Here is a 56,139-nt window from a genome sequence, read left to right as displayed (position 1 = left end):
CGACCTGTGCTATTTCGCCTTCGCGGGTGCCGAGTTGGGCACCAAGGCGTACGGCTACGACCGCGAGGTCCGCGCGGGCACCACCCTCGTCGACCTCGCCCTCTTCTACGAGCGCAACAACCTGCTGCTCAACGGCGACGTCGGCTGGGTCCCCGGCACCGTCTGGGGCCAGGTCGTCGAGGGCCTGGCCGAGATGGCCGAGGCCTGCAACGACCTGTGGCGCGCGGGAGCGGAGGGAGAGACGCTCAGCTTCCGCCGGGCATAGGGCGGCGCACCCCGACTGCCCGCCGCCGCGCCGCCGCCGCCGCTGCGGGCAGTCGTATGCCGCCTCAGCTGCGGGCAGTCGTGCCTCCCCCAGTGCCTGAACGGCCTGGGAGGTACCCCCAGGGGCGGCACGGGTGGGCGCAGCGGCACCCCGCTGGCGCCGGGCAGCGCGACCCACCCGGCGCCCCCACGCACGCTGGCCACTACTCGACCGACGTGCCCGTCCCCGTCCCCGTCCCGTACAGCGCGTGCGCCGCCCGCAGCACCAGATCGTCCCGGTGGCGGGCCGCGACGAGCTGGAGCCCGATGGGCAGCCCGTCCCCGTCGGTGCCGACCGGCACGCTCGCCGCCGGCTGCTGGGTCAGGTTGAACGGGTAGGTGAACGGCGTCCACCCCGTCCACCGCCGGTGCCCCGAGCCCTTCGGCACCTCGGCGCCCGCCTCGAACGCAGTGATCGGCAGCGTCGGCGTGACGAGCAGGTCGTACGCCTCGTGGAACCGGCCCATCCGCCGGCCCAGCTCCATCCGCACGTCCACCGCGGCCAGGTACTCCAGCGCCGAGTACCGCGCCCCGGCCCCCACGATCTCCCGCAGTCCGGGGTCGAGCAGTTCCCGCTGCTCTGCCCGGAGGTGCTGCACCACGCGCGCGGCCCCGCTGAACCACAGCGTGTGGAAGGCGTCCACCGGTTCGGCGAAGTCCGGGTCGGCCTCCGTGACGTACGCGCCCAGCTCCGCCAGCCGCTCCACCGCCCGCCGGACCGCCCTCGCCACGGCCGGGCGTACCGCCACCTGCCCGCCCAGCGAGGGCGAGTACGCCACCCGCAGCCCCCGCACCCCGCCGGACAGCGCCTCGGTGTACGACCCGGGCGCCGGGCCCAGCGCCGACCAGTCCCGGGCGTCCGGTGTGCCGATGACGTCCAGCATCAGCGCCGCGTCCGCCGCGTCCCGGGTCATCGGGCCGACGTGCGCGAGGGTGCCGAACGCGCTCGCCGGGTAGAGCGGGACCCTGCCGTACGTCGGTTTCAGGCCGAAGATGCCGCAGAAGGACGCCGGGATGCGCACGCTGCCGCCGCCGTCCGTGCCCAGCGCCAGCGGCCCCGCCCCGCGCGCGACGGCCGCCGCCGCGCCCCCGCTGGAGCCGCCCGCGGTGCGGGCCGGATCGTGCGGGTTGCGGGTGACGCCGGACAGCGGCGAGTCGGTCACGCCCTTCCAGCCGTACTCGGGCGTCGTCGTCTTGCCGAGGAACACGGCGCCGTGCTCGCGCAGCCGGGCCACGGACGGCGCGTCCTCGTCCCAGGGCCCGTCCGGCGAGACGGCGCGGGAGCCGCGCAGCGTCGGGTGACCGCGCGTCAGCAGGATGTCCTTCACCGTGACCGGCACCCCGTCCAGCCGACCGCCCGGCTCCCCGCGCCGCCACCGGTCCTCGGACCGCCGTGCCCGGTCGAGCGCCTCCTCGCCGGTCAGCCGGACGAACGCGTTCAGCTCCGGCTGGATCCGCTCGGCCCGATCCAGGGCGGCCCGGGTCACCTCCACAGGGCTGAAGTCGCCCTTGCGGTAACCGTCGACGAGCTGTACAGCGGTCAGCTCGGTGAGGTCGGTCATGCAGCACCCTCCCGCGTATGTGGGACGTCAGTGTCCGGGCACGTATCCGCGCTTCTTGTCGACCACGTTGGCCAGCGGCTCGCCGGCCGCCCAGCTCTCGAACAACTCCACGAACTGAGCCCCCAGTTCGTCCCGCCAGCCGATCGTGTCCCCGCTCATGTGCGGCGAGACGATCAGATCCGGGACCCGCCACAGCGCACTGTCCGGCGCCAGCGGCTCGTGGCTGAACACATCCAGGGCGGCCCCGGCGATCCAACGCCTGGTCAGCGCCTCGGCGAGATCGTCCTCGACGACCAGCTGACCCCGCCCCACGTTCACGAACCGCGCGGAGGGCTGCATCACCCCGAACCGCCGGGCGTCGAACATGCCGCGCGTGTCGTCGGTGAGCGGCGCCGCCGCCACCACCCAGTCGGCGCGGGCCAGCAGCCGGTCCAGCTCGCCGGGCCCGTGGACACCGGTGCGGGCGGTCCGGCCGACCAGCGCGGTCGTGATGCCCAGCGCCTTGAGCGTCTGCGCGATCGCCCGCCCGATCGGCCCGGAGCCGACCACGCAGGCGCGTGTTCCGGCCACCCGGAGCGTCTCGCGGTGCCGCCAGGTCCGCTCACCCTGCAACCGCAGCGTGGTGGGCAGATCCTTGGCCATCGACAGGACGAGCGCGGCGACGTACTCGGCGATCGGCTGGTCGAAGACACCGCGCGCGTTGGTCACCAGCGTGTCCGAGGCGGCCAGCTCCGGGCACATCAGATGGTCCACGCCGGCGCTCGCCGTGTGCACCCAGCGCGGCCGGGGGCCGTCACCGGGCCACGCCTTCCGTACGGCGTGCGAGGCGAAGTCCCACACGAGCAGGACGTCGGCGTGCGGCAGCCGCTCGGCGAGACTCTTCTCGTCGGCGTGCTCGATCCGGGCCCGGCCGGTCAGCCGGCCCAGGCGGGGGAGCGGCTCGGCGTCCAGGACGAGGAGCGTGGGCGTGGACGTGGACGAGGTCATCGGCAGGTCTGTCTCCGGTCGGTGAAAACGGGGCGGTTCAGGAGTTGACGGGGAAGTTAACCGGCTGTTGACCTGGGAGTGACGCGGGCGGATTGACCACGCTCGCACCGGAACCTACCTTCGTCAACACGGCCGTGCGTAACGGTGCGTTGCCCTCCCCTTTCTCAGTGTGAGGCCGGTGCGTGCCATGGACATCTCCTTTCTCGGCGGACCAGCTCCGCAACGCGGGGTCGGCGTGGTCGCCCCCTTCGACTTCGCGCTCGATCGCGAGCTGTGGCGTTGGGTGCCCGACGACGTGTCGCTGCACATGACGCGAACCCCTTTCGTACCCGTCGAGGTCAGTCTGGACCTCGCCCGGATGGTCAGCGAACACGAGACGCTCGGTGAGGCCGTGCGCACCCTCAACGCCATCGCGCCCGAGGTCATCGCCTACGCCTGCACCTCGGGCAGCTTCGTCGGCGGCATCGCCGGGGAACGCGCGATGTGCGAGGCGATGACCTGGGCGGGCGCCGTCCCGTCCGTGACCACCTCCGGCGCGCTGCTGGACGCGCTGGCCGAACTGGGAGTACGCCGGGTCGCGCTGGTGACGCCGTACACCGTGTCCGTGACCCGGGCGCTGGAGGCGTACGTCGCCGAAGCCGGCGTGACCGTCACCGGCTGCGCCTTCATGGGCCTGACCCGGCACATCTGGAAGGTCCCGTATCGCGACGTGGCCGACATGGCACGCCAGGCGGTACCGAGTCCGGGGTCGGCGGACGCCCTGTTCATCTCCTGCACCAACCTCCCCACCTACGACGTTATCCCGCAGCTGGAGGCCGAGCTGCGGATCCCGGTGATCTCGGCCAACCAAGTGACGATGTGGGCGGCACTGCGCCGATTGGGTACCCCTGCGGTGGGGCCGTATCAGGCGCTGACCGATCCGTCCGCGCGCGTCGGTCCCGTGGTGCCGGGGCCGGTGGGTCCCGCGGTGGCGGGTCCGGTCGGCCCCGCGGTCGCGGACATGCCGGGCGTCGGTGACGCTCCGGACACGGAACAGCAGCAGGAAGGGTGGACATGACAGCACTGGGATTCCTGTACCCGGGCCACTCCGGCGAGGACGACTATCCACGCATCGAGCAGCTCCTGGGCAGCGACATCCGGGTGGACCTGGTGCACACGGACATCGGCGAGGACGCCCACCGGGTCGACGCGCTGCTCGAGATGGGCTCGCCGCAGCGGCTCGCGGCGGGTGTGGAGGAGCTGCGGCTCGCCGGCGCCGACGCCGTGGTGTGGGCCTGCACCAGCGGAAGCTTCGTGCACGGCTGGGAGGGCGCCCAGGAGCAGGTGCGCGCCCTGGCCCAGGCGGCGGGCCTCCCGGCCTCCTCCACATCCTTCGCCTTCGTGCACGCGGCGAAGGAGGTCGGGGCGCGGCGGGTCGCGATCGGGGCGACCTACCCGGACGACGTGGCGCAGCTCTTCGCGGAGTTCCTGCGCGCCGCCGGCATCGAGGCGGTCGGCGTCGTCAGCTCCGGCGTCATCACGGCCGCGGAGGTCGGCACCTGGACCGAGTCGGAGGTGCTGGCCCTGGCCCGCGCCGCCGACCACCCGGACGCGGAGGCGGTCCTCCTCCCGGACACCGCCCTGCACACGGCCGCCCACATCCCGGCCCTGGAGAAGGAGCTGGGCAAGCCGGTCCTCACCGCGAACCAGGTCACCATCTGGGAGGGCCTGCGCCTGGCGGACCGCCGGGTCAACGCACCGGAACTGGGCGCGCTGTTCACCCGGGAGCCGGTGGTGCAGGCCTGACACCGGGACGGGGCGGAGGCCCGGGCCGGCCGGGTCGCCGGCCGACGTCCCGACGGCCTGACAAGGGGGACTGAGCGGAGCAACCGGACGAACGCCCGGTGGTGCCGGTACAACCCTGGACCGGTCACGTTGGTCTTGATCTTGTCGACCCCGCGCTGTACCTGGGCGCGGGGCGCTTGAGTACAGGGAGAGCACCATGCGCACCACCGTCCGCCGCACCGTCCTGACCGCTTCCGCGGTCACCCTCGCCCTGGCGGTCACCGCCTGCGGCGGCGGTGACCAGGATGGTGGAGACGGCGGGGACACCGAGGCGAAGGGCGGCGGCGGGTCCGACAAGCCGGCGGCGAAGGCACTGACCGCCGGTGAACTGGAGAAGCTGGTCATAGCCACGGGCGACCTCAAGGACCACAAGGTCCAGAAGCCGGGGAAGGACGACGTCTTCGAGGCCGAGGCCCTCTCCGTCGAGAAGGCCGAGTGCGAGCCCGTCGCCCGGGTGCTGTCGGCCCTGCCCGCGGGCGACCCGGCGGCGAGCGCCCAGCGGCTCGTCGTCCAGGAGTCCGCGGCGGCCAAGAAGGGCATGCCCTCGATGGAGGAGCTAGCGGAGATGACGGAGGAGGAGGCCAAGGAGGCGACCATCGACTCCCTCGACATCACCAAGACGATGACCTCCCTCTGGTCCTACGACGCCGACGGCGCGGAGCGGACCCTCGGCACGCTGCGGGCGGCCGGCGAGAAGTGCGCCGGGGGCTTCGCCATGACGATCGACGGGGAGAAGCAGCAGGTCACCAAGATCGGTGAGGAGAAGCTCGCCGTCGGCGACGGCGCCGTGGCCTGGACGGTGGGGACGAAGACGGACGGCGAAGCCGTCGAGACGAAGGTCGTCGTCTTCCGGCAGGGCACCACGCTCGCCGGGTTCTCGTCCTTCAACATCGCGGCGATCAGCCGGGGCGAGGCGTTCGAGCAGCCGACCGCCGTGATCGACGCGCAGGCGGCCAAACTGGGCTGACTCTGACTCGGCCGACACACGGAAGAACCCCGGTCCCGCTGGAGCGGGGCCGGGGTTCTCGTCGAGCGCTGGGCAGGCCTTGCACCTGCATTTCCCCGCAGGAAGCGGGGCGTCTTTCCTTGGACCACCAACGCACTGCCGACCGTTGGGGGTTGAGCCCCGCGAGCTGGCAGGATGATCGTACCGCAGCTCTGCCCGGGGTGCACATCGGCTCCGTGGCGCAGGGCGGGCGCGGTTCATTCATCTGGATGATGGTCTGTGTTCTGAACGTGTGCAATCTCTTGTCAGCCCCCGAGGGCCCCCCTATTCTCACGCCGAGAAAGCGCTTTCCCGTCCGTCGTGTTGACATGATCACGACAGGGTGTCCGTTCCGGCATGTGAAGGCGAATGGGGAGATCGAGGATGAGACGACCAGTCACGTTGCGACTGAACGCGGCGCTGGCCACATTGGCTGTCGCCGCCGCGACCGGTGTGGTGCTGTCGATGCCCGAGGCGGCGGCAGCGGCCAGTGGCGCCACCGGCTACGCGACCCAGAACGGCGGCACGACCGGCGGTGCGGGCGGACAGACGGTCCGGGCCACCACCGGAACCGCGATCCACCAGGCCCTGTGCGGCCGGGCCGACAGCAGTACCCCGATCACCATCGAGGTCGAGGGCACGATCAACCACGGCAACACCAGCAAGGTGTCGGGCGACAGCTGCAGCACCGCCGACGACAAGATCGAGCTGAAGCAGATCAGCAACGTCACGATCGTCGGGGTCGGCGGCGGTGCCGTCTTCGACCAACTGGGCATCCACATCCGGGAGTCCAGCAACATCATCATCCAGAACGTGACGGTCCGGAACGTCAAGAAGTCGGGCTCGCCCACGTCCAACGGCGGCGACGCCATCGGGATGGAGAGCGACGTCCGCAACGTCTGGGTCGACCACACCACCCTGGAGGCGTCGGGCGGGGAGTCGGAGGGCTACGACGGTCTCTTCGACATGAAGGACAACACCCGGTACGTGACCCTGTCCTACAGCGTCCTGCGCAACTCCGGCCGCGGTGGGCTGATCGGCTCCAGCGAGAGCGACGTGTCCAACGGCTACGTCACCTTCCACCACAACAAGTACGAGAACATCGACTCCCGCACGCCCCTGCTGCGCGGCGGCACGGCCCACATCTACAACAACCACTACGTGGGCCTCAACGAGTCGGGCATCAACTCCCGGGCCGGCGCCAAGGCCAAGGTCGACAACAACTACTTCGAGGACTCCAAGGACGTCCTCGGCACCTTCTACACCGACGCGGCCGGCTACTGGCAGGTCAGCGGCAACATCTTCGACAACGTGACCTGGTCGGAGCGCGAGGGCGACAACAACCCGGCCGGGCCCGACCCCCGGTCCAACACCACGGTCTCCATCCCGTACTCCTACAGCCTCGACGCGGCCGACTGCGTGCCGGGCGTCGTGAGCCAGACGGCGGGCGCCGGCAAGGGGCTGAAGGTCTCGGACGGCAGCTGTACGCCGCAGAACCCGGACCCGACCGACCCGGGTCCGACCGACCCCGACCCCACCGACCCGGACCCGGACCCGACCGACCCCGACCCCACTGACCCGCCCACCGGAACCAACCTCAGCATCGGGGCGGGCTCCGACGGCTCCTCCAAGGCCGACGGAACGAGCTACGGCAACGTCCGTGACGGCGACATGGGCACCTACTGGTCCCCGTCCGGATCGACCGGATCCATCTCGGTCAAGTGGGGTTCCGCCACCACCGTCTCCAAGATCAACATTCGGGAGACGTCCGACTCGGCGGGCCGCATCGGGTCCTACCGGGTCGTCGACGCCGACACCGGCGCCGTCCTGACCTCCGGCACCGGCGCGGGCGTGATCACCTTCCCGCCGGTCTCGCTGCGCAAGATCACCTTCGTGATCACCGGCTCGACCGGCACACCGAAGGTCGCCGAGTACGAGACCTACGCCGGTTGACGAGCGGCGTGGCCCGTCCCGCGTCCGGCCCGGCGTTTCTGCGGGCCGGACGCCCACTTGCGTGGGCGCGGGACAATGGACGGTGGCCCACTCCACCGGGAGTGCCCCCCGCCCGCGGGGGAGGGCCGTCGTGACGTACGAGGAGGAGAAGACATGGCGGAGCCCACGCCGCGTCGGAACGAACCGCGGCTACGCCCCGCGCCCCTGCTCTTCGAGCCGGCGGAGGCGTCCGCCGACCCCGAGCACTTCTTCGACCTCGAGTCGATCGACGACCCCCGGGCGCTGCTGGACCGGGCGACCGAGCTGACACAGGCCTTCCGCGCGGCGGCGGACCGCGCGATGGAGTTCCAGGCGATGGCGGCGGCGCAGCTTGCCGATCCGCGGCGCTTCGACCGGCTGACGCCCGCGGACATCGCCGAGCGGGCCGAGTGGACCGAGGACTACGCCAAGAAGATGGTGGAGTTCGGGCGCGACCTGATGCGCGGCGGCGAGGGCGGCGTGCACGCCGACTAGTCCGACGCGTCCGACTGGCCGACGCGTCCGACTGGCCGAAGCGTCCGACTGGCCGACCAGTCCGACTAGCCCGTCCGCATATGCCAGGCGAGTGGGCAAGATACTCCCTTCCCCTCCCTCCTGTCCCGGTTTCCCGCAACCCAGCGGAGTGATCCCCTCACGCCCGGTAGATGTATGCGTCATGAGCAGCACACGCGATGTCATCCTCGACGCCACGCCCCACGTCTCGGACGTCACCTCCGACGGCGCCGCCTGGCTGGCCTCGGCGGGCCCGTACCCGCGCAGCACCCTCGCCTTCTGGGAGGAGCGGCCCCAGGCCCCGGTCGTCCTGCCCTGCGGTTCCGCCTTCGACGTGGTGAGCGCCCCCGCGATCTTCGGGCGCCGGATGCTGGACCGGATGTGGGACGACGGGCCGGGGTCCGGCCCGGTGGCCGAGTTCCGGGGCCGGATGCTGCTGTTCGCCGCGCCGGGCACGGCCCAGCGGCTGCCGTCGCTGCTGGAGTGGGAGGAGTGGGGCGCGCGTGGCCGGGCGGGCGGCCGTACGGGCGAGGTGCCCCCGCTGCTGTGCCACGGTGCCGGGGACGCGGTGACGGTGCCGGCGCCCGCGGGCGCGCCCGCGCGTTCCGGTTCCCGCTGGCTGGTGGCGCCGGACACCCGCCTGCCGTGGCTGCCGGGCCCCGAGATCCTGCTCTGGGCGGCCGTACGGGCGGCCCGCGCGGCGGTGCGGATTTCGATTTTTCCTCCCGCCGACCAGGATGCTAAGGTCTACGACGTCAGCAAGCGCCGCTAGCTCAGTTGGTTAGAGCAGCTGACTCTTAATCAGCGGGTCCGGGGTTCGAGTCCCTGGCGGCGCACAGACAACGAAAAGGCCCCTCGCTCAGGCGAGGGGCCTTTCGCGTGCCCGGGAGCGCTCCGAAGGCGTCGGTCTCACCCCGGCGTGACCTGTACCGTCCACGCCCCCGACACCGTCCGCCCCTCCACCTCCACCCGTACGCCCTCCTCCGGCACCGTGAAACTCTCGCCGAGGCTCACCGGGGCGTCGGCGAGCGGGGGGTAGACCGAGTCCTCCCAGCAGGCCTCGGTGTCCGGATGGGCGTCGATCACCTCGATCGGCCCGCCCCCGGACTCCGCGCCGCTCCGCACCCGGTACACCAGCACCCCTGCCCGGCAGGCGGCGACGTCGTTGCCGACCGGCCCCCGCGCCTCGAAGGCGAGCACGCTGTCCGTGCCCGTGCGCACCACGGCCAGCTTCGTACCGCGCCCGAGGCCGAAGGCCGGCGCCCCGGCGGTGCCGGCCACTACCACTCCCGGGCCCGCCCCCAGCGGCTCCAGCGTCAGCCGTGCGGGCCCGCTGCCCCGTACGCACGCCACCTGCCGGGGCTCCAGCCAGCCCAGCTTCCACTTGTGCCAGCCGAAGAGATCCGGAGCCAGCCCGAACTGGCTGCCCATCAGGTCCCAGTCGCCGACGTGGGTGTCCCAGTCGCCCTTGCCGTCGACGGGCCGGTGGTACAGGTCGGGCAGGTCGAAGACGTGCCCGGTCTCGTGGGCCAGGACCAGCCGGTCCGGCGGATGGTTCTCGAAGACCGTGACGACCCGCCGGATGTCGGTGCCGTCGGCCCGCATCGGGGTCTCCAGGTTGACGACCTTCGTCGCGTCGGAGTCCACGCCGGGCGCGTCCGGGTCCGCGACGAAGTAGACGATGTCGTAGCGCGAGAAGTCGACGTGCCGGTCGGCGGCGTCCAGCGCGTCGCGCAGGTAGGCGGCCCGGTGCTCGGGGTGCCAGTCACGCTGTATGTCGTACGCCGTCGACGGCCGTGGCATGGGGATCCAGCTCGGCAGCGGGTGCGGGCGGAGCGTGAACGTGCCGTAGGAGGCGCGCTGGAAGAAGCGGGTGGTGGCCGGGAAGTGGTCGGCGGCGAGTTCGGCGGGCGCGGTCAGCGGCTGGGAGTCGGGGAAGGACAGGAACACCATCACCGCGTCCAGGGCGCGGGCGGGCCGCGGGTAGGCCGCGTTCCAGGTGTCCAGGCCCTCGGAGTGGTGCACGTCGGTGCGCTGGAGCGCACAGGGCTCCGGGGAGAAGGGCTCGGCGACCGAGGGGGCGGTGATCAGCGAGGTCGCGGCGAGTGCCGACATCGTGGTGCACACCGCCGCCGTACTGCGCAGTCTGGACCGGGGCGCCCCCGCCGCCCGGCGGCCCGCGCCGAGCCCCTTGAGGGTCTCCCGGGGAAGTCGCCTCAGAGGGAGCTGGCGCGGCACATGGACCTCCGGGTGCGGTTGACGGGACACCGCACCCAGCTTGTGCATGATTGTCGTACTACGCCCTGTTTGCCTGCACCGGATGGGTGAGCCGCCGGGAATTTCACGGGAGGCGCCCTGGTCGACACCCCGAGGACACTCACGGAACGTCACAACTGGTCGGGGGCATGTAGAACCCGTCCAGGTGTGGGCAGAAACGATCTGTCAGGGAGATCACTCGGTCCCGGACGCGGAACGGCGGCTGGAAGGGCTCGGTGGCAGCCTCTATGATCGGCACACTTTCCTGCACGAACAGAGCACGAACAGAGATCGAGGCACTGCGGGAGCGAGCGGTGAACGGAACCTCCGAAGGGCCGGCGCCCGCGGCAGACCTCGATCGGTCGGCCGTCACAGAGAGTGACAAATACCTGGCTCCTCGTACGCCGTGTACGGGGCCTCCGACCTACCACTCGGCGTTCGCGGCCGCCCCCCTCGCCATGGCCGTCGTCGACGCCGAGGGCCTGGTCGTCAGCGCCAACGACACGCTGGGCACCCTGCTCGGCACCGACCCGGCCGCGCTGGCCGGCTGCGCGGCCGCCGATCTGGTCGACCTCGTCTCGGACGCCGGAACCTGGCACGCGTACCGCGAGGTGCTGCGGGGCCGGCAGCCCCGGCTGCGCTGCACCCGGCGGCTGAAGGGAGCCGACGGGCACTCCCTGTGGGTGCAGGTGACGGTCGCGCCCCTGGCCGAGCCGGGGGAGGTGCCGGGCGGCCTGCTGCTGTCGGTCGCCGACATCAGCGCCCGGCGCGAACTCCAGGCCCGGCTGCGCCACCTCCAGATGCACGACCCGGTGACCCGGCTGCCCAACCGCGCGCTGTTCTTCGAGCGTCTGACGGCCGCGCTGGAGGCGGAGTCGTACGAGCACGGCGGCACCGGCCGGATCGGCGTGTGCTACCTGGACCTGGACGGCTTCAAGGCCGTCAACGACACCCTCGGCCACCGCGTCGGCGACCGGCTGCTGGCCGCCGTCGCCGAACGCCTCACGCGCTGCGCGGAGGACGCCGCTCACACCCGGTCCGGCGCCCCGCTGGTGGCCCGGCTCGGCGGCGACGAGTTCGCCCTGCTCGTGGAGGACTCCACGGGCACCGACCAGCTCGCCGACCTGGCCGAATCGGTCCTTGCAGCGCTCCAGGCGCCTTTCGAGCTGTGCGACCGCCGCCTCTCGGTCACCGCGTCGGTCGGCGTCGTCGAACGCCACACCGCCGGCACCACCCCCACCGCCCTGATGCAGGCGGCCGACACCACCCTCTACTGGGCCAAGGCCGACGGCCGGGCCCGCTGGACGCTCTTCGACCCCGAGCGCAACGCGAACCGCATGACCCGCCAGGCCCTGGCCGCCACGCTCCGCCCCGCCATCGAGCGCGGTGAGTTCGCCCTGGAGTACCAGCCGCTGGTCGGCATGGAGGACGGCCGGGTGCGGGGCGTCGAGGCGCTCATCCGCTGGAATCATCCTCAGTTCGGCGTACTGGCGCCGAATCGGTTCATCGCACTGGCGGAGGAGGACGGTTCGATCGTTCCCCTCGGCCGCTGGATCCTGCGCACGGCCTGCCACCAGGCCCGCCGCTGGCAGCTGGCCCACCCGGACGACCCGCCGATCTTCGTCAGCGTGAACGTGGCGGTCCGCCAGGTCTGGGACTCCGACCTGGTGGCGGACGTCGCGGCCACCCTGGAGGAGACCGGCCTGGCTCCGCACCTGCTCCAGCTGGAGCTGACGGAGTCGGCGGTGATGGGCTCCGCGGGCCGCCCGCTCCAGGCCCTCAAGGCGCTCAGCGACATGGGCGTCCACATCGCCATCGACGACTTCGGCACCGGCTACTCGAACCTGGCCTACCTCAGCCGGCTGCCGGTCTCGGTCCTGAAGCTGGACGGCGCCTTCGTACGGGGCTTCCAGTACGACAAGGTCGACACGGGGGCCGGGGCGGACGCCTCCGGGGCGAACCCGGCCGACGAGGTCATCGTCGAGGCGATGGTCCAGCTCGCCCACCGGCTCGGCCTGACCGTCACCGCCGAGTGCGTGGAAACGTCCGACCAGGCGACCCGCCTGCGCCGCATCGGCTGCGACACCGGTCAGGGCTGGCTGTACTCCCGACCGGTGGCGCCGGATCGCATCTCCGCGCTGCTGGGCCCCGCCGGGCCCGGAGCGGCCGGGGTTCAGGCAGGCGTCGGCAGCCCGTAGGCGTCCGCGATCAGCTCGTAGGAGCGCAGTCGTACGTCGCCGCCGTGGGCGTTGGCGGTGAGCATCAGCTCGTCGGCGCCGGTGCGCTTCTGGAGATCGTCGAGGCCGGACCGGACCTCGTCGGCGGTGCCGTGGATCACGTTGGAGTTCCAGGACGCCACGAACTCCTCCTCCATCGGGCTGAAGTCGTACGCCTCGGCCTCTTCCGGCGTCGGCACGAGCCCGGGGCGCCCGGTGCGCAGCCGGACCATGTTCAGCGCGGCGGCCAGCACCTGCCGGCGGGCCTCCTTCTCGTCGTCGGTCGCGAGCGCGGAGACGCCGATGAGGGCGTACGGGGCGTCGAGGACGGCGGACGGCCGGAAGGACTCCCGGTACAGGTCCAGCGCCGGGACGGTGTTCTGCGCCGAGAAGTGGTGCGCGAAGGCGAACGGCAGCCCCAGGGTGCCGGCCAGCCGGGCGCTGAAACCGGAGGAGCCGAGCAGCCAGACCGGCGGCCGGTGCGGGGACTGGACGCCACCCGGGGAGGTCGCCTGCACCGGGCCGGGCACGGCGTGGATACGGCGGTACGGGTGCCCGTCGGGGAAGTCGTCGTCCAGGAACCGGATCAGCTCGGCGAGCTGCTGCGGGAAGTCGTCGGCGCCCTCGTTCAGCCGGTCGGTGCGGCGCAGGGCGGCGGCCGTGGCCCCGTCGGTGCCGGGGGCGCGGCCGAGGCCGAGGTCGACGCGGCCGGGGGCCATGGCTTCCAGCGTCCCGAACTGCTCGGCGATCACCAGCGGGGCGTGGTTCGGGAGCATGACGCCGCCCGAGCCGAGCCGGACGCGGTCGGTGTGGGCGGCCAGGTGGGCGAGGATCACCGCGGGGGAGGAGGAGGCCACGCCGGGCATCGAGTGGTGCTCGGCGACCCAGTACCGGTGGAAGCCGCGATTCTCCGCGAGGCGTGCGATGTCCACGCTGGTCCGCAGGGCGTCGGTGGCCGTCCGGCCGGCGCCGACGGTCACCAGGTCCAGAACGGAGAGGGGGACGGGTGCGGTGCCGTGGGCCGTGCCCCGGATCTCCTCTGCGGCGTCTGCGGCCATGGTGGGGTGCCTCCTGTGTCGTGACAATCGCGCGGGTCGCTGCGCGGCGTAACAGGAGGGGGTCTCCGGTTATTCCCCGGTGGTGGTTCTGAGGGTGCTGAGGAAGGCGGTGAAGGCGGGGGTGGTGAAGGCGAGCGCGGCCCGCGCCGGATCCTTGGAGTCGCGGACGGCTGTGCGGGGGTGGAGGTGGGCGACCTCTACGCAGGCGTTGCCGTCGCCGCTGCCGGAGCAGGAGGACCTGTGCCAGTCAGCGGGCACCGTCATCGCTTGGCCTTGAGGGTGTCGAGGAAGGCGGTGAAGGCGGTGGTGGGGAAGGTGAGGGCGCCGTAGGTGCGGTCCTTGGAGTCGCGTATCGCCACCCGGTCTGGCTCGCTCGCGATTTCCACGCAGGAGTCACCGTCACCGGGGCCCGAGTAGCTGGACTTCCGCCATTTGCCGAGGGTGCTCTCCACGGGGTGCCTCACAGCCCTTTCGCCAGCTTGTGAACGAAGTCGCGCGAATGTTCGGGGTCGATCGATGCGGCCTCCACTTGTACAGCCTGAGTCAGGGACGCCACGCCACCCGGTGCTCCGCCAGGTGTGCCAGTACCGTGTGGTTCGCCTCCCAGCCGTCCGGGCTGTATCCATCGGCCGCCTCCGGCGGCGTGCCGGACTCCGTCCGGCAGGTTCGGGGGCCGGGCTGTTCGTCCGTCCGATGGCGCCGGGAGGGGAACGGTCAGGGGCGCCACGCCATCCGGTGCTCCGCCAGGTGTGCCAGTACCGTGTGGTTCGCCTCCCAGCCGTCCGGGAACTTCACCAGCGTTCCCAGCTGGACCGGCTCCGTGGACGGATAGTCGTCCAGCAACTCGCTCACCCCCTCCCGGCAGACCACGATGCACGCGTGCCGGTGCCGGGAGGCCAGGACGCACAGGCGGCCCGTCTCCAGGTGGAAGGCGGTGGCATCGGGGCGGCCGGAGAGCGGGTGGAGGACGACGGTGACGTCGTACTCGCGGCCCTGGAGCCGGTTCGCCGTGTCCACCGTCACCTCGGTCACCCCGAGGTCGGCCAGCGCGCCCCGAACCGCCGCCGCCTGGTCCCGGTGCGCCGTGCCGACGGCGATACGGCCGGCGGTCAGGGGGACGGGGTCGGGTGACCGTTCGGACGTTGCCCTGCCCTCCCGGTCCAGGAGCCGCCGGACCACCGCCGCCACCGCCCGTACGGCCTCCGGATCGGTGCGTGGCGTGTGACCGGCGGGCAGCTCCAGCAGACCCCAGCCCGAGCGGGCGGCCTCGTCGATCACCTGGTCGGGGCCCGAACCGTCCGACGCCACCGTGAAGGACAGATGCCGGTCGCCGTGGTCCGTGCCGCTGCGGAACGGCGTGTACGGGTAGAACGCGCCGGAGACCAGCCGTGCCGCCGACGCCGGGAGCCGCCACGACACCGGCAGCCGGTGCTGCGGCAGGCCCGGGTTGTGGGCGAGGAGTGTCGTCACCGCGGAGGCCGACGGGTCGTACGACAGGCCGGCCCACTGCTCGCTGCCCACCGTCGCGAACGGGTCCAGCTGACCCGGGTCGCCCACGAACAGCGCCCGCTCGAACAGCCCGGCGACCGCCAGCAGCGAATCCGAGCGCATCTGGTACGCCTCGTCGACGATCGCGTGCCGCCACGGCTCGTCCACCGTGACGTGCGCCCACTTCGCGGCAGTCGACAGGACGACGGCCTGCCCGGCGAGATCGGCGGCCTTCGCCGACTTGCGTACGTTCGCCAGGTCGTCGAGCGCCTTGTCGTACGGGTCGGCGTCACTGCTGTGCAGGCGGCCCACCGGCAGGTCGGGGTTCTTCTCGGCGAGGCGCAGGACCAGGTCGTCGACCTGGGCGTTGGTCTGCGCCACGACCATCAGGGTCCGGCCGGCCTCGGCCAGCTCCAGCGCCGCCCGGACGACCAGCGTGGACTTGCCGGCGCCGGGCGGGGAGTCGACGACGACACCGCGCTCGGTGCCGTGCAGGGTGTCGTGGAGGATCGCGGCGGTGGCGCGGGCGGCTTCGGCGCCCGGGTCGAAGCCGGCCTCGACGGGGGCGTCGAATCCGGCCTCGGCGGCGGCGGTGGCCTCGGCGGTCACAGGATGTCCTCCTCCGTCCGGGCGTCGGCGGGCTCCGGTACGGCGGCCGTCTCGCCGGGCGGCCCGCCGTGCGTCCACGGGGTCTGGTCCGGGTCGGGCAACTTCGCCCCGCCCCGCTGCTCGTGCTCGAAGAGGGTGAAGCAGACCAGGTCGCCCTTCTCGGGCACCGACCCGGCCTCGGGCTCCTTGCCGCGGCCCATCTTGTCGACGATCCGCAGGACCAGTCCGCCCTCGTCCCCGTCCGCACCGGCCGGTCCGACGTACTCCGCCGCCTGCGGCTTGCCGCCCAGCGACCGGTAGACCTTCACGCGCTCGCCCAGGTGCGGGCGGTCGTCCGTGCGGACCGTGACCAGCGGGCGCGGACTGGGCCGCTTGCTCTCGCTGTACGCCATGACCACGTCGGTGACCTCCCCGGCGAACGCCTCGCCGGACAGCCGCCGCCCGGCCATCACCAGCGGATCGTCCAGCGCCTCCTGGGCCTCCAGCCGGGCCTGTTCACGCTCGCGCGTGGCGAGCTTGTTCGCCGCGGTCACCGCGTCGTCCCGGCGCGGCTGCGGGGGCTCGCCGGACAGGACGCGGTCGCGGTGCGACGTGAACGACCAGCGGTCGCGGGTCCAGCGGTCTTCGACATGCGGTCCGGCGGGCAGCTCCCGCAGCAGGTCCAGGCCCCGCCACACCGTGTCCCAGGTGGGCCGCGTACGGCTCTCGACCAGGGTGCGGATCTCCCGCTCGGCGGCGGTGAGCGCGCCGAGCCGTTCGTCGGCCTCCAGGCCGTCCTCGGCGGCGGCGAGCGCGGTGCGGGCACGGTCGTAGCGTTCGATGGCGGGGGCGAGCAACTTGTTGTCGAAGGCCGGGTCGGTGGCCGGGCCCGCGGGCGGGCACAGCAACTGGCCGTCGGCGTCGCGTGCGAGTTCGGCCCGCCGTGCGGCCTGCGCGCCGGTCAGCCCCTCGCCGTCGGCCTCCGGGGCGATCCAGGCCAGCAGCGCCCCCAGGTGCTGGTCCTCCAGCGTGGACTGCCCCGTCGCCCAGTGCCGGCCCAGCAGGTCGGTCATGGCCAGGAGGAGCGAGGAGCCGGGGACCCGGGCCCGCTCGCCGTAGTGGGTCAACCACCGGCCGAGCAGCGGCACCCTCGGCGGCGCGGGGTGCGGCGTCTCCGGGTCCTGCTCCGCCGTACGCCGGAAACGCATCGACCGGCCGAGCAGCCGTACGAAGTCGACGCCGGCACGGCTCGGCACGATCAGCTGCGCCGCGTCCGCGCACAGGTCGACCTCGACCTTGACCCGCTTGCCCGTCTCCGGGTCGGTCTCGGTGCGCTCGGCGGCCTCGACGCTGTCGGCGTACGCCTCGACGTGCGGCAGCACGATGCCGGCCAGCTCGGCCAGGAACGCGAAGCGCAGGTCGCGGTCGCGGGGCTGCGGCACGACCAGCAGGTGCGGCGCGTCCCGGTCGGTGCCGACCAGGGCGCCGAGCGGGGCACCGGCCTCACCCGCGGTGATCAGCGGCACGAAGACCAGCGGACGGTCGGACAGGTGCCGGTGCCGGACGGTGGCCGCGGGCTGGGCGTGTCCGGTGCGCACGGCCTCCAGGCGGGCGAGCGTCGTGATCAGTGACACCCGGCCACCCCGCTCCCGCCGACCCCACCGAGCCCGCTCCCGCCGGCCGCGGTGCCGGACGCCGCGAGTGCCTCCGCACGCAGCCGAGCCGCCCTGCGCAGGGCGGCCACCACCGGGTCGTCCGGGTCGCCGGCCTCCCCGCGGGCCGCCGCCAGCACGTCCTCCACCGTCGACAGACCGCCGAGCTCCGCCCGGACCGGGCGGCCCAGCGAGGTCACCGCGCCGGCCTCACGGGACCGGGCGCGGCAGTGGAAGGCCAGCTCGCAGGCGGACAGGCACTCGGGCGCGTACGTCGCCGGGACCGCCTCGACCGCGGCCGTCAGCTCCTCGGCCGGCAGCTCGGGCGAGAAGCAGACGCCCTCGGGGAGCGCGTCGGCGATGGTCTCGATGCGGGTCAGGCGGGCCAGCTGGCGGTCGGTGACCGCGCGCTGCTTGCGCACGTCGACGGCGGAGGCGGTGGGCAGGTTGGAGAAGTCCTTGGGACAGACCAGGAGCACACGGTGGCGCACGCGCGGGGCGGGGTCCAGGCGGGCGGCGACCCGCTCCAGGGCAAGCACGTACACCGCGGCCTGCCGCGCGGCGGCGCCGACCTTCGCCGGGTCGGCGGAGCCGTCCAGCATGGGGAAGGACTTGATCTCGACGACCGTCCAGCTGCCGTCCGGGTGCACCACCACGGCGTCCGGCTCCAGGAAGGCGGGGGAACCGGCGACGTCGAGGGCGAGCATCGGGTGGTCGAGGAGCGTCCAGGTCCCGGGCGTGCCGGCGGCCTCCCGCAGGGCCAGCGACGTCCGGGCCGCGCGGCCCTCGGGGCCGGTCGCGGACAGGTCGGGCGCATGCGCGCCGGCGGGCGGTTCGGCGCCCCGGTCCAGCTTCTCGTGCACGAGCCGCAGCAGCTCGGCGCCACCGTCCGCCTTGACCCGCGCCTCGAAGGCGTTGCCCCGCATGAACGCGAACTGCGACTGTCCGAAGACCGACGGCGAGCCCAGCGCGCTCGCGAGCGAGGCCTTGTCCACTCCGGCACCGTCGAGGATCGCGCGCCGGCGGCACCCGGGGTTGGCGGCGAGGGCGGCCAGGGCCCGCGCGTCCAGCGCCTTGGCCGGTACGTCGGGACCGCGCAGCTCAGCGAGCCGGTGCCGGAGTCTCGTCCCCCGCGTCCGCGGGGGAGGGGTCCGGCTCGGCTCCTGGTCCGAACCGCTGCTCGCGCTGCCGTGGGAATCGCTCACCCGCGGAAGTCTGGCATCCACCACTGACAATCGTGGAACTCGCGTCGGCCGGGGCCTGTGCGGCCGGTGTGAAACGGGCCGCGATCCGGGTCCGCACCCGGTCCGCCGTCCGCAGCACGTACGGCGTCAGCAGCAGTCCCGCGCCCATCACGGCCGCGCCCGCGACCGCGTCGAGGAAGTAGTGGTTGGCGGTGCCCATCACCACGATCGTGGTCACCAGCGGGTAGACGACGCCGGCCACCTTCGTCGTGCGCGTGCCGCCGTAGCGCCACAGCATCACCCCGCACCACAGCGCCCAGCCCACGTGCAGGCTCGGCATGGCCGCGTACTGGTTGGTCATCCCGCCCAGGCCGCGCGGCGCGCTCGCCTCGCCGCCCCACCAGCCGTACGAGCTGTACTGGGCCATCGTGTCGACGAAGCCGTGGCTCGCGTCCAGCAGCCGGGGCGGGCAGGTCGGCAGCAGGGTGAAGCCGATGAGGCCGATGAACGTGGACGTCATCAGCCAGGTACGGGCTGCCCGGTACCGCACGGCGCGCGAGCGGAAGATCCAGATCAGGAGCGCGGGGGTGACCAGGTAGTGCAGCGACGCGTACCAGAAGTCGGCCGGTATGCCGATCCACGGCTCGCGGGTGAAGAGGCGGTTGAGCGGGTGCTCCGCGTTGAGCAGCAGCACCTTCTCTATGCGCAGGATGGCCAGGCCGTGGTCGACCGCGTCGGTGACGTCACCCCGGACCATGAGCCGGCCCGCGGAGTAGAAGGCGTAGACGAGGAGGATGAGCGGCAGTTCGGTCCACCAGCGCAGTCGAGTTTTCGGGGCCGCCTCGGTGCCCGGTGTCTCGGTGTGCGGCAATCCGATCGCCCTCCCCCTTCGTTCTCGCGCGCGCCTGGTCCGACACGGACGTGACACTCTACGGCCTTGGTGCACCCCGCTTCACTGGGCGCCCTCGGCCCTGATAGACGCCGGGATCGCCCGCCGGGTTGCCCGCGCGCGGCGTGCGCGATGATGGGGTGAACCCCTCAGACATTTCTCCCGGAAAGGCCCCTCCATGGCACCGCGCATCCTGCTGGCCCGGCACGGACAGACGGAGTGGTCGCTGTCCGGCAGACACACCGGCAGGACCGACGTGCCGCTCCTGGAGGAGGGCAGGCGCGGCGCCAAGCTGCTCGGCGAGCGGCTGCACCGGGCGCCGCTGGACGGGCTGCCCGGCGTCGAGGTGCGCACCAGCCCGCTGTCCCGCGCGCGTGAGACCTGCGAGCTCGCCGGATTCGGTGAGCGGGCCCGGGCCTGGGACACGCTGATGGAGTGGGACTACGGGGCGTACGAGGGCATGACGCCGGACGAGATCCACGCCGTCCGGCCCGGCTGGCTGATCTGGCGGGACGGGGTGCCCGAGGGGGAGAGCCTGGCGGACGTCACCGCGCGCGCGGACGAGGTCGTCGCGTGGGCGCGTGAGGCGGACCGCGACGTGCTCGTCTTCGCCCACGGGCACATTCTCCGGTCGATCGGGGCGCGGTGGCTGGGGCTGCCGCTGGACTTCGCGGCACGGATACGGCTGAATCCGACGTCGCTGTCGGTGCTGGGGTGGGCGTACGGGGAGCCGGCGCTGGAGAGCTGGAACGACCTGGGGCACCTGGCGGGCTGACGCGTGGGTGCCGGCGCCGGCGCGGTGGGTGCGCTGCCCGGCGGTGCGGGGTGCCTCCCCCACTCCCGGCTTCGCTCGAGCGGAGGGACCCCCACCGCCCACCCGTGCCGCCCCTGGGGGTACCTCCCAGGCCGTTCAGGCACTGGGGGAGGCACGACTGCCCGCGGCTGGGGGAGTGGTGACCGGGTCACGCCGTTCGTGGCAGGGCCGCGTGACGGTCCAGGAAGGCCGAGACCTCCGAGGCCCGCCGGTGCGGGAGGAGCACCCGTGCCGTCGCGGACAGCATCGTGTGGACGCGTGACGACTGGACCTCGCCCAGCAGGTCCAGAACCCGCATGCCCGCCCCCGCCGCCTCGTCGGGCCGGCCGCCGCGCGCCAGGTCGTCCGCCAGTTCCGCCGAGTACAGCGCGAGGTTCCGGGTGAAGTGCGGGTCCTGCAGCTCGGCCGCCCGGCGCGCGTGCCGGGCCGCCCGGGGCCAGTCGCCCAGCGTGGACCAGCACTGGGCCTCCAGTCCTTCCAGCTCGGCCGCGCCGTAGAAGCTCATCCACTCGGGGTCGGCGTCCGAGGGGCCCCGCCCGAAGAAGGCCTGCGCGCGGGCCAGCGCCTGCTCGCAGCCGACGCGGTCGGCCAGCCCCGCCCACCCGCCCGCCTCGCGCAGCGCCAGCAGGGACATCAGCCGGGCCGAGCCCAGCGGGCGGGCGGCACGCTGCGCGGCCTGGGCCGCCCGTACCGCCTCACGCGGACGCCCGGCGTCGCGGGCCAGGAACGCCATGTTGCAGAAGGCGTGCGCCTCCAGCCCCGCGTCGCCGGTCATCCGGGACGTGGCGAGTGCCTCGGCGTAGTGGGAGCGCGCGTCGTCGAAGCGCCCGGAGTCGTGCGCCAGCCAGCCCACGGAGATCGCCAGTTCACCGGCGCCCGAGTAGAGCCGGTCCGCCGTCGCCTGCCGGGTCGCGCCGGCGTCCAGCAGCGCGTACGCGGTACGCAGCGGGGCCGCCGCGCGCCGGTAGAGACCGTCGGCGCCGTGCCGGTCGTCGAGCAGCCGGATCCGGCGGACGGCTTCTTCGAGGGCGCTCGCGTCGCCCGCCCCTGCCCGGCGCACGGGGCGTTGAGCCGCCGCGGCGTCGAGAGCGGGCCCCAGGGGGCCCAGCGAGGCGGCGGCCACCGTGGCACCGCTCGTCATGAATGCGCGACGCAGCACGTCGCTCTCCTCGTTGTTGTCGTGCGTGTCGTACGGGTACTGCGTGTTGTGCGGGTCGTGCGTGTCCTGCGTCTCATACGGCTCGCCCGCGCCCCGCTTCTCACTTGTGGCGCGCGGAGACCCTTCGGTGTACGCCGGGGGCGCGTCCTGCGCGGTGTGCGCCCGGCGCCCGCGTACCGACGAGCGGGGCGCGAACCCCAGGTCGGTGAGCGTGCGACCGGGGAACATGTGCAGGAACACCCGCTCGTACGCGTAGTTGGGGCAGCGGATCTCGCCCGCCTCGACCCGGCCGATGTAGCGCGCGTCACAGCTGACCCGCTCGCCGATCTCGCGCGCGGCCCGGCGCACCGCCGCCGCGAACTCGGCCGGCGAGCGCCTGCCGCGCAACCGCCGGAAGGCGAGGTTCGGCCGCGCTGGCCGATCGGGCTGGGCGGAGGTCACCGTTGACGACGCCATGGCCGGGTCCTCTCGTGCGAACCGTCGAACCATGCCGGGACAGGAGCGAGTTATAGGGGTTTCTCCGTTTGTCGGCCCTGTTTCCGGCGAGCAAGAACGTACCTGCTGTGACGGAGTGACCACGCGGTGTTTGGCTACAAACCGGATATCTCATCCACGATCTGCCATGAAGTGCCATCCTTTGCGGCTGACTTGTGCCGTAGCCGTTGACGGTCCGACGCGTTGAACCCTGTGGACCGGGAGGCCCCCGACTCTCGACCCGCTCGTCCAAGGAGGAGTTCCGTGGTGGAGGCCGGGATGGATACCAGACGGATCAGCGATCCCCCCTGCGAAGCCTGCGACGTCGTCACCGTGCCGACCCGGCAGGGTCTGGAGGCGGTCGACATCCTCAGAAGGGGCGCCGGTGAGGGAGTGGGCCCCGTGATCCACGACGACGGCTGCGACACCCTGGGGTTCCTGGTGCCCCCGGGCACGGCCGCCGCCTGGGACGTGCCCGGAAGCACCTGCACGGAGACGGACGGCCGCGGACTGAGCCTCGACCTGGCCCCCGAGCCGCCCGTGGAGGGCTCTGACTGGCTGCTGCCGCCCGGCGAGGCGGACCTGGCGACCGACCCCGCGGTACTGCGGGCCGCGCTGGGCGAGGCGGCCCGGCTGATCGAGGCCGCGGACAGCTGCAGCTAGGTGTGCTGTCCGGCGGAGCAGGTCGCAGGAGAGCGACGGCGCCCCGATCCAGCCGTACGGCGTTGTCCCGGTGCGCCGATAATGGGCCGATGGGAAAGTCCAGGAACGCCCGCCGCGGGCGCGCTGCCGCCGAAGCCGTCGCCGAGAACGTCGACGGCGGGCTCGCCGAGCTGATCCCGGACCGGGAGCGGAGCCGGGCCTGGACGCTGCTGATCGACGGTGCCCCGCAGTCGCACGTCGACCTCGACGACCCGGCGTACCTGTCCTTCGAGTACCAGCGCCGCCTCGGGCACGTCATCGACCTGGCCGTCCCGCCGGGCAAGCCCGTGCAGGCCGTGCACCTCGGCGGCGGCGCCTTCACCCTCGCCCGCTACGTCGCCGCCACCCGCCCCCGCTCCACCCAGCAGGTCGTCGAGAAGGACGCCGGCCTCGTCCAGCTGGTCCGCCGGGATCTTCCCCTGGACCCCGGCGCGCGGATCCGGGTGCGCTCCGCCGACGCCCGCGCCGGGCTGGCCAAGGTGCCCGACGGCTGGGCACAGCTGGTCGTCGCGGACGTCTTCAGCGGGGCCCGCACCCCGGCCCATCTGACGTCCACCGAGTTCCTCGACGAGGTCCGGCGCGCGCTCGCGCCCGGCGGGGTCTTCGCCGCCAACCTCGCCGACGGTCCGCCGCTCGCCCATCTGCGCGGCCAGATCGCCACCGCCGCCGACCGCTTCCCGGAACTCGCCCTCGTCGCCGACCCGGCCGTGCTGCGCGGCAAACGCTTCGGCAACGCGGTCCTCGTCGCCTCCGACCACCCGCTGCCGGTCGCCGAACTCACCCGCCGCGCCGCCTCCGACCCGCACCCCGCGCGCGTGGAACACGGCCGCGCGCTGACCGACTTCACCGGCGGCGCGGTACCCGTGACGGACGCGGCGGCGGTGGCCTCCCCGGCGCCGCCCCCGTCCGTCTTCCAGTGACTCAGTAGCTGCCGATCTCCACCCGCGGCGGCCCGTCGTGCCAGGTGCAGAACACCGACACCCGGTCCGCGCCCGAGGTGAACTCCACCCGGATCCACGACTCCGTCTTCCACACCTGCATCGACCAGCCCGCACCCGGCGTCGCCGACACCAGGGACGCGGACGACGTACCGAGGTCGAAGACCGCACGGCCGCCGGCGGTGTCGTAACTCCTGACCCGGCCGGACGTGGTGGGCGAGGGACTCGCCGGAGCCTCGGCGGAGGCGGACGGCGCGGTCCGCGACGGGGTGGGGGACGGCTCGTCGGGGGTCCCGCTCGGCTCCGGCGAGGGACTGCCCGACGGCGACGGCCGCCTGGTGGACGAGGCCGACGACCCCGAACCTCCGGCGTCCTCCGACTCCCGAGCCTCCCGCACGGACGCGTCGGCCGCCGTGATGGGCAGGGCGCGGGGGCGGTCGTAGGCCGTGCCCGCCATCACCGTGTGGACGCCCCACCAGGACAGCGTGACCGCCGCGCCGGTGGCGAGCAGCCAGGCGAGTACGTGTACGAGTCCTCTGCGCATCGCGGCCATACTGCCTCACGGGTCCCACGCGTGTCGCCCGAACCGGGGCGGCACGGGGGCGGACCGGAGTTGTCCACAGGCTCGCACCGGGCTCACTCGCATGGCGTACGGTGCCGCCCATGGCAAGTGTGCTCGTGGTCGAGGACGACCAGTTCGTACGCTCGGCGCTCATCCGGCATCTGACCGACGCCTCGCACACCGTGCGCAGCGTCGGCACGGCACTGGAGGCGCTGCGCGAGGTCGCCCATTTCCGTTTCGACGTGGTGATCCTCGACCTCGGACTGCCCGACCTGGACGGCTCCGAGGCGCTGAAGATGCTGCGCGGCATCACCGACGTACCGGTGATCGTCGCCACCGCCCGGGACGACGAGGCGGAGGTCGTACGGCTGTTGAACGCGGGCGCGGACGACTACCTCACCAAGCCGTTCTCCGTCGAGCACCTGTCGGCCCGGATGGCGGCCGTACTGCGCCGTGCCCGGACCGGCCCCGCCGAGGCGGCCCCGTCGACCGTCATCCAAGTCGGCGGCCTCACCGTCGACCCGCTGCGCCGCCAGGCCGAACTGGACGGCGCCCGGCTCGACCTGACCCGCCGCGAGTTCGACCTGCTCGCCTTCCTGGCCGGCCGGCCGGGAGTCGTCGTCCCCCGCAAGGAACTGCTCGCCGAGGTCTGGCAGCAGTCCTACGGCGACGACCAGACCATCGACGTCCATCTGTCCTGGCTGCGGCGCAAGCTCGGCGAGACCGCGGCCCGGCCGCGCTACCTGCACACCCTGCGCGGCGTCGGCGTGAAGCTGGAGCCGCCCACGGGGCTTCCCGGAACGGAGCCGCCGCGATGAGATGGGCCCTGGTCAAGGTGTCGCTGGCGGTCACCGCGATGGTGGTGGTCGCCTTCGCGGTCCCGCTCGGACTGGTCATCCGGGAGATGGCCCGGGACCGCGCCTTCTCCAACGCGGAGCGGGAGGCGGCCGCCGTCGCCCCCGCACTGTCCATCACCACCGACCGCGAGCAGTTGGAGCGCGTCGTCGCCTCCGCGGGCTCGGACGCCGGGATGGCCGTGCACATACCGGCCTCCGGTGCCGAAACCGGGGGCGGCACCGACATCGGCCGGCAACGCGCCACCGACGAGGACATCGCCGCCGTACGCGAGATGGGCCGCGCCTCCACCACGGAGGTGGCCGGCGGCTCCACGCTGCTCCAGCCGGTCGCGCTCAGCTCCGGCGAGATCGCCGTCGTCGAGGTCTACGTCCCCGAGTCCGAGGTCACCAACGGCGTCGGCACGGCCTGGGCGGTGCTCGCCGCGGTCGGTGCCGCCCTGATCGTCGGCTCGGTCGCGGTCGCCGACCGGCTGGGCGTACGGATGGTGCGGCCCGCGCAACGCCTGGTCGAGGGCGCGCACGAGCTGGGGGAGGGCAAACTGGGCGCGCGGGTGCCGGAGGAGGGACCGAACGAACTGCGCCTCGCGGCGGTCGCGTTCAACTCCATGGCGGACCAGGTCGTCCAGCTGCTGGCCAACGAACGGGAGCTGGCCGCCGACCTGTCCCACCGTCTGCGTACCCCGCTGACCGTGCTGCGGCTCAACGCGGCCTCGCTCGGCGACGGGCCGGCCGCCGACCAGACCCGGGCCGCCGTCGAGCAGTTGGAGCGCGAGGTCGACACGATCATCCGCACCGCCCGGGACGCCAAACCGCAGACGGCCGCGGCCGGCCCCGGCGCCGGGTGCGACGCGGCCGAGGTGGTGCGTGAGCGGATGGGGTTCTGGTCCGCGCTCGCCGAGGACGAGGGCCGCAAGTGGCGGGTGGCCGGCGCCGACCGGCCGGTGCGCGTACCCGTGGCACGCGCGGATCTGGCCGCCTCCCTCGACGCCCTGCTCGGCAACGTCTTCCGGCACACCGCCGAGGGCACGGCCTTCGCCGTCGACCTGCACAACGGCGAGGACGCGGTGATCGTCCTGGTCTCGGACGCGGGTCCCGGCATACCCGACCCCGCCGCGGCGATGGCCCGGGGCCGGGGCTCGGGCAATGACGGGTCGACCGGGCTCGGCCTGGACATCGTGCGCCGGCTGGCGGAGTCGACGGGCGGGGACGTACGGATCGGCTCCTCCGTGCTCGGCGGCACCGAGGTGCGGATCTGGATCCAGTTGGACGGGCGGGCGGCGCCGGCACGTCAGCGCGGGCACCGGGGGTCGGTGCGCCGCCGCAGGCAGTCCCGGCCGGCCGCGACCATTGACCGGTCCCGATCCCTTCCTTGAGCCCACCCTCCTTCGCCGCCTACAACTGCCCCCCCGCGCACCCCACAGGCCGGGGCGCGGAACCCCCCGTGGAATGCCGCGCCCCGCCCCTCCACCGCCCCAGCCCACGGGGGCGGCGGTCTACTCGGCCGACTCCACCGGCGGCAGCGTCGCCGTGCGGGCCGCGCGCCCGTACCAGAGGGCGCTCGACTTCGGGGTGCGCTGCTGGGAGACGTAGTCGACGTACACCGCGCCGAACCGCTTCTCGTAGCCGTAGGCCCACTCGAAGTTGTCCAGCAGGGACCACAGGTAGTAGCCGCGGACGTCGGCCCCGTCGGCGATGGCCCGGCGGACCGCCCGGAGGTGGCCGTCCAGGTAGGCGACCCGCTCGGGGTCGTGGACCGTGCCGTCCGCGCCGGGCTTGTCGTCGTAGGCGGCGCCGTTCTCGCTGATGTACAGCGGCAGGCCGGGAGCCTCGCGGCTGTAGCGCATGATCAGCTCGTGCAGGCCGGTCGGGTCGACGCTCCAGCCCATCTCCGTACGGTCGCCCGGCGGCTGGTGGAACGCCACGTCGTCCGCGGCCGGCCACGGCGAGTGGTCGCTCGAGCCGTGTCCGTCGGCGCGCGGCACGCGCGAGTCCGCGTCCGCCGCCGACACCACGGTGGGCGTGTAGTAGTTGAGGCAGATCGCGTCCAGCGGTTGGCGGATCAGGCCGAGGTCGCCGTCCTCGACGTGCGACCAGTCGGTCACCGACGCCGTCGCCTCCAGCAGGGTCCCCGGATAGGCGCCGTGCAGGATCGGGCCGTGGAAGATCCCGCCGGACAGGTCGTCGATCTTCCGCGCCGCCGCCAGGTCCGCGGGCCGCTGCGACAGCGGCCGGACCACGGAGGTGTTGAGGCTGATCGCCACCGAGTTGCGGGCCGGCATCACCGAACGCAGGGCCACCGTGCCCAGGCCGTGCGCCAGGTTCAGGTGGTGCGCGGCGCGCAGCGACGCCGCCGGGTCGGTACGGCCGGGGGCGTGCACCCCGGAGGCGTAGCCCAGGAAGGCGGCGCACCACGGCTCGTTGAGCGTGATCCACTGCTCGACCCGGTCGCCGAGCGCCTCGCCGACGATCTGCGCGTACTCGGCGAACCGGTACGCCGTGTCCCGCTCGGGCCAGCCGCCCGCGTCCTCCAGCTCCTGCGGCAGGTCCCAGTGGTAGAGGGTGACGGCCGGCTTGATCCCGGCGGCCAGCAGCTCGTCCACCAGACGTCGGTAGAAGTCCAGGCCGCGCTGGACCGCGGGGCCGCGGCCGGTCGGCTGCACCCGGGGCCAGGAGACGGAGAAGCGGTAGGCGCCCAGACCCAGCTCGGACATGAGCGCCACGTCGTCGCGGTAGCGGTGGTAGTGGTCGACAGCGATGTCACCGGTCTCGCCACCGGCCGTCTTCCCCGGCGTATGGCTGAAGGTGTCCCAGATCGAGGGGGTACGGCCGTCCTCCCGCACCGCGCCCTCGATCTGGTACGCCGAGGTCGCGGCGCCCCACAGGAAGGCGGGGGGGAAGGTCACCGGGGTCACCGGCGTTGCGGACTCAAGCATGGAAGCGCTCCCATAGCAGGTCGTGACGGGTCATGAGAGACCGGCGTGTAGTAATGGCGAGGGGGGAGGGCGGGGTCGGGGCGACTGTGACCCGGCCCCCGAGGTGGGGTGTCAGCCCTTGACGGCGCCCTGCATGATGCCGCCCACGATCTGCTTGCCGAAGATCGCGAAGACCAGCAGCAGGGGCAGCGTGCCGAGCAGCGCGCCGGCCATGATCAGTGCCTGGTCGGGGGTGAAGCCGCGGCCGAGGCCCGCCACCGCGACCTGCACGGTCGGGTTGCCGTTCTGCGTCAGCACCAGGAACGGCCACAGGAAGTCGTTCCACACCTGCACGAACGTCAGCATGCCGAGCACGGCCATCGCGGGCCGGGCCGTCGGGAACACCACGTGCCAGATCACCCGCCAGCTGCTGGCGCCGTCCACGCGGGCGGCCTCGATGATCTCGTCCGGCAGCGCCTGGAGCAGGTACTGCCGCATGAAGAACACGCCGAACGCGCTGACCAGGGACGGGAAGATCACCGCCTGGAGCTGGTCGGACCAGTCCAGCTCGGCGACCATCATGTACAGCGGGATGACGCTGAGCTGCGGCGGCACCATCATCGTGCCGACCACGACCAGCATCAGCGCGTTGCGCCCCCGGAACCTCAGCTTGGCGAAGGCGAAGCCGGCGATCGTCGCCATGAAGACGACGGTGGCCGAGGAGATCCCCGCGACGATCGTGGTGTTGAGGATCGCCTCGCCCATGTTGGCGTCGGTCCAGGCGATCTCCAGCTTGTCGAACAGGTTGGCGCCGAACCAGAGCGGCGGCGGGGTCTGGGCCAGGCGCTGGTTGTCGCGGGAGGCGGCGATCGCCGTCCACACCAGCGGGAACAGCGAGCCGAGCGTGAACACGGCGAGGATGATGTACGCGATCGGTCCGGCGTGCAGCTGCCCGCCGGCGCGGGACGCCTTGGACCGGCGGCGCCGCCGGGGAGGTTCGGGCACCGGCTCGGCCGGGGGTTTCGTCAGGGTCGTCGTCACGGCCGGTTCTCCTTAACTACTGGCGCGCAGCCGGCGCGAGATGACGTAGTTGACGAGCCCGATCACGATGAGGATCAGGAACATCGTCCAGGCGATCGCGGAGGCGCGGCCCAGGTGCTGGTTGACCCAGCCCTGCTCGTACAAGTACAGGCCGAGCGTCTGGAACTGGTGCTGGCCGCCGCCCGAGGCGCCCTTGTTGGCGTCGAACAGCAGCGGCTCACCGAACAGCTGCGAGGCGCCGATGGTCGACACGACGACCGTGAACAGGATCGTCGGACGCAGCGCGGGCAGCGTGACGTGGATGAACTGCCGCCAGCGGCTGGCACCGTCCAGCGCCGCCGACTCGTACAGGTCCTGCGGGATCGCCTGCATCGCCGCCAGGTAGATCAGCGCGTTGTAGCCGGTCCAGCGCCAGATGACGATCGACGAGACGGCGAACTGGGACGCCCACTTGTCGTTCTGCCAGTCGACCTTGCCCAGGCCCACCGAGTCGAGGACCCAGTTGATCATGCCGTAGTCGCGGCCGAAGAGCAGCACGAAGACCAGCGCGGCGGCGGCGATCGACGTGGCGTACGGCGCGAGCATGATGACCCGGTAGAAGGTGGAGCCGCGCAGCTTGTAGTTGAGGATGTGCGCCAGGCCCATCGCCATCATCAGCTGCGGCACCGTGGAGATGATGCCGATGGTCAGCGTGTTCTTCGCGGCGTTCCAGAAGAAGTCGTCGTCGAAGATCCTGGTGTAGTTGTCCAGGCCCGTCCACGCCATGTCGGTGGGCGCCGTCAGCTCCACCGTGTGCAGCGAGGCCCAGCCGGTGTAGATCAGCGGGAACAGGCCGAACGCGGCGAAGAACACGAAGAACGGGGCGACGAACGCGTACGGGCTCCAGCGCATGTCGCGCTGCCAGCGGCGGGAGAGCCGGGCCCGTTTCCTGGCCGCCTCGGGGGAGACCGCTTCACCGGGCGGTCGGCCCGGGGCCGCGCCCCCCTTCGCGGGGGGCGCGGCGGTGTCGTGCCGGGTGGTCATTCCGGTCACTTCTCCAGGTTGTTGTCGATGGTCTTGGTGGCGTTCTCCCAGGCCTCCTCGGGCGACTTGCCCTGGGTGACGAGGATGACGCCGTTGTCGGTCAGACCCTGCTGGATGATCTGGTCCTTCGGGCCGATCACCTGGGCCGGGATGGCCTCGGCGGCCTTGGCGAAGATGTCACCGATCGGCGCGGCACCGGTCATCTCGTTCTTCGCGTCCGTCACCTGCGGCAGCTTGTACGCGGCCGGTGCGCTCGGGAAGCTGCCCTGCACGGCGAACAGCTTGGCCTGCTGCTCCGGCGCGGTCAGCCAGGCGACCAGCTTCTGCGCCTCCTTGACGTTCTTGCCACTCTTGGGCACGCCCAGGAAGGAGCCGCCCCAGTTGCCGGACTTCGGCGCCACGGCCACGTCCCACTTGCCGGCCGCCTCGGGCTGCGACTTGCCCTTGATGGTGCCGATCATCCACGGCGGACAGGCGACGGTGGCGAACAGGTTGTTGGAGATGGTCTGCTCCCAGGCCGGCTGGAACTGGGTCTGCGCCTGGACCAGGCCCTTCTCCGCCGCCTCCGCGGTCAGGTCGAAGGCCGCCTTGACGGCCGGGTTGCTCTTGTAGATGACCTCGCCGGAGGAGTCGTAGAACTTCTCCTCCTCACTGCTGAGGATGGCGTTGATCAGACCACCGGGGGAGTCCATGAAGTAGGTGTCCTTGCCGGCACCCTTCTTGTACTTCTCGCCGGCCTCGACGAACTTCTTCCAGTCCCCGGCCCACAGCGCGCCGACCTCGTCGCGGTCGGTCGGCAGGCCCGCCTTCTCGAAGAGGTCCTTGCGGTAGCAGATGGCCATCGGGCCGATGTCGGTGCCGAGCCCGACCGCCTGGCCCTCCTTGGTGACGCCCTGCTTCCACTTCCAGTCCAGCCAGCTGCTCGGCTGGACGCCCTCGACCTTGGCCATGTCGACGAACTTGTCCGCCTGGGTCTCGACGACCTCGGCGATGTTGCCGACCTCGATGGCCTGGACGTCCTGAAGGCCGCTCTCGGTGGTGAGGTGGTTGACCAGAGCGGGGTAGTAGTTCTCGTTCCGCTCGGTGACGGTCTCCTCGACGTTGATGTCGGGGTTGAGCTTCTCGTACTCCTCGTAGAGGCCGGCCTCCTTGAAGCCCATGGTGCCGAACAGGCCGAGGGTGATGGTGGTCTTGCCGCTGCTGTCGCCCGACGACGTGCTGTCCTCGTCGTTGCCGTCGTCGGCGCAGCCGGCCAGCAGCCCGGCGCCCAGCGACGCGATGGCCGCGACGACCACCGCCTTGCGGGCGGATCGATTACGTGCTGCTCGCATTGCGTCCTCCTGTTGCCCTGACGTGCCGACCCCCCGGCCAACTACTGGGTTGGACCCGCTGCTTCATGTGGTTCGTTCGACGCTGCGGCTCGGGCGGGGAACGTGCGGGATGTGTATGTGCCAGGTAGTGTGGGAGCGCTCCCACAAGTGATGTGTTGAAGAGTCGTCGGTCCGGGCGGGGGTGTCAAGGGACCGGACGCGACGAAGTGCGTTCAGTTATCGGCCTGTTAACTGGCCATCGCGAGCGGCGTGGGGAGCCCTCCGCACGGCGGGCGGCGGGCCCGGGGCCGGTCATTACACCCGACCGGCCTGTTAAATTCCAGGCCAGCCGCAGAGTGCGGGGTGTCGACGGGAGGCGGAGCCGATGGCAAGCCACGGAGCGCGTGGGCGGAGCGGTGGCCGGCCCACCCTCGAAGAGGTGGCGGCACGGGCGGGCGTCGGCAGAGGCACGGTCTCCCGGGTGATCAACGGCTCGCCCCGGGTCAGCGACGCGACCCGGGCGGCGGTGGAGGCGGCGGTCGCGGAACTCGGCTACGTTCCGAACACGGCGGCCCGTGCCCTGGCCGCGAACCGCACGGACGCGATCGCGCTGGTGGTGCCCGAGCCGGAGACCCGTTTCTTCGCGGAACCGTACTTCTCGGACATGCTGAAGGGTGTCGGCTCCGAACTGTCCGACACCGAGATGCAACTGCTGCTGATCTTCGCGGGCAGCGACCGGGAGCGGCAGCGCCTCGCCCAGTACCTGGCCGCGCACCGCGTGGACGGCGTCCTGCTGGTCTCGGTGCACGCCGACGACCCGCTGCCCGACCTGCTGTCCCAGCTGGAGATCCCGGCGGTGATCAGCGGGCCGCGCTCGGCCCGGGAGTCGCTGGCGTCGGTGGACTCGGACAACTACGGCGGCGCCCGCTCCGCCGTCGAACACCTGCTGTCCCGAGGCCGCCGCCGCATCGCGCACATCACCGGCCGCCTCGACGTCTACGGTGCCCAGCGGCGCGTCGACGGCTACCGCGAGGCCCTGCGTGACGCGGGCCACGAGGCGGACGAGCAGCTGATCGAGGCGGGGGATTTCACGGAGGAGGGCGGGCGCAGCGCCATGGTGGAACTGCTGCGCCGCCGCCCCGACCTGGACGCCGTCTTCGCCGGCTCGGACGTCACCGCGGCCGGCGCCCGGCAGGCCCTGCGCGAGGCTGGCCGGCGCATCCCGGACGACGTGGCGCTGGTCGGCTACGACGACTCGGCCATCGCCCGCCACATGGAGCCGCCGCTGACCAGTGTGCGGCAGCCCATCGAGGAGATGGGCCGCGCGATGATAGACCTGCTGCTGACCGAGATCGCGGACCGTCGCCCGGCGGCCTCGCGAGGGCTGGAGCGGCACCAGGTGGTGCTGGCGACGGAGCTGGTGGAGCGGGCGTCGTCGTGACGTGCCCCGGCGGGGGGAGGCGGGGCGTCGGCCGGTGACCTCTCCCCGGGGCCATCGGCCGCTGCGCGGCCTCGTCGTCGGTCCGGTGTGCGAGGGAACGCAGTCAGCCGGTGACCTTCTCGCGAAGGTCACCGGCTGACGGATCAGGGTGAGTGACGGGACTTGAACCCGCGGCCACCTGGACCACAACCAGGTGCTCTACCAACTGAGCTACACCCACCATGGCCGGTCTTCGGAACCCGTGGTGGGCTTCCCCGACCGGCTGAGAAAAAGTGTACAGGGTCCGAAGGGGTGCTCGCGCACGCCTTTTCAGTGGGAAGGCAGGACGTGCTTCGCGGCGATCGCCTTGGCGGTTTCGGAGTCGGGACCGGGCTGCGGGACGAAGACGGCTTCCCGGTAGTAGCGCAGTTCGGCGATGGATTCGCGGATGTCGGCGAGCGCGCGGTGGTTGCCGTTCTTCTCGGGGCTGTTGAAGTACGCCCTCGGGTACCAGCGGCGGGCCAGCTCCTTGATCGAGGAGACGTCGACGATCCGGTAGTGGAGGTAGTCCTCCAGCGTCGCCATGTCCCTCAGCAGGAAGCCGCGGTCGGTGCCGACCGAGTTGCCGCACAGCGGGGCCTTGCCGGGCTCCTTCACGTGCTCCCGGACGTAGGCCAGGACCTGCGCCTCGGCGTCCGCCAGCGTCGTGCCGCCGTCGAGCTCGGCGAGCAGGCCGGACGCGGTGTGCATCTGACGCACCACCTCCGGCATCGTCTCCAGGGCCCGCTCCGGCGGACGGATGACGATGTCGACACCCTCGCCGAGGATGTTCAGCTCGGAGTCGGTGACGAGGGCGGCCACCTCGATGAGCGCGTCGTCGGACAGCGAGAGGCCGGTCATCTCGCAGTCGATCCACACCATGCGATCGTTCATGCGGACACCCTACGGCCGACCTCCGTCGGATGGGCCCCCGGCATCGGTGTGGGCCTCGCCGGGGGCTGCCGCCCCCGGGCCCCCGCATCGGCCTGGACGGCCTCGTCCGCAAACGCCGGACGGGCTGAGTGGGTCGGCCCGACCGGCGTCGGAGGGTGCGGCCGGACGGACGGAATCGCTCGTCCGGCGTTCACAGGTTCACGGTGCGCTGCGCTGCCCGGGCAGGCTCGCCGCCGTGGCCGGCACCGGTGCTGCCGCGCGGCGGGTCTGGAACGGGACCGCGTTCTCCGGTGGCAGCGCGGCGGCCTCGGGTGGGACGGGAACCCGGGAGGCTCCCTCGGTGCCGGCCTCCGGGGCCACCGGCCGGTCGCCCTGCGGGCGGCGTGCCCGGTAGGCGGCCCGGTAGGCGGCCGGGGACGAACCGAGCTGGCGGCGGAAGTGGCCGCGCAGTGCCACCGGAGAGCGGAACCCGCAGCGGCCCGCGACCTCGTCCACCGAGTAGTCGGACGTCTCCAGCAGGCGCTGCGCCTGGAGCACCCGCTGGGTGATCAGCCACTGCAGCGGGGCGCTGCCGGTGAGCGAGCGGAAGCGGCGGTCGAAGGTACGGCGGCTCATGTACGCGCGGGCCGCCAGCGTTTCCACGTCGAACTGCTCGTGGAGGTGCTCCAGCGCCCAGGCGACGACCTCGGCGAGCGGGTCGGCGCCGATCTCCTCCGGTAAAGACCTGTCGAGGTAGCGTTCCTGGCCGCCCGAGCGGCGCGGCGGGACCACCAGGCGGCGGGCCAGCGCGCCGGCCGCCTCGTTGCCGTGGTCCGTGCGCACTATGTGCAGGCACAGGTCGATGCCGGCCGCCGTGCCCGCCGACGTCAGCACGTCGCCGTCGTCCACGAACAGCTCGCGCGGATCGACGTGCACCGACGGATAGCGCTTGGCCAGCGTCGGCGCGTACATCCAGTGGGTGGTCGCGGGGCGGCCGTCGAGCAGGCCCGCCGCCGCGAGCACGAAGGCGCCGGTGCACAGCCCGACTATGCGGGCGCCCTCCTCGTGCGCCCGGCGCAGGGCGTCGAGCGCGTCCTCCGGTGGCGGAGAGGTGATCGACCGCCAGGCGGGCACCACGACGGTGCCGGCCCGGGAGATCGCCTCCAGGCCCTGGGGCGCGGTGAGTTCCAGGCCGCCCGTGGTCCGCAGCGGGCCCTCCTCGCCGGCGCACACCAGCAGTCGGTAGCGCGGCACGCCGGCGTCCTGGCGGTCGATCCCGAAGACCGACAGCGGTATGGAACTCTCGAAGATGGGGCCGCCGCTGAACAGCAGCACCGCGACGATCTCCTTGCGGCGTCGCCCGGAGAGCTTCCGGGCCGCGTTTTCCGGCGCGGCAGTGGAGTCGTGGCTCATAACTGCTAAGCCCCCCTCGGTGGTCGCGGCGCCCTGATCCTTTCGGGTCTGTCGCTCCAACACGTTTCCCCTCGGTCCTGCACGAGTCCCCCGCCGTAGACAGTCAAGATCGAATCTACTGTGTCCCATCGCGCCGAGGTGGCCGGTTCGGCACTTGGGACATTGTCGACATGGCAACTTGGCGTGAAGCAGTCGATCACGAAGCGTGGCACTCCGGGGCGCCCCAGGGAAGTGCGCCTTGTCGCAGTGGCCAATCCCCGTAGGGTGCGCAGGGTCCCGGAGACCCTTTCCGTGCAGGTGGAACGGGGGTTGGGGGGTGGTGGGGGGCAGTGATGAGCCACCCTCAGAAGTTGGCTGAAAAGAAGCGGACGCGTGCGCGGAAACCGGTCAGTCGACCGGTGTGTTTTCTCCTGCGTGCCGTCCGCCCCTGCGTGTCGGCGGCCCGGCCCGGTGCCGGCGTCCGGCCCGTACCGCGCCATCCTCGCCGGCCGGCCGTGCCGCGGCGCGCTCGGACCGGCGCAGCAGCAGGCGGCAGGCGCCGGTGACGGCGGCCAGGCCGAGGGCCGTGCCGACGGCGCCGGCGAAGGAGGTGCCGTACCAGAGGAGCACGACCGGGACGAGGAAGCAGCTGAAGGCCGCCCAGCGGACGAGATCGGTGACGCCGTCCCGGGACGGCGCGGCCGGATCGGGGATGTCGGGTGCGCCGGACGGCGGCTCGGGGCGCTGGTGCGGTCCGGACATGCGTGCTCCCTGGGGCTGGTGGCATGGAGATCAACGCCCGTGCGACGCACCGGTCACGACCGATCACGGACAGTTGAATCCTGTGCAAACCGCCTGTACAGCGCAGCAACCATTGCGTTACGGGCGCCCCCTCGGGCATGCTCCGGGGAACCCGCGGCGGACCGTACGCGGGATCCGGGTAAAGGAGGCGTGGCGCCGTACCCTTGGGGGTATGGGGTTGGGAAGACCATTCCCGGACACACGGCTCCGCCGCCCACTGTTGTCCCCCATAGAGGATAAAAACGCCGAGACAGCCATGGCCGGTCACGAATTCTTCGAACCCGCGGACCGCAAGCGGCCCGTCGCCGAACCTACGGCGGCCGAGCCCCTGGCGGCCGAAGAGCCACGCCAGTCGTGCGACCCAGCCTTCAAGCACGGTGTCGTCGTCGGCTTCGACGGCTCCACATCCAGTGAGCGCGCCCTCGCGTACGCCATCGGCATGGCACGCCGGCTCGGCTCGGGCCTGGTCATCGTGCACGTCGCCAACCGGCTGCCCACCACCGTGTGGGCCGGCTGCGAGCCCCCCGTCTTCGTCGACGTACCGGACCACCGCACCGAGGTGCTGGGTCTGGAGCTGGCGTGCGCGGACTATCTCGCCGAGGTGCCCTGGATCCTGGTCGAGCGCGGCGGCGACATCTGCCACGAACTCGAAGAGGTGGGCCGGGAGTACGAGGCGGACGCCATCGTCGTCGGCTCCAGCCACGGCCTGGTGGGCCGCCTCTTCGGCTCCGTCGCCGGCCGGCTCGCCAAGCGGGCGAAGCGGCCCGTGGTGGTCATTCCGTAACAGCGCGGGCGGCGGCTCCGGCCGCCCCGGAGTCCCTCCCTGTCATGCAACGTGAAGCTACCGACGCGTAGAGGTGTTTGTGCCCTTGTGAAGGGCATATACCGGTCACCGCACAATCGCACATGCATGAAGGGAGCCCGCCGTGGACAACGACGTCTCCGCGGGAAACACCACCAGCACCCTCACGATCGTCGGCCGACTCGCTCTCGGCGTCACCCTGCTGGCCTTCGGCGTCGGCCACACCGGCGTGGTCGACGGCGTGACGGCCGCCGACGCCGTGACCGTCGCCCAGTACGTCGGCGGCGTCGCCCTCTTCGTCGCCGGTCTGCTGGCCCTGCGCGACCAGGACACCGCCTCCGGTACGGCCTTCACCGTGCTCGGCGCGCTGTGGTTCACCTGGGCCGTCTCGGCCGGCCACCAGGTCTCCGCCAACGCGGCCGGACTCTTCCTGCTCCTGTTCGCCCTCGTCACCCTCTCCCTCGCGTTCGCCGGCGGCGATCTGCTCGGGCAGGGGATGTACGGGCTGCTCTGCGTGTCCCTGCTGCTGCTCTCGATCGCCGCCTTCGCGGACGGTGGGGCGCTGGGGAAGGCGGGTGGATGGTTCGCCGTCGCCGCGGGGGCGGTCGCCTGGTATGCGGCGACCGCGGTGCTGGCGCACTGGCCCACGGCATTGCGCGGGCGCGCCGCGGGCCGGGGTGTGACGGTTTAGCTGCCGCAGGCCGGGGGTTGGGCGGCCCCCGGCGACGGGACGGCCCCCCCGCGTGTCTGGTGGCATACGTGGGGGGGCCGTTCGGTTCTTTGCCCGTGCGGGTGCGTGGGGGTCGCTCGCGCCCACGCGGCGGAGCCCACATCGATGCAGCCCCGCGCCCCTTCGGGGCGCTTCTACTCCACCGTCACCGACTTGGCGAGGTTCCGCGGCTTGTCGATGTCCCTGCCCAGGGACAGGGCCGTGTGGTAGGCGAGGAGTTGGAGGGGGATGCCCATGAGGATGGGGTCCAGTTCGTCCTCGTTCTTCGGGACGACGATGGTGTGGTCGGCCTTCTCCTGGTCCTGGTGGGCGACGGCGAGGATCTGGCCGCTGCGGGCCTTGATCTCCTCCATGGCCGCGCGGTTCTTCTCCAGCAGGTCGTCGTCCGGCACGATCGCGACCGTCGGCAGGGCCGGCTCGATCAGGGCGAGCGGGCCGTGCTTCAGCTCGGAGGCCGGGTAGGCCTCGGCGTGGATGTAGGAGACCTCCTTGAGCTTCAGGGAGGCCTCGCGGGCGACCGGGTAGCCACGGACGCGGCCGATGAAGAGCATCGAGCGGGCGTCGGCGTACTGCGCGGCCAGCTTCTTGATGTCCTCCTCCCGCTCCAGCATCTCGGAGATCTGCTGCGGCAGCTTGCGCAGGCCCTCGATGATCCGCTTGCCGTCGCGCACGGACAGGTCGCGGGTGCGGCCCAGGTGCAGGGCGAGCAGCGCGAAGGCGACGCAGGTGTTGGTGAAGCACTTGGTGGAGACGACGCAGACCTCGGGCCCGGCGTGCACGTACATGCCGCCGTCGGCCTCGCGGGCGATCGCCGAGCCGACGACGTTGACGATGCCGAGGACGCGGGCGCCCTTGCGCTTCAGCTCCTGCACGGCGGCCAGCACGTCGTACGTCTCACCGGACTGGGAGACGGCGATGTACAGGGTGTCGGGGTCGACGACCGCGTTGCGGTAGCGGAACTCGGAGGCGGGCTCGGCGTCCGCGGGGATGCGGGCCAGCTCCTCGATCATCTGGGCGCCGATCTGGCCCGCGTGGTACGAGGTGCCGCAGCCGAGGATCTTCACGCGGCGCACGGCGCGCGCGTCGCGGGCGTCCAGGTTGAGGCCGCCGAGGTGCACGGTGGAGAAGCGGTCGTCGATCCGGCCGCGCAGCACGCGGTCCACGGCCTCGGCCTGCTCGTGGATCTCCTTGTGCATGTACGTGTCGTGGCCGCCCATGTCGTAGGAGGCGGCCTCCCACTCCACGGTGGTGGGCTCGGCGGTGGTGCGGGTGCCCTCGGTGGTGTAGGTGCGGAAGTCGTCGGCCTTGAGGGTGGCCATCTCGCCGTCGTCGAGGGTGACTATCTGGCGGGTGTGGGCGACCAGCGCGGCGATGTCCGAGGCGACGAACATCTCCTTCTCGCCGATGCCGAGGACGACCGGCGAGCCGTTGCGGGCGACGACGATGCGCTCGGGGAAGTCGGCGTGCATCACGGCGATGCCGTACGTGCCCTCGATCACCCGGAGGGTCTCGCGGACCTTGTCCTCGAGCTTGGCCGCCTCGGAGCGGGCGATGAGGTGGACGAGGACCTCGGTGTCGGTCTCGGAGAGGAACTCGACGCCGTCCGCCTCCAGTTTGCGGCGCAGGTCGGCGGCGTTGTCGATGATGCCGTTGTGCACGACGGCGACCTTGTTGTCGGCCGACATGTGCGGGTGGGCGTTCAGGTCGGACGGGGCGCCGTGGGTGGCCCAGCGGGTGTGGGCGATGCCGGTGGTGCCCTTGAAGCGCGCCGGGACCTTGGCCTCCAGGTCGCGGACCCGGCCCTTGGCCTTGACCATCTTCAGGCCGGCCGCCTTCGGCGAGGTGACGACGATGCCCGCCGAGTCGTAGCCGCGGTACTCCAGGCGCTGGAGGCCCTCCAGCAGCAGGGGCGCGACGTCACGCTTGCCGATGTATCCGACGATTCCGCACATGTATACGTAAACCTCGTGTCCCTCTTCGGCTTCTCAGCCGTAGACGATGCGGCGCAGCTGGCGGAGCGACAGCTCCGGCGGTGCGACCGCCCGGTATTTCAGGTCCGCCTCGATCCGTTCGAAGATCGTCGCGTTCACCAGGCCCTGGGCCTGGAGCTCGCGGTGGCGGCGACGGACGTACTCCTCGGTCGTCTCGTCGAAGTAGGCGAGCACGTCCTGGATCACGCGCAGCGCCTCGCCCCGGCTCAGGGGAGTGGACCGCGTCAGATGATCAACGAGTTCGTCGTGCACCCGGTAGATCCTGGGGTACGGGTGAGGGTTTCGCAAGAATCCTGCCCGATTTCGGGCAAGCCTGCTGCGTGTGTGCGGTTACATCCGCTTCAGTACCGCCTGCTTCGCCAGGGTGAACTCCTCATCCGTCAGCACCCCGGAGCGGTGCAGTTCGCCCAGTTCCCGCAGCCGCCGCAGCAGCGCGTCGTGGTCGTCCTCGGTGGCGGGGGCCGGGGCGGGCGCGTCATCGGCCGGCCGGGCGTCCTCCAGGGCGGCACGGGCCGCCGGTGCGGCCGGGTGCGGGAGGCGGGCCTGCACGGCCGCGGCCACCAGCGCCATCAGCGGGTCCTTCTTGAAGCCCCACAGCTCCACCGCGTTGGGGTCGTACTTCGGCGGCACCTTGGTCGGTGCCGCCCGCACGGTGAAGCGGAGGTGGCCGTTCTCCAGGCCGACCGTCGGCTGCCACTCCACCGCGGTGATGTCCGCGAGGGGGAGGGAGCGCGCTCCGGCGGCCGACTTGGCGTCCTCCGCCTGCCACTTCCACTCCAGGCGCACGCGTTCGCCGTCGAAGCTCGCGATGCCGTCCCCGGCGGACACCGACAGCGGGACCGAGGGGCCGGGCAGCAGGTACTCGTCCACCGGGCCGGACGGAACCTGGTCCAGGAGCAGGGCGTTGCGCACCTCGTCCACGAAGTACTCGGCGACGCCGTACCGGTCGGACTCCACGGTCAGCTGGTACGGGTCGTGCGGCTCGGTCAGCCGGCCGCCGGTCGCGTGCAGCAACGGGTCGGCGCCGTCCCGCAGGCGCAGCCGCAGCCGCCCCGACTTCTTGCCCTGCTCGAACGATATGCCCGCCAACGCCGCCAGCGGGACGAGTAGTTCACCCAGTTCCCTGCGGAGCAGGCTGACGTTCTTGTCCCGCCCGGGAGTCAGCCGCAGGGTGTCGCCGTCGAAGACCCACGTTCCGTCCTTCTGGATGATTTCCGCCATGCGCGGATTGTTTCACCGCTTCTGCGTACGGCGGTTGTGAGAGAGAGTGGTCTACACCCATCTGTGCACCATCGTGAAGGGAGCGCACGTGAGACCTCTTCGACGGCACCACAGAACGACTCCCCGACTGACCCGGATCCTGGGCTCGCTGCTGCTGGTGGCGGCGGTCGGCGCCATGACCACCGGCGCGGCGCCGGACCGGAGGACACCGGCGACCACCCCTCTGGACCGGGTGATTCCGGCTCCCGCGTCGGTCGACCCGGGCGGCTCCCCGTACCGCATCACCCGTGGCACCCACATCCGCGTCGACGACTCGCGCGAGGCCCGCCGCGTCGGCGACTACCTCGCCGACCTCCTGCGGCCCTCCACCGGCTACCGACTCCCCGTCACCTCCCACGGCCACGGCGGCATACAGCTGCGCCTGGCCAAGGGCCCGTACGGCGACGAGGGCTACCGACTGGACAGCGGCCGCGGCGGCGTCACCATCACCGCCCGCGAGGCCGCCGGCCTGTTCCACGGCGTCCAGACCCTCCGTCAACTCCTGCCGGCCGCCGTCGAGAGGGACTCCGCGCAGCCCGGGCCCTGGCTGGTCGCGGGCGGCACGATCGAGGACACCCCGCGCTACGGCTGGCGCGGCGCCATGCTGGACGTCTCCCGGCACTTCTTCACCGTCGACGAGGTCAAGCGCTACATCGACCGGGTCGCCCTCTACAAGTACAACAAGCTCCACCTGCACCTCAGCGACGACCAGGGCTGGCGCATCGCCATCGACTCCTGGCCGCGCCTGGCGACGTACGGCGGCTCCACGGAGGTCGGCGGCGGCCCCGGCGGCTACTACACCAAGGCCGACTACAAGGAGATCCTCCGCTACGCCGCCTCCCGCCACCTGGAGGTGATCCCCGAGATCGACATGCCGGGCCACACCAACGCGGCCCTCGCCTCCTACGCCGAGCTGAACTGCGACGGCGTGGCGCCCCCGCTGTACACCGGCACCAAGGTCGGCTTCAGCTCGCTGTGCGTGGACAAGGAGGTCACGTACGACTTCGTGGACGACGTCGTGCGCGAGATCGCCGCGCTCACCCCGGGCCGCTACCTCCACATCGGCGGCGACGAGGCGCACTCCACCCCGCACGAGGACTTCGTGCGGTTCATGGACCGCGTGCAGCCGGTCGTCGCGAAGTACGGCAAGACGGTCATCGGCTGGCACCAGCTGGCCGGCGCCACCCCCGCCGAGGGCGCGCTCATCCAGTACTGGGGCCTGGACCGCACCAGCGACGCGGAGAAGGCGCAGGTCGCGAAGGCCGCCCAGAACGGGACCGGGCTGATCCTGTCCCCGGCCGACCGGACGTACCTGGACATGAAGTACACCAAGGACACCCCGCTGGGCCTGTCCTGGGCGGGCTACGTGGAGGCGCGGCGGTCCTACGACTGGGACCCTGGCGCCTATCTGCCGGGCGCCCCGGCCTCCGCGATCCGGGGCGTCGAGGCGCCGATGTGGACGGAGACCCTGGAGACCCCGGACCAGCTCGACTTCATGGCCTTCCCGAGGCTGCCGGGCGTCGCCGAGCTGGGCTGGTCCCCGGCGAGGACGCACGACTGGGACACCTACAAGGTGCGGCTCGCCGAGCAGGCGCCGCGCTGGGAGGCGCTGGGGATCGACTACTACCGGTCGCCGCAGGTGCCCTGGCCGGCCGACTGACCCGCATCGCCATGCCCGACGGGCACCCCGGAGGACCGTCTCCGGGGTGCCCGCCCGTCCGCGAGGGGCCGTCGGCTACCGGCCCGCGATCGGGTTCTTCAGGGTTCCGACGAGCTGGAGCGCGCCGGACGGGTCCGCGAGGTCCACCATCTGCTCGTTGTCGCGCAGTTGGAGCCGGTTGAGGCAGGACAGCGCGAACTCGGGCGCGAACATGTCGTACCGGGCGAACTTCTCGGCCAGCTCCGGCACCGACTCCTGGTACTCGCGGGTGACCTCCGCGACCGTCCGCCAGAAGGCGTCCTCCTCCACGATGCCCTCGCCGGCGAGGTTCGCGGCGAGGAAGCGGAAGAAGCAGTCGAAGACGTCCGTGAAGATCGACAGGAGCTTCTTGTCCTCCGGGACCTCGACCGCGATCCGGGAGACCTCCGGGGGCAGCACCGCGTCCGGGTCCATCACCGCGATCTCCTCGGCGATGTCCTTGTAGATCGCGCGCTGCACGACCCCGTCCTTCAGGACCAGGATCACGTTCTCGCCGTGCGGCATGTAGACCAGGTCGTAGGCGTAGAAGCTGTGCAGCAGCGGGACGAAGTAGGCCCGCAGGTAGTGCCGCAGCCACTCGGTGGGCGCGAGCGCCGACCGCTCGATCAGCGCGCCCGCGAAGGAGGCGCCCTCGTGGTCGACGTGCACGAGGGAGGCCATGGTGGCCAGGGTCTCGCCGTCCTGGAGGGTCGGCACGGGGCTCTCGCGCCACAGCGCGGCCAGCATCTTGCGGTACGGCGAGTAGCGGTCGGTGGCCTGCTCGTACTCCAGGTGCCGGTAGCCGACGGCCGCCCGCTCCCGGATGATGGACAGGCCCGTCGACTTGAGCACCGGGTCGCCCTCGATGAGCTGGGCGAGCCAGTCGTTGATGGCCGGGGTCGCCTCCATGTACGCCGCCGACAGGCCGCGCATGAAGCCCATGTTGATGACGGACAGGGCCGTCTTCACGTAGTGCTTCTCGGGGTGCGAGGTGTTGAAGAAGGTGCGGATGGACTGCTGCGCCAGGTACTCGTCGTCGCCCTCGCCGAGGCAGACCAGGTGCCCGCGGGCGACCTCGGCGGCGAAGGTGACGGTGAGCTTGTTCCACCACTGCCAGGGGTGGACCGGGATGAACAGGTAGTCGGCCGGGTCCAGACCCCGCTCGCGCAGCACGCCGTGGAAGCGGTCGACGGTCGCCTCGCCCAGCTCGTCCCGTACGAAGGACTCGTACTCGATCCCGACGCCGGCCGTGAACGCCGCCCGCGAGCGGTGCGCGGCCAGCCACACCAGCCGGACGGGGCTCGCGGTCTCGGGGGCGTACGACAGGTACTCGTGGATGCCGAAGCCGAGCCGCCCGTTGTTGGCGACGAAGCAGGGGTGGCCCTCGGTCATGCCGGTCTCGACGGCCTGGAAGCCGCTGTTCGCCAGCTCGGCGGAGGTGAGGTTCGGCTTGGTGAGCTTGTAGCAGGTGCCGGAGAGGGTGGAGGAGATCTCCTCCAGGTAGACGGGCAGGATCGCGTCGCTCAGGCCCAGCGACTCCTTCAGCTCGATGAAGAAGTCCAGAGCGGCGAGGGGGAGTTCCGCGCCGTCGCGGTGGCGGGTGATCGAGTCGGCGTCCACCTGCCAGTGGTCCAGGGCGCGGACGGTGGCGGTGAAGCGGTACTCGGTCTCGCCGTCGTCGGCGCGGACGACGTAGGCGTCACCCGTGGAGGGCTCCGGCGTGATCAGCCGCTCGTGCGTGAACTCGGCGAGGGCCTTGCGGATCAGGAGGCGGTTGGCCTGGTCCCAGCGCTCGGTGGAGAGGTGGGCGACGGCGTCGGCGAGGCTCATGCGGACACCGCCTTCTCGAACTGCTCGCGGGTGCAGAAGCTCAGCAACGCCTTCTTCTCCGGCTTCTGGATCTCGCGCTCGGGCACGAATCCGACGGCTGCGTTCAGGGCGTGGACGGCCTTGTTGTCGAGGTCCGGTTCGACGACGACACGGGCGGTCGCCGGGTCGGCGAACAGCTCGGCCATGACGGCGGTGATGACGGCGCGGGTGAAGCCGTGCACGGGCCGGTCGGTGGGGGCGACCAGGAAGTGCATGCCGACGTCGCCCGGCTCCGGCTCGTACAGGCCGGTCAGCTCGCGGTGGACCGGGTCGTACTTCTCCATCAGGAAGGCGGGGACGCCGTCGTGCAGGCCGACGTAGGCGTGGTGGTGCTCGTCGGCGGCTATCTCCATGTAGGCCCGCTCGACGTCCACCAGCTTCGCGTCCTGCATCATCCAGAACGCGGACTTGGGGTGCGTGACCCAGCCGTGCAGCAGCTCGGCGTCCTTCAGCGGGTCGAGGGGGCGGAGGGTGAGGGCGCCGATGCCGGCGGCCGTGGGGGTGGTGGTGCTCATGCGCTGAACTCCTGGAACGCGATCGACTTCTCGACCGGGTAGTACTCGGTGCCGAGCAGCTCTCGGACGATGTAGCTGTTGCGATAGGCACCCATGCCCAGATCGGGACTGGTGATGCTGTGCGTGTGGACACCCGCGTTCTGCAGGAACACGCCGCCGCCCGTGACGTCGACGGTGTAGTTGCGGGCGACGTCGAAGTTGCCCCGGGAGTCGTAGCGGAGCCGGTCCCGGACGGGCTTGAGGAACTCCGGCTCGGCGTACCGGTAGCCGGTGGCCAGGATCAGCCCCTGGGTGTCGATCTCGAAGTCCTTGCCCTGCTCCTCCTGCCGGAAGCCGAGCGTGTACGTGCCGTCCGCGTACCGGGCGTCGGTCAGTGCCGAGTTGGTGAGCAGGCGGGTGGGGACGGGGCCGCCGAGCCTCTTCTGGTAGAGCAGGTCGAAGATCTCGTTGATCAGGTCGCCGTCGATGCCCTTGAACAGGCCCTTCTGCTCGCTGGTGAGGCGGTAGCGGGTCGGCTCGGGAAGCGCGTGGTAGTAGTCCACGTACTCCGGCGAGGTCATCTCCAGTGTGAGCTTGGTGTATTCGAGGGGGAAGAAGCGCGGGGAGCGGGTGACCCAGTTGAGCTGGTAGCCGTGGACGTCGATCTCGCCGAGCAGGTCGCGGTAGATCTCGGCGGCCGACTGGCCACTGCCGACCAGGGTGATCGACTTCTTCTTCACCAGCTCCGCCCGGTGCCGCACGTAGCGGGAGTTGTGGATGAAGTCGCCGGCCAGGCCGCGGCAGGCGTCCGGGATGTGCGGCGGGGTGCCGGTGCCGAGGACCAGGCGGCGGGCGCGGTACGTGTCGCCGCCCGTCGTCGCGACGACGTACAGCTCGTCCCGCTCGTCGTACGTCACCTCGGTGACCGTCGTGGAGAAGCGGACGCAGCTCAGTTTGTTCGCGGCCCAGCGGCAGTAGTCGTCGTACTCGACGCGCAGCGGGTAGAAGTTCTCCCGGATGTAGAACGAGTACAGCCGGCCCTTCTCCTTCAGGTAGTTGAGGAAGGAGTACGGGGACGTCGGGTCGGCGAGCGTGACCAGGTCCGACATGAACGGGGTCTGGAGGTGGGCGCCGTCCAGGAACATGCCGGCGTGCCACTCGAAGTCCGGCTTGGACTCCAGGAAGACGCCGTTCAGCTCGGCGATGGGCTCGGTGAGGCAGGCCAGGCCGAGGTTGAAGGGGCCGAGGCCGATCCCCACGAAGTCGTACGGGGCACTGGCTTCAGGAAGCGCGGTCAAGGGACTCTCCCAGGTACTGCTCGGCGTGGCCGGCGATCAGATCGAGGACGGCGGCGATGTCGGCCGTGGTCGTCTCGGGGTTGAGCAGGGTGAACTTCAGGTAGTGGCGCCCGGCGACCTTGGTGCCCGCGACCACGGCGTCGCCGGAGGCGAACAGGGCCCCCCGGGCGTACAGGTTGGCGCGGTCGATCTCGGCGGGGTCGGTGACGGCCGCCGGTATGTAGCGGAAGACCAGGGTGGACAGGCTCGGCGCGACGACGACGTCGAAGCGCGGGTCGGCGGCGAGCAGTTTCCAGCCCTCGGCGGCGAGGTCGCACACCTCGTCGAAGAGCTGTCCGATGCCGTCGGCGCCCATCACGCGCAGCGTCATCCACAGCTTGAGCGCGTCGAAGCGGCGGGTGGTCTGGAGGGACTTGTCCACCTGGTTGGGGATACGTTCCTGCACCATGCGGCGCGGGTTGAGGTACTCCGCGTGGTAGGTGGCGTGGCGCAGCGTGGCCGCGTCCCGGACCAGCACGGCCGACGAACTCACCGGCTGGAAGAAGGACTTGTGGTAGTCCACGGTGACCGAGTCGGCGCGCTCGATGCCGTCGATGCGGTCCCGGTACTTCAGGGAGGCGAGCAGTCCGCAGCCGTAGGCCGCGTCCACGTGCATCCACACGCCGTACCGCTCGCACAGTTCGGCGATCTCGGGCAGCGGGTCGATGGAGCCGAAGTCGGTGGTGCCGCCGGTGGCGACGACGGCCATGGGGACCAGGCCGTCCGCGGCACAGCGCTCCAGTTCGCGGGCGAGGGCGACGGTCTGCATGCGCTTGTCGTGGTCGACGGGGATCGGCACGACGGCGTCGGGACCGAGGCCGAGCAGTTTCGCCGACTTCTTCACGCTGAAGTGGCTGACCTCGGAGGCGAAGACGCGCAGGTCGGCGAAGTTCTCCGTCTTCGCCTCCTCGCGGGCCAGCAGCAGCGCCTGGAGGTTGGACTGGGTGCCGCCGGAGGTGAACACGCCGTCGGCGGCGGGGCCGAGGCCGATACGGGCGGTGGTCCAGTCGATCAGTTTCCGCTCGATGAGTGTGCCGCCGGCCGACTGGTCCCAGGTGTCCAGCGAGGAGTTGACGGCGGACAGGACGGCCTCGCCGAGCACGGCCGGGATGACGACTGGGCAGTTGAGGTGGGCGAGGTAGCGGGGGTGGTGGAAGTAGACGGCGTCGCGGAGGTAGACGTCCTCCAGCTCGTCGAGGACCGCGGCCGTGTCGTGCAGCGGCTTGTCGAGGTCGATCTCGTCGATGCGGGGGGAGAGGGCGTCGACCGTGACGCCGGTGAACGGACGGTCGGTGGTGGCGATTTTGGCGGCCACCCGCTCGACTCCTTCGGTCACGGAGCGGCGGTACTGCTCCGCGGTGGCGTCGTTGAGCAGGTGCGAGCGCATGTGGGGGTCCTCCGGTTGGGGACGGGCCGAGAGGGGGACGGGGAGAGGGCGAAGCCCTTGCTTGACTTAGGGCAGCCTAACCTAAGTCACTTTGATCAAACGCGTGCCTCTACGTGACTGCTGTCACTCGCGCGTCATCCGTACGGCACGGACGGTGAGTTGGGACTTCCCGCGGTGTGGGTGTCAGCCCTGCTCGCGGAGTTGTTCCTCCGTCAGGCCCTGGCGCCAGTATCCGACGAAGGTGACGCGGCGGCGGTCGATGCCGCGTTCGCCCACGAAGTGCCGGCGCAGTCGCTTGACGTGGCCGGACTCGCCGGCGATCCAGACGTACGGGTGTTCGGCGGGCGGCAGTTGGGCCGCGCGAAGGGTGGTGAGGGTGGCTTCGGGGCCGCTGGTGGCGTCCCTGACCAGCCAGTTGACCTCGGCGTCGGCGGCCGTCGTCAGCTCCTGCACGTCCTCGGCGTGCGGCACCTCCAGCCAGACCCGGGCGCGGGTGCTGGCCGGCAGTGACTCGACGACGGCGCAGGCGGCCGGTACGGCGGTCTCGTCGCCCCAGACGACCACCAGGTCGGTGTCCTCGGGCGGTCGGAAGCGGATCGCCCGGTTGTCGGCGATCGCCGGTCCGAGCAGCACGACCCGGTCGCCGGGGGCGGCGTCGGCGGCCCAGCGGGAGGCGGGGCCGGCCTGCAGGGCGGCCCCGGGTTCGACGCCGTGCAGCACGAAGTCGATGTCGATCTCGGCGGTGTCCCCGTAGGCGTCCCGGCGCAGGGCGCGCAGCGTGTACGAGCGCATCACCGCCCGTACGTCGTCCGGCAGTTCACGCCACGCCTGCCACCAGCCGTCGCCCAGTTCGATCGGCACCGCGGGCTCCGGCTGGCCCGGGTGCGGCAGGAACAGCGAGAGGGACTGGTCGAGCCCGTCGGAGTGGAAGCCCCGCAGGTCGGGCCCCGCGAAGGTGACCCGGGCCAGGGACGGGCCGAGCCGCCTCGTCCGTACGACCTGGAGGGAGAAGAAACGGAACGGGGCGGCTACGGCCGTCGTCATGGAGTGCTCCGGGAGGAGGGGAGAGGGCGAGAGGTCAGCCGACCTTCTTGGCGTTCTCGATCGCCTCGGCCAGGTTGTCGAGCAGCGGCGTGCACTTGTCGTAGGACAGGATCGGCTCGGGGGAACGGGCGATGACCTGGCCGGCCTTGACCGCGGGCAGCTGCTTCCAGGTGCCCTCGGTGATGTCGGCGGGCTGGATGGTCGAGGCGCGGTCGTCCATGATGATGACGTCGGCCGGGTACTTGTCGACGTTCTCCCAGCTCAGGCTCTCGAACCAGCCGCCGGTCGCCTTCTTGGCCGCCTCGGAGGGCTCGACGAAGTTGACGCCGAGGGCCTTGAAGTACTCCAGGTCGACGGAGAGGTTGGTGCCGGATACGTAGAAGAGTTCGGCGCTCGCGGAGCCGGCCAGCACCCTGATCTCGGGCTTGGCCTTGGCGGCGGCGCGCAGCCGGGCCGCGGCCTTCTCGAAGGCGGCCTTGGCGTCGGTGACCTTCTTGGCCTTCATGTCCGCGCCGAGCGACTCGGCCAGTTCCCACATCCGCTGGAGCGGCTGGGTGAGCTGGCGGTCGAAGACGGAGATCGCGACGCTCGGGGCGAGCTTGGCGATCTTGTCCTTGGAGTCCTCCGGGACGGACCAGAGGGTGCCCGCGGTGTCGAACGTCGTGGTGATGAGCACCTCGGGGGCGAGGGTGGCGTACTTCTCGACGTTGAGCTTGCCCCACTCGTTGCCGAGGACGGTGACCTTGTCGACGTCGAGGTCGCCGGCCTGGACGTCGGGCTTGCCGTCCTTGGTGGTGGTGGGCCCGAACACGCCCTTGACCTGGACGCCGTAGTCCCAGAGAGCGGCGGCGACACCGGTGAAGGCGACGATGTTCGTCGGGACCTTGTCCAGCTTCACGGTCGTGCCGCGGTCGTCCTTGAAGGACCAGGGGCCGGACTTGGCGGCGCCCGTGTCCTTGCCGGAGCCGCCGTTGCTCCCGTCGTCGTCACCGCAGGCCGCGAGCACGGCACCGAGGCCGACGGCACCGCCTGCGGCGAGGATTCCGCGACGGGTCGGGTGGGTAGCTCTGGCGTTGAACATGGCGTGGCTGCTTTCGAACGGTGCGGAGCGTCCGCGGGACAAGTTCAAGGTAGGTTAGCCTAACCTCAGATCTTGTCCATAGGGTGGGCTCCGAGGGCGGGCCGGGGCGGGGCCGGGAGCGCCCCGCCGGCGCGGCCCGCGACTCAGCTCACCAGGCCCAACTCCCGCGCGATCAGCATCCGCTGGACCTCGCTGGTGCCCTCGCCGATCTCCAGGATCTTCGCGTCCCGCCACATGCGGGCCACCGGGTACTCGTTCATGAAGCCGTAGCCGCCGTGGATCTGGGTGGCCTCGCGGGCGTTGTCCACGGCCACCGTCGACGAGTACAGCTTCGCCAGCGCCGCCTCCTTCTTGAAGGGGTCGCCGGTCACCAGCCGGGAGGCCGCGTCGCGCCACGCGAGACGGGCCGTGTGGGCCTTCATCTCCATGTCGGCGATCTTGAACTGGATGGCCTGGTTGGCGCCGATGGGCTTGCCGAAGGCGTGACGTTCCTTCGCGTACCTGACGGACTCGTCCACACAGCCCTGCGCGAGCCCCGTGCCCAGCGCGGCGATGGCGATGCGCCCCTCGTCGAGGATGCGCAGGAACTGGGCGTAGCCGCGGCCCTCCTCGCCCAGCAGGTTCGCCGCCGGGACCCGGACGTCGGAGAAGGACAGCTCACGCGTGTCCGACGCGTTCCAGCCGACCTTCGAGTACGGGGCGGCGACCGTGAAGCCCGGGGTGCCGGACGGCACGATGATCGCCGAGATCAGGGGCCGGCCGTCCGGCTTGCGGCCGGTGACCGCCGTGACCGTCACCAGGCCCGTGATGTCGGTGCCGGAGTTGGTGATGAAGCACTTGGTGCCGTTGATGACCCACTCGTTCGTCGCCTCGTCGAGGCGTGCCGTGGTCCGCGTCGCGCCCGCGTCCGAGCCGCCGTCCGGCTCGGTCAGGCCGAAGGCGCCGAGGATCTCGCCCGAGCACAGGCGGGGCAGCCACGTCCGCTTCTGCTCGTCGGTGCCGAACAGGTGGATCGGCATCGCGCCCAGCGAGACGCCCGCCTCCAGGGTGATGGCCACCGACGAGTCGACGCGGGCCAGTTCCTCCAGGGCGATGCCGAGGGCCAGGTAGTCGCCGCCCATGCCGCCGTACTCCTCCGGGAACGGCAGGCCGAACAGACCCATGCGGCCCATCTCCCGGACGATCTCGTACGGGAACTCGTGCCGCTCGTAGAAATCGCCGATCTTGGGCGCCACCACGTCGTGGGCGAACGCCTCCACCGTGCGGCGGAGGTCCTCGAGTTCGGGGGAGAGCTTGTGGTCCATGGGTGTCACTGCTCCTTGTGGGAGTCGGCGCCCGAGCCCGCGAGGGCTCGTACGGTGCGGGACGGGCTGGGTCGGCCCAGGTGGGCGGCCATCCAGACGCTGGTGGCGACGAGAGAGCCGAGGTCGACCCCGGTGTCGATGCCGAGGCCGCGCAGCATCCACACGAGGTCTTCGGTGGCGAGGTTGCCGGTGGCGGACTTCGCGTAGGGGCAGCCGCCCAGTCCGCCGGCGGAGGCGTCGACGGTCGTCACGCCGTGCCGGAGGGCGGCGTAGGTGTTCGACAGGGCCTGGCCGTAGGTGTCGTGGAAGTGGACGCCCAGGGTGCTCACGGGCACACCGGCCGCGGTGAGCGCGGTGAGCAGGGCGCTCACGTGTCCCGGGGTCGCCACTCCGATGGTGTCGCCCAGGCTCAGTTCGTCGCAACCCATGTCCAGCAGGGCCCGGCAGACCCTGACCACCCGCGCGACGGGGACCGGCCCTTCCCACGGGTCGCCGAAGCACATCGAGAGGTAGCCCCGTACGTGAACGCCGTCCGCGTCCTTCGCCCGCGCCACCACCGGCTCGAACATGGCCAGCGCCTCGTCGAGCGTGCGGTTGAGGTTGGCCTTGGCGAAGGACTCCGTGGCGCTGGCGAAGACCGCGACGCGGCGGGCGCCGAGCGCGAGCGCGCGGTCGAGGCCGCGTTCGTTCGGCACCAGGACGGGGAGGTCGACGGGCAGGCCGGCGACGGCCGGGAAGAGCTGCTCCGCGTCCGCCAGTTGGGGCACCCACTTGGGGTGCACGAAGCTCGTCGCCTCGATGGTGGTCAGGCCCGTGGCGGCCAGACGGCGGATGAACTCCGCCTTCACCTCCGCCGGGACGGTCGCCTTCTCGTTCTGCAGGCCATCGCGGGCGCCGACCTCGTGGACGCGGACGCGGGCGGGCAGGCCCTCCTCCGGTACCGCCATGGGCAGGCCCAGTTCGGGGGCGTTCATGCCGTCTCCTCCGTGTCCTCCGCCGGCGTGATGACCGCCAGTACCTGGTCCATGGCGACCGTCGTGCCCGGCGCCACGTCCAGCTCGGCGACCGTGCCCGCGTGCGGGGCGGAGATGACGTGCTCCATCTTCATCGCCTCCACGACCAGCAGGCTCTGTCCGGCGGCCACCTCGTCGCCGACGTCGACCTTCACCACCGTCACCGTGCCCGGCATGGGCGCGGTCAGCGAGTCGGCGCCCGCGTGGGCGGCCCCGGTGAGGGAGGCGGCGACCGGGTCGTGGTCGCGCACGTGCCAGGCGTCGCCGTCGCGGCCGAGCCAGTCGGCGGCGCGGTGGAAGGTGTGCCGGACGCCGTCCACCGTCACCGACACCCGGTCGTCGGTGACGGTGTGGGTGCCACGCGGGGTGTGTTCCACCGGATCGGTGATCCGCAGGTGGAAGGCGACCGGCTTCGGCTCGCCGCCCATGCGCCAGCCGCTCGGCACCGAGAACGGGTCCGTCCAGCCGTCCCCGCGCGGACGCAGCGCGTCCAGCCGTACGGCGGCCGCCGCCTCGTACACCTCCTCCGGCACGTCGGTGGTGACGAGACCGTCGACCTCGCGCTCCACCAGCCCCGTGTCCAGCTCGCCCGCCACCACCGCCGGGTGGGCGAGGAGCCGGCGCAGGAACCCGGCGTTGGTCTGCACGCCCAGCGTCACCGTCCGGGCCAGGGCCGCCCGGAGTCTGCGCAGGGCGGTGGCGCGGTCGGGGCCGTACGCGATCACCTTGGACAGCATCGGGTCGTAGAGGCTGCCGACCTCGGTGCCCTCGCTGAGGCCGGAGTCGGTGCGGACGCCGTCGCCCTCGGGCTCGTGCAGTCGCAGCACCGTGCCGCCGGACGGGAGGAAACCGCGCGTGGGGTCTTCGGCGCACAGCCTGGCCTCGACCGCGTGCCCGGTCAGCCGGACGTCCTCCTGTGCGAGACCGAGCCGCTCGCCCGCCGCCACCCGCAGCTGCCACTCCACCAGGTCCACTCCCGTGACCAGTTCGGTCACCGGGTGCTCGACCTGGAGGCGGGTGTTCATCTCCATGAAGTAGTACTGGGAGGGGTCGCTGCCCGGCACGATGAACTCCACCGTGCCCGCGCCCCGGTAACCGCAGGAGCGCGCCGCCTGCACGGCCGCCTCGCCCATCGCGGCACGGGTCGCCTCGTCGAGGAGCACGCTGGGCGCCTCCTCGATGATCTTCTGGTGGCGGCGTTGCAGCGAGCACTCGCGCTCGCCCAGGTGCACGACGCCCCCGTGGCCGTCGGCCAGGACCTGGATCTCGATGTGCCGGGGCCGGTCGATCCACCGCTCCACGAGCAGCGTGTCGTCGCCGAAGGAGGCGCGGGCCTCGCGGCGGGCGGCGGCGATCTCGTCGGCGAGCACGGCGGCGTCCCGCACCAGCCGCATGCCCTTGCCGCCACCACCGGCCGACGGCTTCAGCAGCACCGGCGTGCCGATCTCGCGGGCGGCGTCGGCGAGCTGCGCGTCCGTCAGCCCGCTGCCACTGGAGCCGGGCACCACCGGCACCCCGGCCGCCTTCACCGTCTCCTTGGCGCGGATCTTGTCGCCCATCAGGGCGATGGCGTCGGCGGACGGTCCGATGAAGACCAGCCCCGCCTCCTCGCAGGCCCGCGCGAAACCGGCGTTCTCGGCGAGGAAGCCGTAGCCGGGATGGACGGCCTGCGCCCCCGTCCGGGCCGCCGCCCGAAGCAGCCGCTCGACGGACAGATAGCTCTCCGCCGCCGGCGCCGGACCGATCCGTACCGCCTCGTCGGCCTCCCGCACGTGCCGGGCGTCCGCGTCGGCGTCGGAGAAGACCGCCACCGAGCGCACGCCCATCGAGCGCAGGGTCCGGATGACGCGCACCGCGATCTCACCGCGGTTGGCCACCAGTACCGTGTCGAACATCAAGCTCCCCATCGCGCTTCCCATCGAAGTCCCCTCCTCACATCCGGAAGACGCCGAACTGGGGGTCGCCCAGTGGCGCGTTGGCGCACGCGGTCAGGGCCAGACCCAGCACCTGCCGGGTGTCGGCGGGCTCGATCACCCCGTCGTCCCACAGGCGGGCGGTCGCGTAGTAAGCGTTCCCCTGGTGCTCGTACTGCGCACGGATCGGCGCCTTGAAGGTCTCCTCCTCCTCGGCCGGCCAGTCCTCCCCGCGCGCCTCCAGCTGGTCCCGCTTGACCGTGGCCAGCACGGACGCGGCCTGCTCGCCGCCCATGACGGAGATCTTCGCGTTGGGCCACATCCACAGGAAGCGCGGCGAGTACGCCCGCCCGCACATCGAGTAGTTCCCCGCGCCGTACGACCCGCCGACCACGACCGTCAGCTTGGGCACGCGCGTGCACGCCACCGCCGTCACCATCTTGGCGCCGTGCTTGGCGATGCCGCCGGCCTCGTAGTCCCTGCCGACCATGAACCCGGAGATGTTCTGCAGGAACACCAGCGGGATGCCGCGCTGGTCGCACAGCTCGATGAAGTGAGCGCCCTTCTGGGCCGACTCGGAGAAGAGGATGCCGTTGTTGGCGACGATTCCCACCGGGTGGCCGTGGACGCGGGCGAAGCCGGTGACGAGGGTCTGTCCGTACTCGGACTTGAACTCGGCGAACCTGGAGCCGTCCACCACGCGCGCGATGATCTCGCGTACGTCGTAGGGGGTGCGGGAGTCGACCGGCACCGCGCCGTACAGCCCGAGCGGGTCGGCCTTCGGCTCGGCCGCGGGCTCGACACCCCAGGGGAGCGGGCCGCGCTCGGGCAGCGTGGAGACGATCTGCCGCACGATGCGCAGGGCGTGCGCATCGTCCTCGGCCAGGTGGTCGGTCACGCCGGACACTCGCGAGTGGACCTCGCCGCCGCCCAGCTCCTCCGCCGTGACCACCTCACCGGTGGCCGCCTTCACCAGGGGCGGGCCGCCCAGGAAGATCGTCCCCTGCTCGCGGACGATCACCGCCTCGTCGCTCATCGCGGGGACGTACGCGCCGCCCGCCGTGCAGGAGCCGAGGACGGCGGCGATCTGCGGGATGCCGGCGCCGGACATCCGAGCCTGGTTGTAGAAGATCCGCCCGAAGTGCTCGCGGTCCGGGAAGACCTCGTCCTGCATCGGCAGGAAGGCGCCGCCCGAGTCGACGAGATACAGGCACGGCAGCCGGTTCTCCAGCGCCACCTCCTGCGCCCGCAAATGCTTCTTCACGGTCATCGGGTAGTACGTGCCGCCCTTGACGGTGGCGTCGTTGGCGACGATCACGCACTCCCGGCCGCTGACCCGCCCGATACCGGCGATGACGCCGGCGGCCGGGGCCTGGCCGTCGTAGAGCCCGTCGGCCGCGAGCGGCGCCAGCTCCAGGAACGGCGAGCCCGGATCGAGCAGCGTGTCCACGCGGTCGCGCGGCAGCAGCTTGCCGCGCGCGGTGTGCCGGGCCCGCGCCCGCTCTCCGCCGCCGAGCCGGGCCGCCGCGAGCTTGGCGCGCAGCTCCTCCACGAGGACGCGGTGCGCCTCCTCGTTGGCCCGAAAGGCCTCCGACGCGGGATCTGCCGCCGTCGTCAGCTCCGGTGCCTCTCGCATCCTGCGGTCCCCTCACCCGATTGGTCGATCAGTTAATGAGCGTTAACGCATTTCCTCCAGGTTAACGACCGCTAACCTCCCTGTCTAGAATCGACTCCATGGCCACGAGAACCGACGCCCCCACCCGCCGCGAGCAGATCCTCAAGGAGGCCGCCCGGCTCTTCGCCGAGCGCGGCTTCCACGGTGTCGGCGTCGACGAGATAGGCGCCGCCGTCGGGATCAGCGGCCCCGGCCTCTACCGGCACTTCGCCGGCAAGGACGCGATGCTCGCCGAGCTGCTGGTCGGGATCAGCGACTCGCTGCTGACCGGCGCGAAGCGGCGGCTGGCGGAGGCGGACGGGGTGACCGGCCCCGAGGCGGTCCTCGACTCGTTCATCGAGGGGCACATCGATTTCGCGCTCGACGACCGCCCGCTCATCACCCTGCACGACCGCGAGCTGGACCGCCTCCGGGACGCGGACCGCAAGATGGTGCGGCAGTTGCAGCGGCAGTACGTCGAGCTGTGGGTCGGGGTGGTGCGCGAGGTCTACCCGGCGATGTCGGAACCGAACGCCCGCTCGGCCGTGCACTCGGTCTTCGGCCTGCTGAACTCCACCCCGCACCTGGGCCGCCCCGGCTCCCTGCCCGGACGCGCGGTGACGGCGACGCTGCTGCACCGGATGGCGCGGGGGGCGTTCGCGGCGGTGGCCGCCGACTGAGGGGCGCGGGGAAGGGGGGGGCGAGGGAGGCGGCGGGGGGGGGGGGGGGGGGTAAAATAAAAAACAAAACCAACCCCCCCAAAAACCAACCAAAAGCGGTTGCCGGGGT

General features: G+C 71.9%; 50 protein-coding genes and 2 tRNA genes (1 of these 52 only partly in view). 19 read left to right on the top strand and 33 right to left on the bottom strand.

The annotated features are described in order from the left end of the window. A protein-coding gene (locus ACFW48_RS03100) for a DUF3830 family protein (RefSeq protein ID WP_386309899.1) crosses the window boundary here: on the top strand, positions 1–265 show its 3' portion. Its footprint begins 230 nt before the window's first position; only the last 265 of its 495 coding nucleotides appear in the window; the start codon falls outside the window, past its left edge; it ends in the stop codon at positions 263–265. Between the two features lie 202 nt (positions 266–467). Here ACFW48_RS03100 and ACFW48_RS03095 read toward each other — a convergent pair whose 3' ends face one another. After that, positions 468–1,865: an amidase gene (locus tag ACFW48_RS03095; protein ID WP_386309898.1), complete on the bottom strand. Its 1,398-nt coding sequence runs from the start codon at positions 1,863–1,865 to the stop codon at positions 468–470. Between the two features lie 27 nt (positions 1,866–1,892). Next, complete coding sequence (locus ACFW48_RS03090; protein ID WP_386309896.1) at positions 1,893–2,852, bottom strand: D-2-hydroxyacid dehydrogenase; 960 nt, start codon at positions 2,850–2,852, stop codon at positions 1,893–1,895. 187 nt (positions 2,853–3,039) lie between these two features. Here ACFW48_RS03090 and ACFW48_RS03085 point away from each other — a divergent pair, with 187 nt between their 5' ends. The 7 genes from ACFW48_RS03085 (at position 3,040) to ACFW48_RS03055 (ending at position 8,981) form a co-directional block, all read left to right on the top strand. Then, on the top strand, positions 3,040–3,909 hold the full coding sequence (locus ACFW48_RS03085; protein ID WP_386309895.1) for a decarboxylase: 870 nt from the start codon (positions 3,040–3,042) through the stop codon (positions 3,907–3,909). After that, complete coding sequence (locus tag ACFW48_RS03080) at positions 3,906–4,637, top strand: aspartate/glutamate racemase family protein (protein ID WP_386309894.1); 732 nt, start codon at positions 3,906–3,908, stop codon at positions 4,635–4,637. Before ACFW48_RS03085 ends, ACFW48_RS03080 begins: the two co-directional genes overlap by 4 nt. Before the next feature lie 196 nt (positions 4,638–4,833). Further along, positions 4,834–5,643 carry a hypothetical protein gene (locus ACFW48_RS03075; RefSeq protein WP_386309892.1) on the top strand — a complete coding sequence of 270 codons (810 nt, stop codon included), beginning with the start codon at positions 4,834–4,836 and terminating at the stop codon, positions 5,641–5,643. A 402-nt stretch (positions 5,644–6,045) separates the two neighbouring features. Continuing rightward, positions 6,046–7,614: a pectate lyase gene (locus ACFW48_RS03070; protein ID WP_386309891.1), complete on the top strand. Its 1,569-nt coding sequence runs from the start codon at positions 6,046–6,048 to the stop codon at positions 7,612–7,614. Positions 7,615–7,767: 153 nt separating this feature from the next. Next, positions 7,768–8,127: a hypothetical protein gene (locus ACFW48_RS03065; RefSeq protein WP_386309889.1), complete on the top strand. Its 360-nt coding sequence runs from the start codon at positions 7,768–7,770 to the stop codon at positions 8,125–8,127. Positions 8,128–8,308: 181 nt separating this feature from the next. Continuing rightward, entirely contained in the window at positions 8,309–8,917 is a 609-nt protein-coding gene (locus ACFW48_RS03060; RefSeq protein WP_386309886.1) for a bifunctional DNA primase/polymerase, read from the top strand. Next, positions 8,908–8,981, top strand: a tRNA-Lys gene (locus ACFW48_RS03055). Before ACFW48_RS03060 ends, ACFW48_RS03055 begins: the two co-directional genes overlap by 10 nt. 73 nt (positions 8,982–9,054) lie before the next feature. Here ACFW48_RS03055 and ACFW48_RS03050 read toward each other — a convergent pair. After that, positions 9,055–10,431: a M6 family metalloprotease domain-containing protein gene (locus ACFW48_RS03050; RefSeq protein WP_386309884.1), complete on the bottom strand. Its 1,377-nt coding sequence runs from the start codon at positions 10,429–10,431 to the stop codon at positions 9,055–9,057. 284 nt (positions 10,432–10,715) lie between these two features. Here ACFW48_RS03050 and ACFW48_RS03045 point away from each other — a divergent pair, with 284 nt between their 5' ends. After that, complete coding sequence (locus ACFW48_RS03045) at positions 10,716–12,599, top strand: putative bifunctional diguanylate cyclase/phosphodiesterase (RefSeq protein ID WP_386309882.1); 1,884 nt, start codon at positions 10,716–10,718, stop codon at positions 12,597–12,599. Here ACFW48_RS03045 and ACFW48_RS03040 read toward each other — a convergent pair. The 7 genes from ACFW48_RS03040 to ACFW48_RS03010 form a co-directional block, all read right to left on the bottom strand. Further along, the gene (locus ACFW48_RS03040) at positions 12,575–13,675 is read right to left on the bottom strand and encodes an LLM class flavin-dependent oxidoreductase (RefSeq protein ID WP_310873218.1); all 1,101 of its coding nucleotides are present in this window, start codon (positions 13,673–13,675) and stop codon (positions 12,575–12,577) included. The two genes, ACFW48_RS03045 and ACFW48_RS03040, sit on opposite strands and share 25 nt — an antisense overlap. A 69-nt stretch (positions 13,676–13,744) precedes the next feature. After that, the gene (locus ACFW48_RS03035) at positions 13,745–13,939 is read right to left on the bottom strand and encodes a DUF397 domain-containing protein (protein WP_386309879.1); all 195 of its coding nucleotides are present in this window, start codon (positions 13,937–13,939) and stop codon (positions 13,745–13,747) included. Next, entirely contained in the window at positions 13,936–14,127 is a 192-nt protein-coding gene (locus tag ACFW48_RS03030) for a DUF397 domain-containing protein (protein ID WP_386309877.1), read from the bottom strand. Before ACFW48_RS03030 ends, ACFW48_RS03035 begins: the two co-directional genes overlap by 4 nt. 262 nt (positions 14,128–14,389) lie before the next feature. Beyond that, positions 14,390–15,772 carry an AAA domain-containing protein gene (locus tag ACFW48_RS03025; protein WP_386309875.1) on the bottom strand — a complete coding sequence of 461 codons (1,383 nt, stop codon included), beginning with the start codon at positions 15,770–15,772 and terminating at the stop codon, positions 14,390–14,392. Next, positions 15,769–17,385: a hypothetical protein gene (locus ACFW48_RS03020; protein ID WP_386309872.1), complete on the bottom strand. Its 1,617-nt coding sequence runs from the start codon at positions 17,383–17,385 to the stop codon at positions 15,769–15,771. Before ACFW48_RS03020 ends, ACFW48_RS03025 begins: the two co-directional genes overlap by 4 nt. Continuing rightward, positions 17,376–18,608, bottom strand: coding sequence for a hypothetical protein (locus tag ACFW48_RS03015; protein ID WP_386309870.1), 1,233 nt, complete (start codon positions 18,606–18,608; stop codon positions 17,376–17,378). Before ACFW48_RS03015 ends, ACFW48_RS03020 begins: the two co-directional genes overlap by 10 nt. Next, a complete protein-coding gene (locus ACFW48_RS03010; RefSeq protein WP_386309869.1) occupies positions 18,505–19,458 on the bottom strand; it encodes a phosphatase PAP2 family protein in 954 nt (317 codons plus the stop codon). The genes ACFW48_RS03015 and ACFW48_RS03010 overlap by 104 nt, the downstream gene beginning before the upstream one ends. A 196-nt stretch (positions 19,459–19,654) precedes the next feature. Here ACFW48_RS03010 and ACFW48_RS03005 point away from each other — a divergent pair, with 196 nt between their 5' ends. Continuing rightward, positions 19,655–20,251: a histidine phosphatase family protein gene (locus tag ACFW48_RS03005; RefSeq protein WP_386309867.1), complete on the top strand. Its 597-nt coding sequence runs from the start codon at positions 19,655–19,657 to the stop codon at positions 20,249–20,251. 187 nt (positions 20,252–20,438) lie between these two features. On the opposite strand, the gene ACFW48_RS03000 is transcribed toward ACFW48_RS03005, so the two are convergent. Further along, a complete protein-coding gene (locus ACFW48_RS03000) occupies positions 20,439–21,905 on the bottom strand; it encodes a hypothetical protein (RefSeq protein ID WP_386309866.1) in 1,467 nt (488 codons plus the stop codon). A 297-nt stretch (positions 21,906–22,202) separates the two neighbouring features. On the opposite strand from ACFW48_RS03000, the gene ACFW48_RS02995 reads away from it, so the two are divergent. Further along, positions 22,203–22,586: a hypothetical protein gene (locus tag ACFW48_RS02995; protein WP_386309864.1), complete on the top strand. Its 384-nt coding sequence runs from the start codon at positions 22,203–22,205 to the stop codon at positions 22,584–22,586. Positions 22,587–22,675: 89 nt separating this feature from the next. Further along, a complete protein-coding gene (locus tag ACFW48_RS02990; RefSeq protein ID WP_386309862.1) occupies positions 22,676–23,545 on the top strand; it encodes a spermidine synthase in 870 nt (289 codons plus the stop codon). A 1-nt stretch (position 23,546) separates the two neighbouring features. Here the strand turns inward: ACFW48_RS02990 and ACFW48_RS02985 are convergent, their stop codons facing one another. Then, positions 23,547–24,107 (bottom strand): hypothetical protein, encoded by a 561-nt coding sequence (locus ACFW48_RS02985; protein ID WP_386309860.1) that lies wholly within the window; start codon positions 24,105–24,107, stop codon positions 23,547–23,549. A gap of 119 nt (positions 24,108–24,226) precedes the next feature. Between ACFW48_RS02985 and ACFW48_RS02980 the strand changes: the two genes are divergently transcribed. Both ACFW48_RS02980 and ACFW48_RS02975 read left to right on the top strand, forming a co-directional pair. After that, entirely contained in the window at positions 24,227–24,943 is a 717-nt protein-coding gene (locus ACFW48_RS02980; RefSeq protein WP_386309858.1) for a response regulator transcription factor, read from the top strand. Then, complete coding sequence (locus tag ACFW48_RS02975) at positions 24,940–26,355, top strand: sensor histidine kinase (protein WP_386309856.1); 1,416 nt, start codon at positions 24,940–24,942, stop codon at positions 26,353–26,355. The genes ACFW48_RS02980 and ACFW48_RS02975 overlap by 4 nt, the downstream gene beginning before the upstream one ends. 120 nt (positions 26,356–26,475) lie before the next feature. Here the strand turns inward: ACFW48_RS02975 and ACFW48_RS02970 are convergent, their stop codons facing one another. The 4 genes from ACFW48_RS02970 to ACFW48_RS02955 form a co-directional block, all read right to left on the bottom strand. Beyond that, positions 26,476–27,915, bottom strand: a complete 1,440-nt coding sequence (locus ACFW48_RS02970) for a GH1 family beta-glucosidase (protein ID WP_386309855.1) — start codon at positions 27,913–27,915, stop codon at positions 26,476–26,478. A 111-nt stretch (positions 27,916–28,026) separates the two neighbouring features. Then, positions 28,027–28,935, bottom strand: coding sequence for a carbohydrate ABC transporter permease (locus ACFW48_RS02965; protein WP_386309853.1), 909 nt, complete (start codon positions 28,933–28,935; stop codon positions 28,027–28,029). A 12-nt stretch (positions 28,936–28,947) separates the two neighbouring features. Next, the gene (locus ACFW48_RS02960) at positions 28,948–29,958 is read right to left on the bottom strand and encodes a carbohydrate ABC transporter permease (RefSeq protein ID WP_386310252.1); all 1,011 of its coding nucleotides are present in this window, start codon (positions 29,956–29,958) and stop codon (positions 28,948–28,950) included. Between the two features lie 5 nt (positions 29,959–29,963). After that, entirely contained in the window at positions 29,964–31,289 is a 1,326-nt protein-coding gene (locus ACFW48_RS02955) for an extracellular solute-binding protein (RefSeq protein WP_386309851.1), read from the bottom strand. A gap of 364 nt (positions 31,290–31,653) precedes the next feature. Here ACFW48_RS02955 and ACFW48_RS02950 point away from each other — a divergent pair, with 364 nt between their 5' ends. Continuing rightward, positions 31,654–32,709, top strand: coding sequence for a LacI family DNA-binding transcriptional regulator (locus ACFW48_RS02950; protein WP_386309849.1), 1,056 nt, complete (start codon positions 31,654–31,656; stop codon positions 32,707–32,709). Positions 32,710–32,856: 147 nt separating this feature from the next. Here the strand turns inward: ACFW48_RS02950 and ACFW48_RS02945 are convergent. The 4 genes from ACFW48_RS02945 to ACFW48_RS02930 all read right to left on the bottom strand — a co-directional run bounded on the left by ACFW48_RS02945 (position 32,857) and on the right by ACFW48_RS02930 (position 35,754). Continuing rightward, positions 32,857–32,929: transfer RNA gene (locus tag ACFW48_RS02945), tRNA-His, on the bottom strand. An 89-nt stretch (positions 32,930–33,018) separates the two neighbouring features. Then, positions 33,019–33,621, bottom strand: a complete 603-nt coding sequence (orn, locus tag ACFW48_RS02940) for an oligoribonuclease (RefSeq protein WP_386309848.1) — start codon at positions 33,619–33,621, stop codon at positions 33,019–33,021. A 198-nt stretch (positions 33,622–33,819) separates the two neighbouring features. Beyond that, entirely contained in the window at positions 33,820–35,013 is a 1,194-nt protein-coding gene (locus ACFW48_RS02935) for a helix-turn-helix domain-containing protein (RefSeq protein ID WP_386309845.1), read from the bottom strand. 387 nt (positions 35,014–35,400) lie between these two features. Further along, positions 35,401–35,754, bottom strand: a complete 354-nt coding sequence (locus ACFW48_RS02930; protein ID WP_386309844.1) for a hypothetical protein — start codon at positions 35,752–35,754, stop codon at positions 35,401–35,403. A gap of 295 nt (positions 35,755–36,049) precedes the next feature. Here ACFW48_RS02930 and ACFW48_RS02925 point away from each other — a divergent pair, with 295 nt between their 5' ends. Further along, positions 36,050–36,577, top strand: coding sequence for a universal stress protein (locus tag ACFW48_RS02925; protein ID WP_055417064.1), 528 nt, complete (start codon positions 36,050–36,052; stop codon positions 36,575–36,577). Between the two features lie 142 nt (positions 36,578–36,719). Continuing rightward, the gene (locus tag ACFW48_RS02920; protein WP_386309841.1) at positions 36,720–37,286 is read left to right on the top strand and encodes a GPR1/FUN34/YaaH family transporter; all 567 of its coding nucleotides are present in this window, start codon (positions 36,720–36,722) and stop codon (positions 37,284–37,286) included. A gap of 173 nt (positions 37,287–37,459) precedes the next feature. Here ACFW48_RS02920 and glmS read toward each other — a convergent pair whose 3' ends face one another. The 3 genes from glmS to ACFW48_RS02905 all read right to left on the bottom strand — a co-directional run bounded on the left by glmS (position 37,460) and on the right by ACFW48_RS02905 (position 40,537). After that, on the bottom strand, positions 37,460–39,277 hold the full coding sequence (glmS, locus tag ACFW48_RS02915; RefSeq protein WP_386309838.1) for a glutamine--fructose-6-phosphate transaminase (isomerizing): 1,818 nt from the start codon (positions 39,275–39,277) through the stop codon (positions 37,460–37,462). 33 nt (positions 39,278–39,310) lie between these two features. Beyond that, complete coding sequence (locus ACFW48_RS02910) at positions 39,311–39,568, bottom strand: hypothetical protein (protein WP_055417062.1); 258 nt, start codon at positions 39,566–39,568, stop codon at positions 39,311–39,313. 78 nt (positions 39,569–39,646) lie between these two features. Then, positions 39,647–40,537 carry a DUF4429 domain-containing protein gene (locus ACFW48_RS02905; RefSeq protein ID WP_386309836.1) on the bottom strand — a complete coding sequence of 297 codons (891 nt, stop codon included), beginning with the start codon at positions 40,535–40,537 and terminating at the stop codon, positions 39,647–39,649. Positions 40,538–40,625: 88 nt separating this feature from the next. Here ACFW48_RS02905 and ACFW48_RS02900 point away from each other — a divergent pair, with 88 nt between their 5' ends. Then, a complete protein-coding gene (locus tag ACFW48_RS02900; RefSeq protein WP_386309834.1) occupies positions 40,626–42,236 on the top strand; it encodes a beta-N-acetylhexosaminidase in 1,611 nt (536 codons plus the stop codon). Positions 42,237–42,311: 75 nt separating this feature from the next. Here ACFW48_RS02900 and ACFW48_RS02895 read toward each other — a convergent pair whose 3' ends face one another. The 10 genes from ACFW48_RS02895 to ACFW48_RS02850 all read right to left on the bottom strand — a co-directional run bounded on the left by ACFW48_RS02895 (position 42,312) and on the right by ACFW48_RS02850 (position 55,332). Then, a complete protein-coding gene (locus ACFW48_RS02895) occupies positions 42,312–44,084 on the bottom strand; it encodes an IucA/IucC family protein (protein WP_386309833.1) in 1,773 nt (590 codons plus the stop codon). Next, positions 44,081–44,638 carry a GNAT family N-acetyltransferase gene (locus ACFW48_RS02890; protein WP_386309832.1) on the bottom strand — a complete coding sequence of 186 codons (558 nt, stop codon included), beginning with the start codon at positions 44,636–44,638 and terminating at the stop codon, positions 44,081–44,083. The genes ACFW48_RS02895 and ACFW48_RS02890 overlap by 4 nt, the downstream gene beginning before the upstream one ends. After that, positions 44,635–45,915: a lysine N(6)-hydroxylase/L-ornithine N(5)-oxygenase family protein gene (locus tag ACFW48_RS02885; protein ID WP_386309830.1), complete on the bottom strand. Its 1,281-nt coding sequence runs from the start codon at positions 45,913–45,915 to the stop codon at positions 44,635–44,637. Before ACFW48_RS02885 ends, ACFW48_RS02890 begins: the two co-directional genes overlap by 4 nt. Further along, positions 45,899–47,341 (bottom strand): lysine decarboxylase DesA, encoded by a 1,443-nt coding sequence (gene desA / locus ACFW48_RS02880; protein ID WP_386309828.1) that lies wholly within the window; start codon positions 47,339–47,341, stop codon positions 45,899–45,901. The genes ACFW48_RS02885 and desA overlap by 17 nt, the downstream gene beginning before the upstream one ends. A gap of 183 nt (positions 47,342–47,524) precedes the next feature. After that, positions 47,525–48,385, bottom strand: coding sequence for a siderophore-interacting protein (locus tag ACFW48_RS02875; protein WP_386309825.1), 861 nt, complete (start codon positions 48,383–48,385; stop codon positions 47,525–47,527). Between the two features lie 34 nt (positions 48,386–48,419). Beyond that, positions 48,420–49,466, bottom strand: coding sequence for an ABC transporter substrate-binding protein (locus ACFW48_RS02870; protein WP_386309823.1), 1,047 nt, complete (start codon positions 49,464–49,466; stop codon positions 48,420–48,422). Between the two features lie 143 nt (positions 49,467–49,609). Next, positions 49,610–50,770: an acyl-CoA dehydrogenase family protein gene (locus ACFW48_RS02865; protein ID WP_386309821.1), complete on the bottom strand. Its 1,161-nt coding sequence runs from the start codon at positions 50,768–50,770 to the stop codon at positions 49,610–49,612. 5 nt (positions 50,771–50,775) lie between these two features. After that, on the bottom strand, positions 50,776–51,744 hold the full coding sequence (locus ACFW48_RS02860) for a hydroxymethylglutaryl-CoA lyase (RefSeq protein ID WP_386309818.1): 969 nt from the start codon (positions 51,742–51,744) through the stop codon (positions 50,776–50,778). Next, positions 51,741–53,678 (bottom strand): acetyl-CoA carboxylase biotin carboxylase subunit, encoded by a 1,938-nt coding sequence (locus ACFW48_RS02855; protein WP_386310250.1) that lies wholly within the window; start codon positions 53,676–53,678, stop codon positions 51,741–51,743. The genes ACFW48_RS02860 and ACFW48_RS02855 overlap by 4 nt, the downstream gene beginning before the upstream one ends. A 37-nt stretch (positions 53,679–53,715) precedes the next feature. After that, positions 53,716–55,332 carry a carboxyl transferase domain-containing protein gene (locus ACFW48_RS02850; RefSeq protein ID WP_386309816.1) on the bottom strand — a complete coding sequence of 539 codons (1,617 nt, stop codon included), beginning with the start codon at positions 55,330–55,332 and terminating at the stop codon, positions 53,716–53,718. 98 nt (positions 55,333–55,430) lie between these two features. Between ACFW48_RS02850 and ACFW48_RS02845 the strand changes: the two genes are divergently transcribed. After that, the gene (locus tag ACFW48_RS02845; protein ID WP_386309814.1) at positions 55,431–56,030 is read left to right on the top strand and encodes a TetR/AcrR family transcriptional regulator; all 600 of its coding nucleotides are present in this window, start codon (positions 55,431–55,433) and stop codon (positions 56,028–56,030) included. Positions 56,031–56,139 lie beyond the last annotated feature (109 nt).

Origin of the sequence: Streptomyces sp. NPDC058812 (genome assembly GCF_042744565.1) — a bacterium.
In the GTDB taxonomy this organism is placed as follows: domain Bacteria; phylum Actinomycetota; class Actinomycetes; order Streptomycetales; family Streptomycetaceae; genus Streptomyces; species Streptomyces thinghirensis.
The sequence above is the reverse complement of the archived record's forward strand: the minus strand, read 5'-3'. Positions and strand labels throughout refer to the sequence as shown.

Coding starts and splice junctions, on each gene's coding strand:
- ACFW48_RS02960 (WP_386310252.1), bottom strand. CDS start 29,958: ATGACCACCCGGCACGACACCGCCGCGCCCCCCGCGAAGGGGGGCGCG.
- ACFW48_RS02995 (WP_386309864.1), top strand. CDS start 22,203: ATGGATACCAGACGGATCAGCGATCCCCCCTGCGAAGCCTGCGACGTC.
- ACFW48_RS02975 (WP_386309856.1), top strand. CDS start 24,940: ATGAGATGGGCCCTGGTCAAGGTGTCGCTGGCGGTCACCGCGATGGTG.
- ACFW48_RS02845 (WP_386309814.1), top strand. CDS start 55,431: ATGGCCACGAGAACCGACGCCCCCACCCGCCGCGAGCAGATCCTCAAG.
- ACFW48_RS03075 (WP_386309892.1), top strand. CDS start 4,834: ATGCGCACCACCGTCCGCCGCACCGTCCTGACCGCTTCCGCGGTCACC.
- desA (WP_386309828.1), bottom strand. CDS start 47,341: ATGCGCTCGCACCTGCTCAACGACGCCACCGCGGAGCAGTACCGCCGC.
- ACFW48_RS03050 (WP_386309884.1), bottom strand. CDS start 10,431: ATGCACAAGCTGGGTGCGGTGTCCCGTCAACCGCACCCGGAGGTCCAT.
- ACFW48_RS02890 (WP_386309832.1), bottom strand. CDS start 44,638: ATGAGCACCACCACCCCCACGGCCGCCGGCATCGGCGCCCTCACCCTC.
- ACFW48_RS02950 (WP_386309849.1), top strand. CDS start 31,654: ATGGCAAGCCACGGAGCGCGTGGGCGGAGCGGTGGCCGGCCCACCCTC.
- ACFW48_RS03065 (WP_386309889.1), top strand. CDS start 7,768: ATGGCGGAGCCCACGCCGCGTCGGAACGAACCGCGGCTACGCCCCGCG.
- ACFW48_RS02985 (WP_386309860.1), bottom strand. CDS start 24,107: ATGCGCAGAGGACTCGTACACGTACTCGCCTGGCTGCTCGCCACCGGC.
- ACFW48_RS02850 (WP_386309816.1), bottom strand. CDS start 55,332: ATGCGAGAGGCACCGGAGCTGACGACGGCGGCAGATCCCGCGTCGGAG.
- ACFW48_RS03035 (WP_386309879.1), bottom strand. CDS start 13,939: ATGACGGTGCCCGCTGACTGGCACAGGTCCTCCTGCTCCGGCAGCGGC.
- ACFW48_RS03060 (WP_386309886.1), top strand. CDS start 8,309: ATGAGCAGCACACGCGATGTCATCCTCGACGCCACGCCCCACGTCTCG.
- ACFW48_RS02860 (WP_386309818.1), bottom strand. CDS start 51,744: ATGAACGCCCCCGAACTGGGCCTGCCCATGGCGGTACCGGAGGAGGGC.
- ACFW48_RS02870 (WP_386309823.1), bottom strand. CDS start 49,466: ATGTTCAACGCCAGAGCTACCCACCCGACCCGTCGCGGAATCCTCGCC.
- glmS (WP_386309838.1), bottom strand. CDS start 39,277: ATGTGCGGAATCGTCGGATACATCGGCAAGCGTGACGTCGCGCCCCTG.
- ACFW48_RS03095 (WP_386309898.1), bottom strand. CDS start 1,865: ATGACCGACCTCACCGAGCTGACCGCTGTACAGCTCGTCGACGGTTAC.
- ACFW48_RS02980 (WP_386309858.1), top strand. CDS start 24,227: ATGGCAAGTGTGCTCGTGGTCGAGGACGACCAGTTCGTACGCTCGGCG.
- ACFW48_RS02955 (WP_386309851.1), bottom strand. CDS start 31,289: ATGCGAGCAGCACGTAATCGATCCGCCCGCAAGGCGGTGGTCGTCGCG.
- ACFW48_RS02930 (WP_386309844.1), bottom strand. CDS start 35,754: ATGTCCGGACCGCACCAGCGCCCCGAGCCGCCGTCCGGCGCACCCGAC.
- ACFW48_RS02925 (WP_055417064.1), top strand. CDS start 36,050: ATGGCCGGTCACGAATTCTTCGAACCCGCGGACCGCAAGCGGCCCGTC.
- ACFW48_RS02875 (WP_386309825.1), bottom strand. CDS start 48,385: ATGACGACGGCCGTAGCCGCCCCGTTCCGTTTCTTCTCCCTCCAGGTC.
- ACFW48_RS03080 (WP_386309894.1), top strand. CDS start 3,906: ATGACAGCACTGGGATTCCTGTACCCGGGCCACTCCGGCGAGGACGAC.
- orn (WP_386309848.1), bottom strand. CDS start 33,621: ATGAACGATCGCATGGTGTGGATCGACTGCGAGATGACCGGCCTCTCG.
- ACFW48_RS03090 (WP_386309896.1), bottom strand. CDS start 2,852: ATGACCTCGTCCACGTCCACGCCCACGCTCCTCGTCCTGGACGCCGAG.
- ACFW48_RS03040 (WP_310873218.1), bottom strand. CDS start 13,675: ATGGCCGCAGACGCCGCAGAGGAGATCCGGGGCACGGCCCACGGCACC.
- ACFW48_RS02905 (WP_386309836.1), bottom strand. CDS start 40,537: ATGGCGGAAATCATCCAGAAGGACGGAACGTGGGTCTTCGACGGCGAC.
- ACFW48_RS02865 (WP_386309821.1), bottom strand. CDS start 50,770: ATGGACCACAAGCTCTCCCCCGAACTCGAGGACCTCCGCCGCACGGTG.
- ACFW48_RS03070 (WP_386309891.1), top strand. CDS start 6,046: ATGAGACGACCAGTCACGTTGCGACTGAACGCGGCGCTGGCCACATTG.
- ACFW48_RS02855 (WP_386310250.1), bottom strand. CDS start 53,678: ATGTTCGACACGGTACTGGTGGCCAACCGCGGTGAGATCGCGGTGCGC.
- ACFW48_RS03005 (WP_386309867.1), top strand. CDS start 19,655: ATGGCACCGCGCATCCTGCTGGCCCGGCACGGACAGACGGAGTGGTCG.
- ACFW48_RS03085 (WP_386309895.1), top strand. CDS start 3,040: ATGGACATCTCCTTTCTCGGCGGACCAGCTCCGCAACGCGGGGTCGGC.
- ACFW48_RS02895 (WP_386309833.1), bottom strand. CDS start 44,084: ATGAGCCTCGCCGACGCCGTCGCCCACCTCTCCACCGAGCGCTGGGAC.
- ACFW48_RS02990 (WP_386309862.1), top strand. CDS start 22,676: ATGGGAAAGTCCAGGAACGCCCGCCGCGGGCGCGCTGCCGCCGAAGCC.
- ACFW48_RS02935 (WP_386309845.1), bottom strand. CDS start 35,013: ATGAGCCACGACTCCACTGCCGCGCCGGAAAACGCGGCCCGGAAGCTC.
- ACFW48_RS03000 (WP_386309866.1), bottom strand. CDS start 21,905: ATGGCGTCGTCAACGGTGACCTCCGCCCAGCCCGATCGGCCAGCGCGG.
- ACFW48_RS02970 (WP_386309855.1), bottom strand. CDS start 27,915: ATGCTTGAGTCCGCAACGCCGGTGACCCCGGTGACCTTCCCCCCCGCC.